The sequence below is a fragment of the Streptomyces sp. DH12 genome, assembly GCF_020873895.1.
GTDB lineage: Bacteria > Actinomycetota > Actinomycetes > Streptomycetales > Streptomycetaceae > Streptomyces.
Map to the genome: position 1 here is coordinate 1 of NZ_JAHWGT010000030.1, position 57,671 is coordinate 57,671.

45 protein-coding genes, 2 rRNA genes, 4 pseudogenes and 1 riboswitch (1 of these 52 running past the window's edge) are annotated in these 57,671 nt (G+C 71.9%); of the genes and pseudogenes, 35 read left to right on the plus strand and 16 right to left on the minus strand.

From position 1 onward, the window contains the following. The 12 genes and pseudogenes from LPA54_RS24465 to LPA54_RS24520 form a co-directional block, all read left to right on the plus strand. Positions 1–105, plus strand: a 23S ribosomal RNA gene (locus LPA54_RS24465); the annotation flags it as partial. Between the two features lie 83 nt (positions 106–188). Further along, a 5S ribosomal RNA gene (gene rrf, locus LPA54_RS24470) occupies positions 189–305 on the plus strand. Between the two features lie 194 nt (positions 306–499). Beyond that, on the plus strand, positions 500–1,108 hold the full coding sequence (locus LPA54_RS24475) for a CDP-alcohol phosphatidyltransferase family protein (RefSeq protein WP_228981462.1): 609 nt from the start codon (positions 500–502) through the stop codon (positions 1,106–1,108). 111 nt (positions 1,109–1,219) lie between these two features. Continuing rightward, entirely contained in the window at positions 1,220–3,715 is a 2,496-nt protein-coding gene (locus LPA54_RS24480; protein ID WP_228981463.1) for a mannose-1-phosphate guanyltransferase, read from the plus strand. Between the two features lie 110 nt (positions 3,716–3,825). Beyond that, complete coding sequence (locus tag LPA54_RS24485; protein WP_228981465.1) at positions 3,826–4,755, plus strand: DUF881 domain-containing protein; 930 nt, start codon at positions 3,826–3,828, stop codon at positions 4,753–4,755. Then, positions 4,752–5,084: a small basic family protein gene (locus tag LPA54_RS24490; protein WP_003970459.1), complete on the plus strand. Its 333-nt coding sequence runs from the start codon at positions 4,752–4,754 to the stop codon at positions 5,082–5,084. The genes LPA54_RS24485 and LPA54_RS24490 overlap by 4 nt, the downstream gene beginning before the upstream one ends. A 5-nt stretch (positions 5,085–5,089) precedes the next feature. Continuing rightward, complete coding sequence (locus LPA54_RS24495) at positions 5,090–5,869, plus strand: DUF881 domain-containing protein (RefSeq protein ID WP_228981467.1); 780 nt, start codon at positions 5,090–5,092, stop codon at positions 5,867–5,869. A 226-nt stretch (positions 5,870–6,095) separates the two neighbouring features. Next, a complete protein-coding gene (locus LPA54_RS24500) occupies positions 6,096–6,998 on the plus strand; it encodes an FHA domain-containing protein (RefSeq protein ID WP_228981604.1) in 903 nt (300 codons plus the stop codon). Positions 6,999–7,039: 41 nt separating this feature from the next. Beyond that, complete coding sequence (locus LPA54_RS24505) at positions 7,040–7,789, plus strand: MerR family transcriptional regulator (protein WP_228981469.1); 750 nt, start codon at positions 7,040–7,042, stop codon at positions 7,787–7,789. A 53-nt stretch (positions 7,790–7,842) separates the two neighbouring features. Continuing rightward, complete coding sequence (locus tag LPA54_RS24510) at positions 7,843–8,316, plus strand: bifunctional nuclease family protein (protein ID WP_228981471.1); 474 nt, start codon at positions 7,843–7,845, stop codon at positions 8,314–8,316. A 269-nt stretch (positions 8,317–8,585) separates the two neighbouring features. Continuing rightward, positions 8,586–9,179 carry a MerR family transcriptional regulator gene (locus LPA54_RS24515; protein ID WP_228981473.1) on the plus strand — a complete coding sequence of 198 codons (594 nt, stop codon included), beginning with the start codon at positions 8,586–8,588 and terminating at the stop codon, positions 9,177–9,179. A 60-nt stretch (positions 9,180–9,239) separates the two neighbouring features. Then, positions 9,240–10,889 (plus strand): annotated as a pseudogene (locus LPA54_RS24520) (DNA polymerase IV); the annotation flags it as partial. 8 nt (positions 10,890–10,897) lie between these two features. Here the strand turns inward: LPA54_RS24520 and LPA54_RS42710 are convergent. Then, positions 10,898–11,329, minus strand: coding sequence for a PRC-barrel domain-containing protein (locus LPA54_RS42710; RefSeq protein WP_308112894.1), 432 nt, complete (start codon positions 11,327–11,329; stop codon positions 10,898–10,900). Positions 11,330–11,442: 113 nt separating this feature from the next. Beyond that, positions 11,443–11,541: riboswitch (glycine riboswitch) on the plus strand. 184 nt (positions 11,542–11,725) lie between these two features. Between LPA54_RS42710 and gcvP the strand changes: the two genes are divergently transcribed. Beyond that, the gene (gcvP, locus tag LPA54_RS24530) at positions 11,726–14,611 is read left to right on the plus strand and encodes an aminomethyl-transferring glycine dehydrogenase (RefSeq protein WP_228981476.1); all 2,886 of its coding nucleotides are present in this window, start codon (positions 11,726–11,728) and stop codon (positions 14,609–14,611) included. 188 nt (positions 14,612–14,799) lie between these two features. Here the strand turns inward: gcvP and LPA54_RS24535 are convergent, their stop codons facing one another. Together LPA54_RS24535 and LPA54_RS24540 are read right to left on the minus strand one after the other, a co-directional pair. Continuing rightward, positions 14,800–15,006, minus strand: coding sequence for a DUF5999 family protein (locus tag LPA54_RS24535; RefSeq protein WP_306806535.1), 207 nt, complete (start codon positions 15,004–15,006; stop codon positions 14,800–14,802). Positions 15,007–15,326: 320 nt separating this feature from the next. After that, positions 15,327–15,917, minus strand: coding sequence for a hypothetical protein (locus tag LPA54_RS24540; RefSeq protein WP_228981478.1), 591 nt, complete (start codon positions 15,915–15,917; stop codon positions 15,327–15,329). 492 nt (positions 15,918–16,409) lie between these two features. Between LPA54_RS24540 and LPA54_RS24545 the strand changes: the two genes are divergently transcribed. Both LPA54_RS24545 and LPA54_RS24550 read left to right on the plus strand, forming a co-directional pair. Then, positions 16,410–17,930 carry a glutamate-cysteine ligase family protein gene (locus LPA54_RS24545; protein ID WP_228981479.1) on the plus strand — a complete coding sequence of 507 codons (1,521 nt, stop codon included), beginning with the start codon at positions 16,410–16,412 and terminating at the stop codon, positions 17,928–17,930. 274 nt (positions 17,931–18,204) lie between these two features. Next, entirely contained in the window at positions 18,205–18,945 is a 741-nt protein-coding gene (locus LPA54_RS24550; RefSeq protein WP_228981606.1) for a CPBP family intramembrane glutamic endopeptidase, read from the plus strand. A gap of 6 nt (positions 18,946–18,951) precedes the next feature. Here the strand turns inward: LPA54_RS24550 and LPA54_RS24555 are convergent, their stop codons facing one another. After that, entirely contained in the window at positions 18,952–19,761 is an 810-nt protein-coding gene (locus LPA54_RS24555; RefSeq protein WP_228981480.1) for a PhzF family phenazine biosynthesis protein, read from the minus strand. 156 nt (positions 19,762–19,917) lie between these two features. Between LPA54_RS24555 and LPA54_RS24560 the strand changes: the two genes are divergently transcribed. The 4 genes from LPA54_RS24560 (at position 19,918) to LPA54_RS24575 (ending at position 25,150) form a co-directional block, all read left to right on the plus strand. Beyond that, complete coding sequence (locus tag LPA54_RS24560; protein WP_228981481.1) at positions 19,918–20,592, plus strand: DinB family protein; 675 nt, start codon at positions 19,918–19,920, stop codon at positions 20,590–20,592. A gap of 502 nt (positions 20,593–21,094) precedes the next feature. After that, positions 21,095–22,576: a tachylectin-related carbohydrate-binding protein gene (locus tag LPA54_RS24565; protein ID WP_228981485.1), complete on the plus strand. Its 1,482-nt coding sequence runs from the start codon at positions 21,095–21,097 to the stop codon at positions 22,574–22,576. Positions 22,577–23,386: 810 nt separating this feature from the next. After that, positions 23,387–24,001, plus strand: coding sequence for a PadR family transcriptional regulator (locus LPA54_RS24570; protein WP_228981608.1), 615 nt, complete (start codon positions 23,387–23,389; stop codon positions 23,999–24,001). A gap of 165 nt (positions 24,002–24,166) precedes the next feature. Continuing rightward, positions 24,167–25,150: a DMT family transporter gene (locus LPA54_RS24575; protein ID WP_228981487.1), complete on the plus strand. Its 984-nt coding sequence runs from the start codon at positions 24,167–24,169 to the stop codon at positions 25,148–25,150. 71 nt (positions 25,151–25,221) lie between these two features. Here LPA54_RS24575 and LPA54_RS24580 read toward each other — a convergent pair whose 3' ends face one another. Then, positions 25,222–25,989 carry a pyridoxamine 5'-phosphate oxidase family protein gene (locus LPA54_RS24580; protein ID WP_228981489.1) on the minus strand — a complete coding sequence of 256 codons (768 nt, stop codon included), beginning with the start codon at positions 25,987–25,989 and terminating at the stop codon, positions 25,222–25,224. Between the two features lie 35 nt (positions 25,990–26,024). Between LPA54_RS24580 and LPA54_RS24585 the strand changes: the two genes are divergently transcribed. Further along, positions 26,025–27,359 (plus strand): aminotransferase class I/II-fold pyridoxal phosphate-dependent enzyme, encoded by a 1,335-nt coding sequence (locus LPA54_RS24585; protein WP_228981491.1) that lies wholly within the window; start codon positions 26,025–26,027, stop codon positions 27,357–27,359. A 77-nt stretch (positions 27,360–27,436) separates the two neighbouring features. Here LPA54_RS24585 and LPA54_RS24590 read toward each other — a convergent pair. Next, positions 27,437–28,070: pseudogene (locus tag LPA54_RS24590) on the minus strand (DMT family transporter); the annotation flags it as partial. A gap of 154 nt (positions 28,071–28,224) precedes the next feature. Here LPA54_RS24590 and LPA54_RS24595 point away from each other — a divergent pair. Then, the gene (locus LPA54_RS24595) at positions 28,225–29,130 is read left to right on the plus strand and encodes a LysR family transcriptional regulator (RefSeq protein WP_228981500.1); all 906 of its coding nucleotides are present in this window, start codon (positions 28,225–28,227) and stop codon (positions 29,128–29,130) included. Between the two features lie 72 nt (positions 29,131–29,202). Here LPA54_RS24595 and LPA54_RS24600 read toward each other — a convergent pair whose 3' ends face one another. From LPA54_RS24600 to LPA54_RS24625, 6 genes and pseudogenes are all read right to left on the minus strand, one after another. Next, positions 29,203–29,715, minus strand: coding sequence for a Rieske (2Fe-2S) protein (locus tag LPA54_RS24600; RefSeq protein WP_228981502.1), 513 nt, complete (start codon positions 29,713–29,715; stop codon positions 29,203–29,205). A gap of 74 nt (positions 29,716–29,789) precedes the next feature. After that, positions 29,790–30,302: pseudogene (locus LPA54_RS24605) on the minus strand (alpha/beta hydrolase family protein); the annotation flags it as partial. 306 nt (positions 30,303–30,608) lie between these two features. Next, positions 30,609–32,051, minus strand: a complete 1,443-nt coding sequence (locus LPA54_RS24610; protein ID WP_228981503.1) for an endo-1,4-beta-xylanase — start codon at positions 32,049–32,051, stop codon at positions 30,609–30,611. Positions 32,052–32,632: 581 nt separating this feature from the next. Then, positions 32,633–34,120, minus strand: coding sequence for a glycoside hydrolase family 43 protein (locus tag LPA54_RS24615; RefSeq protein WP_228981504.1), 1,488 nt, complete (start codon positions 34,118–34,120; stop codon positions 32,633–32,635). Further along, the gene (locus LPA54_RS24620) at positions 34,117–36,336 is read right to left on the minus strand and encodes a glycoside hydrolase family 3 N-terminal domain-containing protein (RefSeq protein ID WP_228981506.1); all 2,220 of its coding nucleotides are present in this window, start codon (positions 36,334–36,336) and stop codon (positions 34,117–34,119) included. The genes LPA54_RS24615 and LPA54_RS24620 overlap by 4 nt, the downstream gene beginning before the upstream one ends. 9 nt (positions 36,337–36,345) lie before the next feature. Continuing rightward, the gene (locus LPA54_RS24625; protein WP_228981508.1) at positions 36,346–37,359 is read right to left on the minus strand and encodes a LacI family DNA-binding transcriptional regulator; all 1,014 of its coding nucleotides are present in this window, start codon (positions 37,357–37,359) and stop codon (positions 36,346–36,348) included. A 227-nt stretch (positions 37,360–37,586) separates the two neighbouring features. On the opposite strand from LPA54_RS24625, the gene LPA54_RS24630 reads away from it, so the two are divergent. From LPA54_RS24630 to LPA54_RS24670, 9 genes are all read left to right on the plus strand, one after another. Further along, complete coding sequence (locus tag LPA54_RS24630; protein ID WP_228981510.1) at positions 37,587–38,879, plus strand: extracellular solute-binding protein; 1,293 nt, start codon at positions 37,587–37,589, stop codon at positions 38,877–38,879. 121 nt (positions 38,880–39,000) lie between these two features. Next, positions 39,001–39,897, plus strand: a complete 897-nt coding sequence (locus tag LPA54_RS24635) for a carbohydrate ABC transporter permease (RefSeq protein ID WP_228981610.1) — start codon at positions 39,001–39,003, stop codon at positions 39,895–39,897. Then, positions 39,894–40,724 (plus strand): carbohydrate ABC transporter permease, encoded by an 831-nt coding sequence (locus LPA54_RS24640; protein ID WP_228981513.1) that lies wholly within the window; start codon positions 39,894–39,896, stop codon positions 40,722–40,724. Before LPA54_RS24635 ends, LPA54_RS24640 begins: the two co-directional genes overlap by 4 nt. A 45-nt stretch (positions 40,725–40,769) precedes the next feature. Next, entirely contained in the window at positions 40,770–42,191 is a 1,422-nt protein-coding gene (locus tag LPA54_RS24645) for a glycoside hydrolase (RefSeq protein WP_228981516.1), read from the plus strand. A 26-nt stretch (positions 42,192–42,217) separates the two neighbouring features. After that, positions 42,218–43,282: an endo-1,4-beta-xylanase gene (locus LPA54_RS24650; RefSeq protein ID WP_228981517.1), complete on the plus strand. Its 1,065-nt coding sequence runs from the start codon at positions 42,218–42,220 to the stop codon at positions 43,280–43,282. Next, positions 43,279–44,325 carry a Gfo/Idh/MocA family protein gene (locus LPA54_RS24655; RefSeq protein ID WP_228981519.1) on the plus strand — a complete coding sequence of 349 codons (1,047 nt, stop codon included), beginning with the start codon at positions 43,279–43,281 and terminating at the stop codon, positions 44,323–44,325. The genes LPA54_RS24650 and LPA54_RS24655 overlap by 4 nt, the downstream gene beginning before the upstream one ends. Then, positions 44,322–45,182 carry a PmoA family protein gene (locus LPA54_RS24660; protein ID WP_228981522.1) on the plus strand — a complete coding sequence of 287 codons (861 nt, stop codon included), beginning with the start codon at positions 44,322–44,324 and terminating at the stop codon, positions 45,180–45,182. Before LPA54_RS24655 ends, LPA54_RS24660 begins: the two co-directional genes overlap by 4 nt. Continuing rightward, positions 45,176–45,922: a cupin domain-containing protein gene (locus tag LPA54_RS24665; protein ID WP_228981524.1), complete on the plus strand. Its 747-nt coding sequence runs from the start codon at positions 45,176–45,178 to the stop codon at positions 45,920–45,922. Before LPA54_RS24660 ends, LPA54_RS24665 begins: the two co-directional genes overlap by 7 nt. Then, a complete protein-coding gene (locus LPA54_RS24670) occupies positions 45,922–47,394 on the plus strand; it encodes a non-reducing end alpha-L-arabinofuranosidase family hydrolase (protein WP_228981526.1) in 1,473 nt (490 codons plus the stop codon). The genes LPA54_RS24665 and LPA54_RS24670 overlap by 1 nt, the downstream gene beginning before the upstream one ends. 574 nt (positions 47,395–47,968) lie before the next feature. Here LPA54_RS24670 and LPA54_RS24675 read toward each other — a convergent pair. Next, positions 47,969–50,011: a PA14 domain-containing protein gene (locus LPA54_RS24675; RefSeq protein WP_228981527.1), complete on the minus strand. Its 2,043-nt coding sequence runs from the start codon at positions 50,009–50,011 to the stop codon at positions 47,969–47,971. Between the two features lie 192 nt (positions 50,012–50,203). On the opposite strand from LPA54_RS24675, the pseudogene LPA54_RS24680 reads away from it, so the two are divergent. Beyond that, positions 50,204–50,919 (plus strand): annotated as a pseudogene (locus LPA54_RS24680) (transposase). A 94-nt stretch (positions 50,920–51,013) separates the two neighbouring features. Here LPA54_RS24680 and LPA54_RS24685 read toward each other — a convergent pair. Next, complete coding sequence (locus LPA54_RS24685) at positions 51,014–52,216, minus strand: MFS transporter (protein ID WP_228981530.1); 1,203 nt, start codon at positions 52,214–52,216, stop codon at positions 51,014–51,016. Between the two features lie 92 nt (positions 52,217–52,308). On the opposite strand from LPA54_RS24685, the gene LPA54_RS24690 reads away from it, so the two are divergent. Next, positions 52,309–52,914, plus strand: coding sequence for a TetR/AcrR family transcriptional regulator (locus LPA54_RS24690; RefSeq protein ID WP_228981531.1), 606 nt, complete (start codon positions 52,309–52,311; stop codon positions 52,912–52,914). Between the two features lie 362 nt (positions 52,915–53,276). On the opposite strand, the gene LPA54_RS24695 is transcribed toward LPA54_RS24690, so the two are convergent. Both LPA54_RS24695 and LPA54_RS24700 read right to left on the minus strand, forming a co-directional pair. Further along, positions 53,277–53,957: a response regulator transcription factor gene (locus LPA54_RS24695; protein WP_228981533.1), complete on the minus strand. Its 681-nt coding sequence runs from the start codon at positions 53,955–53,957 to the stop codon at positions 53,277–53,279. Then, entirely contained in the window at positions 53,954–55,066 is a 1,113-nt protein-coding gene (locus LPA54_RS24700) for a sensor histidine kinase (RefSeq protein WP_228981535.1), read from the minus strand. Before LPA54_RS24700 ends, LPA54_RS24695 begins: the two co-directional genes overlap by 4 nt. A 183-nt stretch (positions 55,067–55,249) precedes the next feature. Here LPA54_RS24700 and LPA54_RS24705 point away from each other — a divergent pair, with 183 nt between their 5' ends. From LPA54_RS24705 to LPA54_RS24715, 3 genes are all read left to right on the plus strand, one after another. Further along, positions 55,250–55,891 carry a hypothetical protein gene (locus LPA54_RS24705; protein ID WP_228981536.1) on the plus strand — a complete coding sequence of 214 codons (642 nt, stop codon included), beginning with the start codon at positions 55,250–55,252 and terminating at the stop codon, positions 55,889–55,891. Then, complete coding sequence (locus LPA54_RS24710; RefSeq protein WP_228981539.1) at positions 55,884–56,429, plus strand: hypothetical protein; 546 nt, start codon at positions 55,884–55,886, stop codon at positions 56,427–56,429. The genes LPA54_RS24705 and LPA54_RS24710 overlap by 8 nt, the downstream gene beginning before the upstream one ends. 506 nt (positions 56,430–56,935) lie before the next feature. Continuing rightward, a protein-coding gene (locus LPA54_RS24715; protein ID WP_228981540.1) for a HipA family kinase crosses the window boundary here: on the plus strand, positions 56,936–57,671 show its 5' portion. Its footprint extends 131 nt past the window's final position; 736 of the gene's 867 nt are visible here — the first part of the coding sequence; its start codon is at positions 56,936–56,938; its stop codon lies off the right edge, out of view.

Consider the following 57,671-nt stretch of genomic DNA (forward strand, 5'->3'; position numbering starts at 1 on the left):
TTGAGAGGGTAAGGCTCCCAGTAGACGACTGGGTTGATAGGCCGGATATGGAAGCCCAGTAATGGGTGGAGTTGACCGGTACTAATAGGCCGAGGGCTTGTCCTCAGTTGCTCGCGTCCACTGTGTTAGTTCTGAAGTAACGAACTCCCATCCGGCTGGTTGGTTGTAGTTCGATATCTTCATAGTGTTTCGGTGGTCATAGCGTTAGGGAAACGCCCGGTTACATTTCGAACCCGGAAGCTAAGCCTTTCAGCGCCGATGGTACTGCAGGGGGGACCCTGTGGGAGAGTAGGACACCGCCGAACAATCTTTGAATGGGGAAGCCCCGCACCGTATGGTGCGGGGCTTTCCGCATTTCCGGGCCCCTTTTTCGCGCGAGCTGTACCGGGTCGTGTTCTGTGCGGGTTGCCGGCCGCCCCACGACCCCGTGCACCAGGCCGCCGGCGCTGACGGTAAGGTCAGGGGGCAGCATCGGCACGTTCCCACAGGAGGCCCCCGGGTGGAGGTACAGGAGACTCGCGTTCAGACGGACCGGGTCCTCACCATCCCCAACATCCTGAGCATGGCCCGGCTCATCGGTGTACCGCTCTTCCTGTGGCTCATCCTCCGCCCCGAGTTCGACGGGACGAACAGCGACGGCTGGGCCCTCCTGGTCCTGGCCCTCAGCGGCATCAGCGACTACCTCGACGGCAAACTCGCCAGGCGCTGGAACCAGATCAGCAGCCTCGGGCGCATCCTCGACCCGGCAGCCGACCGCCTGTACATCCTCTCCACCCTCATCGGGCTCACCTGGCGTGACATCCTCCCCCTCTGGCTCACCGCGGCGCTCCTCGCCCGGGAGGCGATGCTGCTGGTGATGGTGGGAATCCTCCGGCGCCACGGATATCCGCCGCCGCAGGTGAACTTCCTGGGCAAGGCGGCCACCTTCAACCTGATGTACGCGTTCCCCCTGCTCCTGCTCAGCGACGGTACGACGTGGCTTGCGTCACTCGCTGAAGTTTTCGGGTGGGCCTTCGCCGGATGGGGTACAAGTCTGTACTGGTGGGCAGGGATCCTCTATGTGGTCCAGGTCCGCCGACTTGTCACAGCGGATACCGCGACCGATTGACCCCGTCTTCCACGCCGAAGCGAATGCGATAACGGCGTGCTGTCAGAGGACCACGGCAAAGACGGGCGCAATCGGCTAGACCCTCGTCTCTGCAAGGAGGACGCTTCCGACATGAAGGCCGTCGTGATGGCCGGAGGCGAAGGAACCAGACTTCGCCCCATGACCTCGAGCATGCCCAAGCCGCTCCTGCCGGTCGCCAACCGGCCGATCATGGAGCACGTGCTGCGGCTGCTCAAAAGGCACGGACTCACCGAGACCGTCGTCACCGTGCAGTTCCTCGCCTCGCTGGTGAAGAACTACTTCGGTGACGGCGAAGAACTCGGGATGGAGCTGAGCTACGCCAACGAGGAGAAGCCACTCGGCACAGCCGGCAGCGTCAAGAACGCCGAAGAGGCGCTCAAGGACGACGCGTTCCTGGTGATCTCCGGGGACGCCCTCACCGATTTCGACCTGACCGACCTGATCGCCTTCCACAAGGAGAAGGGGGCCATGGTCACGGTCTGCCTGACGAGGGTCCCCAACCCCCTGGAATTCGGCATCACCATCGTCGACGAGGAAGGCCGCGTCGAACGGTTCCTGGAGAAGCCCACCTGGGGCCAGGTCTTCTCCGACACCGTCAACACGGGCATCTACGTCATGGAGCCCGAGGTCTTCGACTACGTCCAGCCCGACGTTCCCGTCGACTGGTCCGGCGACGTCTTCCCGCAGCTGATGAAGGAAGGCAAGCCGATCTACGGCTACGTCGCCGAGGGCTACTGGGAGGACGTCGGCACCCACGAGAGCTACGTCAAGGCCCAGGCCGACGTGCTCGAGGGCAAGGTCGACGTCGAACTCGACGGCTTCGAGATCTCCCCCGGCGTATGGGTCGCCGAAGGCGCCGAGGTCCACCCGGACGCCGACCTGCGCGGACCGATCTACATCGGCGACTACGCCAAGGTCGAAGCCGGCGTGGAGATCCGCGAGCACACGGTCATCGGCTCCAACGTGGTCGTGAAGAGCGGCGCCTTCCTCCACAAGGCGGTTGTTCACGACAACGTCTACATCGGGCCGCACAGCAACCTCCGGGGCTGCGTGATCGGCAAGAACACCGACGTCATGCGGGCCGCCCGCATCGAGGACGGCGCCGTCATCGGCGACGAGTGCCTCGTCGGTGAGGAATCGATCGTGCAGGGCAACGTACGGGTCTACCCCTTCAAGACGATCGAGGCCGGCGCCTTCGTCAACACCTCCGTCATCTGGGAGTCCCGCGGCCAGGCGCACCTCTTCGGCGCGCGCGGCGTCTCCGGCGTCCTCAACGTCGAGATCACCCCCGAGCTCGCCGTCCGGCTCGCCGGCGCCTACGCCACCACCCTCAAGAAGGGCGCCACCGTCACCACCGCCCGGGACCACTCCCGCGGCGCCCGCGCCCTCAAGCGGGCGGTGATCTCGGCGCTCCAGGCCAGCGCCATCGACGTGCGCGACTTGGAGAACGTGCCGCTCCCCGTGGCCCGGCAGCAGACCGCCCGCGGCAGCGCCGGCGGCATCATGATCCGGACCACGCCCGGAGTGCCCGACTCCGTCGACATCATGTTCTTCGACGAGCGCGGCGCCGACCTCTCCCAGGCCAAGCAGCGCAAGCTCGACCGGGTCTACGCCCGCCAGGAGTACCGCCGCGCGTTCCCCGGCGAGATCGGCGACCTCAACTTCCCGTCGAGCGTCTTCGACCAGTACACGGGCGCCCTCCTGCGCAGCGTCGACACCACCGGTGTCGCCGAGGCGGGGCTGAAGGTCGTCGTCGACGCCTCCAACGGCAGCGCCGGACTCGTCCTGCCCAGCCTCCTCGGACGGCTCGGCGTCGACTCGCTCACGATCAACCCCGGTCTCGACGAGTCCCGGCCCACCGAGTCCGCCGAGACGCGCCGGGCCGGGCTGGTACGGCTCGGCGAGATCGTGGCGTCCGCCCGCGCGGCGTTCGGCGTGCGCTTCGACACCGTCGGCGAGCGGCTGTCCCTCGTCGACGAACGCGGCCGGATCATCGAGGACGACCGGGCCCTGCTCGTCATGCTCGACCTTGTCGCGGCCGAACGGCGCAGCGGACGTGTCGCCCTGCCCGTCACCACCACGCGGATCGCCGAGCAGGTCGCCGCGTACCACGGGACGCAGGTCGACTGGACGACCACCTCGCCCGACGACCTGACCCGGGTGGGCCGGGAGGAATCCACCATCTTCGGTGGAGACGGCCTGGGTGGGTTCATCGTTCCCGAGTTCAGCAGCGTCTTCGACGGGACGGCGGCGTTCGTCCGGCTCCTCGGGCTCGTCGCCCGCACGCAGCTCACCCTCAGCCAGATCGACGCGCGGATCCCGCGAGCCCACGTGCTCCGCCGGGACCTCGCGACGCCGTGGGCGGTCAAGGGCCTGGTCATGCGGCGGGTCGTCGAGGCCGCCGGCGACCGGCACGTCGACACCACCGACGGCGTCCGCGTCGTCGAGGCGGACGGCCGCTGGGTGCTGGTCCTGCCCGACCCGGCCGAAGCCGTCACCCACCTGTGGGCCGAGGGCCCGGACGACGCGTCCGCCCAGGCGCTCCTCGACGAATGGGCGACCGTGGTGGACAGCGCCGGCCGCTGACCCCCGCACCGCCCCGCCGAACACCCGTGCCGGGTGCCGTCCCCGACGGCACCCGGCACACCGGTGGGGCCATTCGGCGGTAGCCGCTCCGACATGCGACGATGTGCGGCATGTCCCAGCAGTCCCCCGTTCGGAGCACCGGCTCCCCGCCTCCGCGTCCCGACGCGTCGATGTCGCTGCTGAACAACGTGATGGACCACGCGCTCGACGACGGCTACGCGGAGGCGTCCGCACGCCGCGCAGCCGAGGGCGGCGGACTCCCACGGACACTGCGGGCCAAACTGGGCCTCGCCGCCGGCCTCGCCCTCGCCGCCGTCGTCGTCACGCTCGGTGCCGCGCAGACGCAGATCTCCGCGCCCGTCGTCGCGAAGGAACGCGAGGAGCTCATCGACCGCATCCAAGCCGAGACCACCGCCGTCGACGGACTGGCCGAGGACATCGAACGGCTGCGCCGCGAGGTCGGCGAACGCCAACGGGCCGCGCTGGAACAGCACGGCGGCGACCAGAGCGGGCTGGTCTCCCTGCTCTCCGGCGCCACCGAGGTGACCGGGCCGGGGATCCGGCTCGTCGTCGACGACGCGAAGGCGACCGACCGGGGCGGCGGCGGACCCCGCGAGGGCAGCGGCTTCTCCGACACCGGGCGCGTGCGCGACCGGGACATGCAGCGCGTCGTGAACGGCCTGTGGCAGTCCGGCGCCGAAGCCGTCGCCATCAACGGGCAGCGGCTGACCGCCCTGTCTGCGATCAGGGCGGCGGGTGACGCCATACTGGTCGACAACAGGCCGCTGGTACCGCCGTACACGGTGCTCGCGGTGGGGGACGGCAAACGGCTCGCCACCCGGTTCCAGGACAGCGCGGATGGCCGCTACCTGCACGCGCTGGAGGAGAACTTCGGCATCCGCAGCAGCGTCTCCGCCCAGGACCGGGTCACCCTGCCTGCGGCACCCAGCCTGATCGTACGTACAGCACAGCCGAGGACCACCGGAACCGGGACGGGTGACGGGCAGGGCGCGGCAGACACAGGGAAGGGCACATCGTGATCGCCGTACTGGGCCTCGTGGTGGGAGTCGTGGTCGGACTGTTGGTCCGGCCCGAGGTGCCGGCGGTGGTCGAGCCCTACCTGCCGATCGCCGTCGTCGCGGCGCTCGACGCGGTCTTCGGCGGCCTGCGGGCCATGCTGGACGGCATCTTCGTCGACAAGGTCTTCGTCGTCTCCTTCCTGTCGAACGTCGTCGTCGCCGCGCTGATCGTGTTCCTCGGAGACAAGCTGGGCGTCGGCGCCCAGCTCTCCACCGGTGTCGTGGTCGTCCTCGGCATCCGGATCTTCTCCAACGCCGCGGCCATCCGCCGGCACGTGTTCCGGGCGTGAGGCCGATGAGCAACGAAGAGCACGCACCACAGCCCCCGCGGACGCCCGAAGCGCCCCCCGAGGAGATCACCGGGCGCCGGCGGCTCGTCGCCGGACTGTGGCCGCCGCGCCTCACCCGGGCCCAACTCGTCGTCGCCCTGCTGCTGTTCGGGCTCGGACTGGGACTGGCCATCCAGGTCCGCTCCACCAGCGACGACGGCACGCTGCGCGGCGCGCGCCAGGAGGACCTGGTGCGGATCCTGGACGAGCTCGACGACCGCAGCCGGCGGCTCGAAGACGAGAAGACCCGCCTGGAGGCCCAGCGGCGCGAGCTGGAGAACAGCTCGGACCAGGCCGAGGAGGCCCGCAGGCAGACCCAGGAGAGGGAGCGTCAGCTGGGTGTCCTGGCCGGTACGGTCGCCGCCGAGGGGCCCGGCATCACCTTCGTCGTCGAGGACCCCCTGACGGCCGTCGAGCCGGACAAGCTGCTCGACACCATCCAGGAGCTGCGCGCCGCCGGCGCCGAGGCCATCCAGGTCAACGACGTCAGGGTCGTCGCCGACACGTACTTCTCCGGGGAGGCCGGGGCGGTGCAGGTGGACGGGCGGAAGATCCGCGCGCCGTACCGGTTCGAGGTCATCGGCAGGCCCCAGGACCTGGAGCCCGCGCTGAACATCCCCGGGGGCATCGTGCAGACCCTGGAGAAGGAGCAGGCCACGGCCACGGTGACCCGGTCGGAGAAGATCGTTGTTGACGCCTTGCGACCGGCGGAGCGGCCTGACTACGCTCGGTCGTCACCGCAGTGAGCCGGAGGCGCATGGGGGCCGCGCGGCGGGGTAATGCCCGAGGGACGGGGCCGGACAGGGGAGGCGGAACAGTGGGGGCAGCTCCCGTGACCGCGGAGCCTCGCGGGCGTCAAGGGCCGGGGCCGGCGCCGTACCGGGCCGCGCGCCCGGCGAGATCGGGAATCGGCCGCCCTGGCCGGGACGTTGCGGGGGGTCGGCGCACCACGAAGGTGGTGCGTGGTGGAAACTGTCCGGAGGATACGGACGTTGTGAAGGTGTCCGGGTCGGCAGGTGTGTTCATTCAGCGTTCGTCCTGCCCCACGGGCGGGTCTGTTTCGTTCAAGGGGAATCGCCCGTGAAGTTGTTTGCGAAGTTGTTCGGCAAGAGCGCACGCGAGGACGGCGGCAGCGCCAGGCACCGCGCGCCGCGGCACGGTCAGTCCGGGGAGGAGCAGGGCGGGGAGCGCCCGCTGTTCCGGGACGAGGTCGCTGGTCCGGGCGGTGACAATACGGGCGGTCCGGGCGCGTCTTCTGTTGACCCCGCAGGTCCCGGCCGCATAGGTTCCGATCCGTACGCGACCAGCGTCCACGGGGGACAGCCGCGGCAGGAGGATGGGTCCATGCCGGTGTGTACGAGGTGCGGACACCGCAATGCCGAGACGAGCCGGTTCTGCTCCAACTGCGGAGCCCCACTGCGCGGCGGCGCCCCGGCGGAGCGCGCGTCCGAGACGACGTCCACGATCTCGATCTCGGGTCTCGAGGCGTACGACAGCGAGACCACCGGCCAGACGGCGCTGCCGTCCCTGTCGCCCGAGGCGCAGGCCGCCGTGGACGCGCTGCCGCTCGGTTCCGCGCTGCTCGTGGTGCGGCGCGGCCCCAACTCCGGCAGCCGCTTCCTCCTCGACGGCGACCTGACGACCGCCGGCCGCCACCCGCAGAGCGACATCTTCCTGGACGACGTGACCGTGTCGCGCCGCCACGTGGAGTTCCGCAGGGCGGCCGACGGCAGCTTCACCGTCGCGGACGTCGGCAGCCTCAACGGCACCTACGTCAACCGTGAGCCGATCGACGCGGTCCAGCTCACCAACGGCGACGAGGTGCAGATCGGCAAGTACCGGCTGGTCTTCTACGGGAGCCAGCGGGGCGTCTGACCTCCCCCAGACCCGTCTGGGGGAATGCCCAGGGAAGGTCCATGCTGCGAACACCGACGGGCGGTGCCGGTCACGGCACCGCCGACGCGGGCGACCGGCTGGTGAGCATCGGCACGGTGCTCAACCAGCTGCGCGAGGAGTTCCCCGAGGTCACCATCTCCAAGATCCGGTTCCTGGAGGCGGAGGGGCTCGTCGAGCCGCAGCGGACGGCCTCCGGGTACCGGAAGTTCAGTCCGCACGATGTGGAGCGGCTGGCGCTGATCCTGCGGATGCAGCGGGACCACTATCTGCCGCTCAAGGTCATCCGGGAGCACCTGGACGCCCTGGGCCGGGGCGACCAGGTCGTGCTGCCCGCCCAGGCCCCGCCGGGCGAGCCTCCCGAGGCGGCGGGCCCGTGGCAGCCGGAGGAGGGCGGGTCGACGGCCGCCCGGGTGGGCCGCGCCGAGCTGCTCGCCGCCGTCGGGGCCGAGGAGGCGGAGCTTGCCGAGTGGGAGGCGTACGGCCTGGTCGCGCCCGGCGCGGACGGCGCCTACGACGCGGAGGCGGTCACCGTCGCGAAGCTCGTCGCCGAGCTGGGCCGGTACGGGCTGGAACCGCGCCACCTGCGGGCCGTGAAGGCCGCCGCCGAGCGGGAGGCGGGGCTCGTGGAACAGGTCGTCGCGCCGCAGCGCCGGCACCGCAACCCGCAGACCCGCGCCCATGCCGAGGCGACGGTGAAGGAGCTGGCCGCCCTCTCCGTCCGGCTGCACGCCGCCCTGGTCAGAGCGGCCCTGGGCGTCCGGTTCCCCTGACCTTGGCGGAGCCCGACTATCCAAACCGGGGCGGCACGTCCTAGGGTTGCTGTGTGAACGAGCTCGATGTTGTCGGTGTCCGGGTGGAAATGCCCTCCAACCAGCCGATCGTGCTCCTGCGGGAAGTGGGAGGCGACCGCTACCTCCCGATCTGGATCGGCCCGGGGGAAGCGACCGCGATCGCCTTCGCCCAGCAGGGGATGACCCCCGCCAGGCCGCTCACCCACGACCTCTTCAAGGACGTGCTCGAGGCCGTGGGCCAGGAGCTCACCGAGGTCCGCATCACGGACCTGCGGGACGGGGTCTTCTACGCGGAGCTGGTCTTCGCCAGCGGCGTGGAGGTCAGCGCCAGGCCCTCCGACGCGATAGCGCTGGCCCTGCGCACGGGTACGCCCATCTTCGGCAGTGACGGGGTCCTCGACGACGCCGGCATCGCCATCCCGGACGAGCAGGAGGACGAGGTGGAGAAGTTCCGCGAGTTCCTCGACCAGATCTCCCCGGAGGACTTCGGCACCAGCAACCAGTGACCCGGCCGGGCCCGTCCGAGGCGGCCGACCGCCGGTGACGGCGGGACCCGCTCACGGCGGGTGAGGGGGCGCGCGGGGGTCGCTCGAGGCGGCTCACAGGGGCGCGATCAGCGCTTCGGGCGCATTCGAGTAGCGTTTCCCGGAAATCGGTCACGCCAAACCACTCTCAGGGTGATTATCACTCGGCGTGGCGAGTGTGGCGATCGTTGACGCACCCCTGGGGACTGCCTACCGTCGATGTGGCAGGTCAAGGACGGAGGGTCGGCGTGATGAGCAGCGGCGACGGTGCGGCAGGGGGTCTCCCCGGGCGGAGTCCGGGCGGGAGCGGGCCGTATCCGCTTCACGGCAGTGCGACCGACGCGACGACCGGCGTCATCGGTTACCGGGGGCCCACCGCCTGCGCGGCGGCGGGCATCACCTACCGGCAGCTCGACTATTGGGCCCGTACGGGGCTGGTCGAGCCGAGCGTGCGGCCGGCGTACGGGTCGGGCACGCAGCGCCTCTACAGTTTCCGGGACGTCGTCGTCCTGAAGATCGTCAAGCGGTTCCTGGACACCGGCGTCGCCCTGCAGAACATCAGGGCGGCCGTCCAGCACCTGCAGGACCGCGGGCTGGACGACCTGGAGCGGATGACGCTCATGAGCGACGGCGCGACGGTCTACGAGTGCTCCTCGCCCGACGAGGTCGTCGACCTCCTCCAGGGCGGCCAGGGCATCTTCGGTATCGCGGTCGGCGTGGTGTGGCGGGACGTGGAGGCGGCGCTGTCCCAGCTGCACGGCGAGCGTGTCGACACGGGGGAGACCCTCGTCCGGCACAACCCCGCCGACGAGCTGGCCCGGCGCAGGCGCGACAAGGCCGTGTGACCCCTTGGGGTCGTACGCGTGTGCGGGCGGTTGTCAGTGGCGTAGGGCAGCATCAGTGGTGTGAGAGCCGCGCCGACCATCCTGCACCTGGACATGGACGCGTTCTTCGCCGCGGTCGAGCAGGCGGCGAAGCCGAGTCTGCGCGGCAAGCCCGTCATCGTGGGCGGTCTCGGCCCGCGCGGGGTCGTCGCCACCGCGTCCTACGAGGCGAGGCCGTTCGGGGTGCGGTCGGCCATGCCCATGGCGCAGGCCCGGCGCCTCGCACCCAACGCCGCGTACCTCGTGCCCCGCTTCTCCGCGTACCGGACGGTGAGCGGGCAGGTCATGGAGCTGCTCGGCAGACTGTCGCCCCTGGTGGAGCCGCTGAGCCTGGACGAGGCGTTCGTCGACCTGGAGGCCGGGGGAGCGGCGCACGACGCCGCGACGGCGCGGGCGGTCGGGGAGCGGCTGCGGGCCGACATCCGCGCCGTGACGGGCGTGACGGGGTCCGTGGGCCTGGCCGGCTCCAAGATGCTCGCCAAGATCGCCTCGGAGGAGGCCAAGCCGGACGGTCTGGTGCTCATCGAGCCCGGCACGGAGCGCGAGCTGCTGGCCCCGATGGGCGTGCGGACGCTGCCCGGCGTCGGCCCCGCCACCGGCGAGCACCTGCGGCGGGCCGGTATGACCACCGTGGCGGACCTGGCCGAGGCCGGTGAGGACGAGCTCGTCCGACTCCTCGGCAAGGCGCACGGGGCGTCCCTGTACGCGATGGCGCTGGGCCACGACGACCGGCCGGTGGTGGCCGAACGCGACGCGAAGTCCGTCTCCGTCGAGGACACCTTCGACGTCGACCTGCACGACCGGGTGAGGGTGCGCCAGGAGGTCGAGCGGCTCGCCGAGCGGTGCGTGCGCCGACTGCGGGACGCGGGCCGCTCGGGCCGGACGGTGGTGCTGAAGGTCCGGCGGTACGACTTCTCGACGCTGACCCGCTCCGAGACGCTGCGCGGGCCGACCGACGACCCCGTCGTGGTGCGCGAGGCCGCCGCCCGGCTGCTCGACGCCGTGGACACCACCGGCGGGGTCCGGCTGCTGGGGGTCGGGGTCACGGGCCTTGCCGACTACACCCAGGAGGACCTGTTCGCCCAGGCGGCCGCCGCGGAGGCCCCGGCCGCCGCGGAGGCCCCGGCCGTCGCGCGCCCCCCTGCCGTCGTGGACGCCCCGGCCCTTTCGGGCCCCCCGGCCGTCGCGGACACCCCGGAAGGCGGCGGGCCCTCCGCCGGGGTGGAAGGCGCGGACGCGGGCGTCCCGGGGCCGCTCGGCGGTACGGCGGCACCACCGGGCGGTGTCGCGGGGGGCGACGAAACGGCCGCGGGCGGCGGGGCGCCGGCGGACAGGGGCGCGTCGGGCGGGCCGAACCCCGGAGTCGCGGCGTCGGAGGCCGGAGCGTCCCGGGCCGGGGCGTCCGGGGCCGGAGTGTCCGGGGCCGGAGTGTCGGGCGAGGGTGCCGGGGGCGCCGGGGCGCACGACGAGAGTCCGGCGGCGGCCGCCGAGCGGCGGTGGTCCGCGGGCGCCGACGTCCACCACGCCGTCCACGGGCCCGGCTGGGTGCAGGGCAGCGGGCTCGGGCGGGTCACCGTGCGGTTCGAGTCCCCCGGGTCGGCACCGGGCCGGGTGCGCACCTTCCGCACGGACGACCCCCAGCTGGAGCCCTCCGATCCGCTGCCGCTGGTTCCGGGTGGTCAGCCGCCCGCGCCCGCGGGGCCGCCCGCCCTCCGCTCCGGCGACGGCGATGACGGCGGCGGCGACGGCGGTGGGGGAGAGGGCCTGGGCCTCGGCGAGGGCGCACGGGAGGGCGCGGGCGGCAGGGCGATGCCGTAGTGGCGGTACAGCTGCACCTCCTGCTCCGCGGAGAGGTGCCTCCCCACGCCGAAGTCCGGCGCGTCCTTGACGAGGGCCCGCTCGTAGGGGACGCGCAGGCCGTCGCCGACGAGGTCGCTGGGCCTCAGGGGGACGAAGGCGTCACGGCCGAAGAGGCCGGTGCGCACGGCGGCCCACTCGGGCAGGCCCGTCGCGTCGTCGAGGTACACCTCGTCCACGGTTCCGATCTTGCGGCCGTCGCGGTCGAACGCCTTGCGCCCGATCAGGCTGCGCGGGTCGATGTCGCTCTGCACGGTTCCTCCAGCCGGAAACAACGGGGCCGTGAACACCACGAAAGGGCACAACCGTGACCTCGGCCACTCGAGGGATCGCCCCGGAACGTCGCTGGTAGGCTGGCAATGGCCGCTGACCCCGCGCGGGAGAGTCCTCCGGAGAAACCTTCCGGAGGCGCCGAAGGAGCAAATCCTCCCCGGAATCTCTCAGGCCCCTGTACCGCGCGGACGAGGTCACTCTGGAAAGCAGAGCGGGCGTCGGACGGCACCCGCTCTCACCGACGGTGAAAGCCGTGCCGCCTCCCGTCGGAGTGCGCACGGCGAAGCTCTCAGGTTGAGATGACAGAGGGGGAGGCCGTCCGGGCACCCGCGCCGAGGTGCCCCTCGCAGGTCGCTACGACCAGGAGGCCCCCGTACATGACCGCCAACCGCACCCCGCTCTCCCAGCTCGAGCGAGGCATCCCCTTCGAGCAGCGCCACATCGGCCCTGACGACGAGGCCCGCGCCAAGATGCTCGCCCAGGTCGGCTACGGCTCGCTCGACGAGCTCACGGCGGCCGCGGTGCCGGACGTGATCAAGAGCGCCGAGGCCCTGGGGCTGCCCGAGGGCCGCACCGAGGCGGAGGTCCTCGCCGAACTGCGCTCCCTCGCGGACCGCAACCAGGTGCTCGCCCCGATGATCGGCCTCGGCTACTACGGCACCTTCACCCCGCCGGTGATCCTCCGCAACGTCATGGAGAACCCCGCCTGGTACACGGCGTACACCCCGTACCAGCCGGAGATCTCGCAGGGCCGGCTGGAGGCGCTGCTGAACTTCCAGACCGTGGTCGCCGACCTGACGGGCCTGCCCACCTCCGGCGCGTCCCTCCTCGACGAGGGCACCGCCGCCGCCGAGGCCATGTCCCTGGCCCGGCGCGTCGGCAAGGTCAAGAACGGCGTCTTCCTGGTCGACGCCGACGCCCTGCCGCAGACGATCGCGGTCATCGAGACCCGCGCCGAGCCCACCGGTGTCGAGGTCGTCGTCGCGGACCTGAGCGAGGGCATCCCCGCAGAGGTCGCCGAGCGCGGCGTCTTCGGCGTCCTCCTCCAGTACCCGGGCGCCTCCGGTGCCGTCCGCGACCTCAAGCCGCTCGTCGACGCCGCCCACGAGCTCGGCGCCGTCGTCACCGTCGCCGCCGACCTCCTCGCGCTGACGCTCCTCACCTCGCCCGGGGAGCTGGGCGCCGACATCGCCGTCGGCACGACCCAGCGCTTCGGCGTGCCGATGGGCTTCGGCGGCCCGCACGCCGGCTACATGGCCGTGCGCGACTCCTTCGCCCGCAGCCTGCCCGGCCGCCTCGTCGGCGTCTCCGTCGACGCCGACGGCAACCGCGCCTACCGGCTCGCCCTGCAGACCCGCGAGCAGCACATCCGCCGCGAGAAGGCCACCAGCAACATCTGCACCGCGCAGGTGCTCCTCGCCGTCATGGCCGGCATGTACGCCGTCTACCACGGCCCCGAGGGCCTCAAGGGCATCGCGCAGCGCACCCACCGGTACGCGGCGATCCTCGCCGCCGGGCTGCGCTCCGGTGGTGTCGAGGTCGTCCACGGGACGTTCTTCGACACCGTCACGGCGCGGGTGCCCGGCGCCGCGGCGCAGGTCGTCGCCGCCGCCCGGGAGGGCGGGGTCAACATCCACCAGGTCGACGCCGACCACGTCTCCGTCTCCTGCGACGAGACCACCGGCCGCGCCCAGCTCGCCGCCGTCTGGGACGCCTTCGGCGTGCGCGGCGACATCGAGGCCCTCGACGCCGAGACCGCCGACGCGCTGCCCGCCTCGCTGCTGCGCACCGACACGTACCTGACGCACCCGGTGTTCCACGCGCACCGCTCCGAGACGTCGATGCTCCGCTACCTGCGCCGGCTCGCCGACCGCGACTACGCGCTGGACCGCGGCATGATCCCGCTCGGCTCCTGCACGATGAAGCTGAACGCCACCACGGAGATGGAGCCGGTCACCTGGCCGGAGTTCGGCCAGCTGCACCCCTTCGCGCCCGCGGAGCAGGCCCAGGGCTACCTCACGCTCATCCGCGAGCTGGAGGAGCGCCTCGCCGAGGTCACCGGATACGACAAGGTGTCGCTCCAGCCCAACGCCGGTTCGCAGGGCGAACTGGCCGGGCTCCTCGCCGTGCGCGCCTACCACCGGGCCAACGGCGACGCGCAGCGCACGGTCTGCCTCATCCCGTCCTCGGCGCACGGCACCAACGCCGCGTCCGCCGTCATGGCCGGCATGAAGGTCGTCGTCGTCAAGACCGCCGACGACGGCGAGATCGACGTCGAGGACCTGCGCGCCAAGATCGAGCAGTACCGCGACGAGCTGGCCGTCCTGATGATCACGTACCCGTCGACGCACGGTGTGTTCGAGGAGCACGTCGCCGACATCTGCGCCCAGGTCCACGAGGCCGGCGGCCAGGTGTACGTCGACGGCGCCAACCTCAACGCGCTCGTCGGCCTGGCCCGGCCGGGCAAGTTCGGCGGCGACGTGTCGCACCTGAACCTGCACAAGACGTTCTGCATCCCGCACGGCGGCGGCGGCCCCGGCGTCGGACCGGTCGCGGTGCGTTCGCACCTCGCCCCGTACCTGCCGAACCACCCGCTCCAGCCCGCCGCGGGCCCGGAGACCGGCGTCGGCCCCGTCTCGGCGGCCCCGTGGGGCTCGGCCGGCATCCTGCCGATCTCCTGGGCGTACGTACGGCTCATGGGCGGCGAGGGCCTCAAGCGGGCCACGCAGGTGGCCGTCCTCGCGGCGAACTACATCGCCAAGCGCCTGGAGCCGCACTACCCGGTCCTCTACACCGGTCCGGCCGGGCTCGTCGCGCACGAGTGCATCGTCGACCTGCGCCCGCTGGCGAAGGCGACCGGCGTGAGCGTGGACGACATCGCCAAGCGGCTGATCGACTACGGCTTCCACGCGCCGACCATGTCCTTCCCGGTCGCCGGGACGCTGATGATCGAGCCGACCGAGAGCGAGGACCTCACCGAGATCGACCGCTTCTGCGACACGATGATCGCGATCCGCGGCGAGATCGAGAAGGTCGCGTCGGGGACCTGGCCGGCCGACGACAACCCGCTCCGCAACGCCCCGCACACCGCGGGCGCGCTGGGCGGCGACTGGGACCACGCGTACAGCCGCGAGGAGGCCGTCTTCCCGGCCGGCGTCTCGGCGGCGGACAAGTACTGGCCGCCGGTGCGCCGCATCGACGGCGCCTTCGGCGACCGCAACCTCGTCTGCTCCTGCCCGCCGCTCGACGAGTACGACGGCTGAGCACGGACGGCCGAGGGCCGGCGTCTGAGGACGGGCGGTTGAGCCTGGACCGCTCGGGACGCGCGGCTCAGGGCCGGTGACGGGCGGCGGCTGACGGTACGCGCACGTCGGGGCCGGTACGGAGGTGGTCACCCGCCTCCGTACCGGCCCCTCGCCGTCTTCCTCTTCCTCGGCCCGCCCGCGCGGGTCTACGCGGCCGTCGCCACGCGCGCCGTGGTGAGCGGTCGGTGCGGCGCGATGATCTGCCCGTCCGGCAGCAGCTCCCCGGTGTCCTCGAAGAGCAGGACGCCGTTGCACAGCAGGCTCCACCCCTGCTCCGGGTGGTGCGCCACGACGCGCGCCGCCTCCCGGTCGGCTGAGTCGGCGGTCGGGCAGGCTGGCTGGTGCTGGCACATGGCTGGGATCTTTCGCTGCGGTGTGGAGTCTGTCTCGCGGCTCGATGCGGTGCTCATGGCCGCCCCCCGTCTTCCGATCGGTCGGTTCCAGTGTTGCCCCGCGGGGCTGATTCCGCAGGGATTTCACGGCAGCTCTTCCTACTGGTGAAGGACGTATCACCCGCACGGATGGTTCAAGGCGAGCACCCCGTCCGTTCGGGTGGTTCGCAGTGGCCGGAGTGGACTAGTCCGTACGGGTCAAGGGGTGTACGTGAGTGCCCCACGTCCGCGGGGGACGTGGGGCACCGGACGGGGCGGGTGGTGCGGACGACGAGGCCGGGTCAGGCGGTCGAGCCGAGCAGCGGCGGCGGGGCGAGCCGTACGGTGAGCCGGGGCAGCAGATCCGCCACGCGGTGCGGCCGGTGCGCGGCGATCCCGGGGGGCGCGGGAGCCAGCGGGATCAGTACGTCGGCCGGGTCGGGGGCGCCCTCGGCCGGGTCGGCGGCCGTGTCCCCGTGCAGCCAGAGCGTCAGCATGTACAGCTCGGGCACCGACAGCAGGCGCGGCTGCCAGGGCGACCCGGAGTCCTCGGCCTGGCGCAGGGCCCGTTCCGTCGAGGCGATGTAGGGGCCCTCGAAGAAGTGCGAGAACGCCCAGCCGTCGGCGGTGCACAGGGTGTCCGCGGCGGCGAGGGGGAGGTCGCCGCCGCGGATCAGGAACCGCCACCCGGCGAGCCGGGTGCGGGGCGTCCCCGCGGGCCCGGCCGGCGCGGTGACGTCCAGGACGTGGACCGGTAGCGGCGTCTCGGCGGTGAGCGGGCCCTGCACGGAGCGCAGGGCCGGGGTGCTGGACTCGCGGAGGGCGGGGGAGCCCAGGGCCGCGAGGACGCTGTGCAGGGCAGGCGTGGGCGCCTGGGAGACGTGGAGCGGCATGGTGGGTCGCCTCTCAATCAAGAGACAGAGGGGTGGAGCCTGCGTGGGTGCGGGTGCGGACGGCGCTGTCAGCGACGGGGCCGTGGAGGGCCCACGGCGCCATGCCGGGGCGCCGGGTCTCAGCCTCGTTCGCGGAGTTTATACGACATATGTTCACGCCGTGTTTCCGCTAGCTGTCGCCGAGAAGTCCGTCAAGGCCGCATCACGTCTCGGATCCGTTGCCTTATCCGGTGAATTATCCGTGCCCCGACGCTGATACCTGCAATGTTGCCCATGCCGGGGAAGGCCGAATCTCGCCGCCTTATTCCCCCGCGCCAGAAGGGGAGATCTGCTAGCCGAGCCATGCCTCCGGAATGTGCCGGACGCCCGACCCGGCCAGCTTAGTGGCGAAGGCCTCTCCCCGGGGGCGTTACGGATCGGTCCGGGTGGGCATCATCGTCCGTGACACGAGCGGCGACGCCGCGTGCCGCCCACTCGAGGAGGGACGCTTCGATGGGGGAGAAGGTCGTGGCCGTCGGGTTCGACCTGGCCGACCGGCAGAGGTACCGCAGGAAGCTCGGAACCTGCCTGGAGGCGCTGGAACGGCTGCTCGCGGAGAAGCGGTTCGACCGCCCCAGGAATCTCATGGGGCTGGAGATAGAGCTGAATCTCACGGGCGCGGACGGCCTGCCCCGAATGATGAACGGACGTGTGCTGGAACGCATCGCCAGCGGTGATTTCCAAACCGAACTCGGATTGTTCAACCTCGAAGTGAACGTCGCCCCCCACCGGCTCTCCGGGCACGTTTTCTCCCAGCTGGCCGAGGAACTCCGCACGGGTCTCGGATACGCCCACCGCAAGGCGGAGGAGCTGGGCGCCGGGATCCTGATGATCGGTATTCTGCCGACGCTCACCCGCGGCGACGTCGACCTCGTCAACATCTCCGACGTCGACCGCTACATGCTGCTGAACGACCAGATGGTCGCCGCACGCGGCGAGGACTTCGCCCTGGAGATCGACGGCGTCGAGCGGCTCAGCTGCACCGCCGCCTCCATCACGCCGGAAGCCGCGTGCACCTCCGTCCAACTGCACCTCCAGGTCACCCCGGAACGCTTCGCCGACGTGTGGAACGCGGCACAGGCGGTCGCCGCCGTGCAGATCGCCGTCGGTGCGAACTCCCCCTTCCTCTTCGGCCGCGAGCTGTGGCGCGAGACCCGCCCACCCCTCTTCCAGCAGGCCACCGACACCCGTCCGCCCGAGTTGCAGGCGCAGGGCGTCCGCCCGCGGACCTGGTTCGGCGAGCGCTGGGTGGACTCGGCGTACGAGCTGTTCGAGGAGAACCTGCGCTACTTCCCCGCGCTGCTCCCGCTCTGCGACGAGGAGGACCCGCTCCGGGTGCTCGACGACGGGGGCGTCCCCTCCCTCCGGGAGCTCGTCCTGCACAACGGCACCGTCTACCGCTGGAACCGCCCCGTGTACGGGGTCGTGGACGGCGTCCCGCACCTGCGGGTGGAGAACCGGGTGCTGCCCGCGGGGCCCACGGTCGACGACGTGGTCGCCAACGCGGCCTTCTACTACGGCCTGGTCCGCGCCCTCGCCGAGGACCCCCGGCCGGTGTGGCGGCGGATGCCCTTCGCCGACGCCGCCGCCAACTTCGACGCCGCCTGCCGCCACGGCATCGACGCCGAGCTGCGCTGGCCGCGTCCCGGCCGCGGCGGTGTGACCGCCGTGCCCGCGGTGAAGCTCGTCCGGGACGAACTGCTGCCGCTCGCCGCCGCCGGCCTCGACGCCTGGGGCATCGAGCCCGCCGACCGCGACCGGTGCCTGGGCCTCGTCGAGGAGCGCTGCCGCCGTCGCGTCAACGGCGCGTCCTGGCAGGTGGGGACCTTCCACCGGGCGCAGGATGCGGGGCTGGACCGGGAGGCGGCGCTCGCCGCGACCGCCCGCCGGTACCGGGAGCTCGCGATGACCGGCGCGCCGGTCCACACCTGGCCCGCCGGCTTCCCGGAGCGGTACCCGCGGGGAGCCCGCTGAGGGCCCGCCCGGGTCGGTCCGGGTCGCCCGCCGGGGCTCTCGTCACGGGGCGCCTCCCGGGACGCGCCGAGAACTCCGCCGGGGCGCGTGTCGGAGGCGTACCCGGGTGGGTCCGGGTGCGCCGGGGCGTGTCGGGACCCGTTCGCGCACCGCCCGGGGCCGTCGGGCAAGCTGGACCGCGCGAGATCCACGACGGGAGGCGCGCGTGCGGACAGATGCGGAACGGACGAGCGGGGCGGCCGGCGACCCGCCGACCGGGCTCGGACACGGAACCCTGCGCTCCGAGACGCTGATCGTGCTCGCGCTCTCCCTCGGCGCCAGCGCGGTCTCCTCCCTGATCAGCTTCGTCGGGTCGCTGACCAGGCCGGGCGGGCTGAAGGAGCAGGCCGCCACCCTCAACGGCTCGTACGCGCCGGGCCGGCCCTGGCTGGACCTGGCCTGGCAGCTGTTCTCCGTGTCCACGGCGCTGGTGCCGGTGGTCCTCGTCGCCCACCTGCTGCTGCGCGAGGGCGCCGGGCTGCGGGCGATCGGCTTCGACCGCCGCAGCCCGTGGCCCGACCTGCGGCGCGGCACGCTCGTCGCCGCCGGCATCGGCAGCGCCGGCCTCGCCTTCTACCTGGTGGCGCGCGGGATCGGCGTCAACCTCACGGTGGTGCCGGAAGCGCTGCCGGGGGAGTGGTGGAAGTACCCCGTGCTGGTCCTCTCGGCGATCCAGAACTCCGTGGTGGAGGAGGTCATCGTCGTCGGCTACCTGCTGCGCCGGCTCGGGCAGCTGGGGTGGTCGCCGATGGCGGCACTGGTGGCCAGCTCGGTGCTGCGCGGCTCGTACCACCTGTACCAGGGCATCGGCGGGTTCATCGGGAACCTCGTCATGGGCGTGGTCTTCGTGCTGCTCTACCGCCGGTGGGGCCGGGTGGGCCCGCTGGTCGTGGCGCACGCGCTGCTCGACATCGTCGCCTTCGTCGGCTACGGGCTGCTGGCGGGCGAGGTGGACTGGTTGCCCACGGCGCCGTGAGGGCGGTCAGGCGCGCAGCTCGCCGTCGATGACCGTCACGGCCCGCCCCGTCAGCAGGGTACGGTCGCCGCGCAGCGCCGTACGGACGACGCCGGTGCGCGCGCCGCCCTGGAGGCCGGTCAGCTCGTCGCGGCCGAGGCGGGCGGACCAGAACGGGGCGAGCGCCGTGTGCGCGCTGCCCGTGACGGGATCCTCGTCGATGCCGACGCGCGGGAAGAAGCAGCGCGACACGAAGTCGTGGGCGGCCGCCGGGTCCGCGGCGCGTGCCGTGGCGATGACGCCCCGCTCGGACAGTTCCGCCAGCGCCGCGAGGTCCGGAGCCAGGGCGCGTACGGCCTGCTCGTCGCGCACCTCCACCAGCAGGTCGCCGATGTGGGCGGCCGTGTCGTGCACGGAGACGACCTCGGCGCCGAGCGCCTCGGCGAGGCCGGTCGGCGCCGGGACCGCGGTGAGCGTCGAGGTGGGGAAGTCCATCGTGATGCCGCCGTCCTCGGCGGCGGTCGTGGTCAGCACGCCGCAGCGCGCGGCGAAGCGCACGGTCCCGGTGGCCCGACCGGTCGTGTGCAGCACGTGTGCGGTGGCCAGGGTGGCGTGCCCGCACATGTCGACCTCCGTCACCGGGGTGAACCAGCGCAGCGCCCAGTCCGCCTCCCCGCCCGGCGGCAGGGGGTGGGCGAAGGCGGTCTCGGAGTGGTTGACCTCCGCGGCGACCCGGCGCAGCCAGGAGTCGTCGGGGAACGCGTCGAGGAGCAGGACGCCGGCGGGGTTGCCGGAGAAGGGGCGGTCGGCGAAGGCGTCGACGATACGGATGCGCATGGCCACGACCGTATGCCGCGCCGGGGACGGCGGGCCAAGGCCAATCCGCCGCGCCTGGCCCGCAGTCCGTCCGGCCCCGGGCGGACGGAGCCCGTGAGGAGTCCGGCCGGTCTCGGACCGACGGGGGCTGTCGTATGCGCGGTCCAGACTGGCGCCATGACCGCATCCGATGCCAGGACCGATCTCCACTCCTACCTCCGGTCCGCCCGGGACGCCCTGCTGTGGAAGCTGGACGGGCTCTCGGAGTACGAGGTCCGCCGCCCGCTCACCCCGACCGGCACCAACCTCCTGGGTCTGGTGAAGCACCTGGCCGGGGTGGAACTCGGCTACCTGGGCGACACGTTCGGACGGCCGTCGGGCGAGCCGTTGCCGTGGCTCGACGAGGGCGCCGGTACCAACGCGGACATGTGGGCCACCGCCGACGAGCCCCGCGAGCAGGTCCTCGCGCTCTACCGCAGGGCCTGGGCGCACGCCGACGCCACGATCGTCGCGCTCCCGCTGGACACGGTCGGCCGGGTGCCGTGGTGGCCGGCCGACCGGAACGAGGTGACGCTGCACCACGCCGTGGTACGGGTGATCGCCGACACGAACCGTCACGCGGGCCACGCCGACGTCCTGCGGGAGCTGATGGACGGCGCCGTGGGGGCGCGGCCGGGCGACACCAGCGTGCCGTCGGCCGACGAGGCTTGGTGGGAGGACTACCGCAACCGGCTGGAGCAGGCCGCTCAGGAGGCCGAGCGCAGGGCCGGAAGGGCCGCGCGGATCGGCGGGGGCGGGGGTGGAGATGGGAGCGAGGGCGAGGGTGAGCGCGGGCGCGATCGGCGAGAGTGAGGGGAACCGCACCACACACGTTGACCTGTGACAGCGCCAGACGGGTCGTTGCCACTGAAGTCGGGCCAAAGTTGGTTTGTGCCAGCGGAGTCGGGCCGCTGGGGCTTTCGTAGACGGGGGATGCGGTGGGGGCGTCAGGCCGGGCAGTGGATCAGTCTGCGCTCACAGCCTTCGAGCCGGCCTGCCGTCTCGGCGGGGTTCGCAAGCGCCGCCTGTCGCGGAGGAGCTGGGACGTGCGGTTCGCGACAGCGGAGCCGGTCCGCGGTGTCTCCTGGCGCGAGTGCGGCCGAGGCGTCGCAGGCCGGTATCAACCGGTGACCGTACGGGATCACGTTTGCCACCAGTCGTGGCTGGACAGAGACCGGCTGGTCCTGCTGGACCTCGTGAGGTCCGCGGGGCTTGTGAGGCCGGGGGACGAGTGAAGAGAGCACAGACAAGAGCCATGAGAGCTGGGGGAACAGCAATGAGAGCAAGAAAGTCCAGACACCTGGCTTCGGCCGCGATGGTGATCGGCCTCGGTGTCGCCGTGTCGGTCGTTCCAGGCGCGCAGGCGCTTTCCGGTGGCAACGCCGTACCGGACGGCTCCTACCGGTTCCTCGCCCGCCTGACCACCGGCGAGAGTGGTTGTTCGGGCGCGCTGATCGATCCCGAGTTCGTGATCACCACGTCGGCGTGCCTGCCGCAGACCGGCGAGGTCGAGATCGCCGTGGGTGATGTGAATCTGGGGACCGGCGCGGGTCACGTCACGAAGGCGGCGAAGATCGTGCGGCATCCCAGCCGTGACGTCGCCGTGGTGAAGCTCGCGACCAGGACGACCGGCATCACGCCCATCGCGTTGAGCCCCACTGCCTTGACGCAGGGGGAGGCACTGAAGGTCGCCGGTTTCGGGCGCAGCGCCACGGAGTGGGTGCCGGACCGTCCCCGCGTCGCGGCATTCACCGTCGCCGAACTGCGCGGCACGGACGCGTTGCTGTCGGGTGAGAAGGACACCTGCAAGGGCGATGCCGGCGGGCCGGCGTTCCGCGAGGTGGACGGCACCCCGCAGTTGGTGGGACTGAGCACGACGTCCTGGCAGCACGGCTGTCTTGCGGTGACCGAGACCCGCAAGGGCAGTACGGAGACGCGTGTCGACGACCTGGTGGACTGGATCCGCAAGCAGATCGTGCCGACGCCGGTCAACTGCTCCCCGGTCCAGATCTGGTCCGTGCGCCAGAACGGCGACCTGCACCGCTACGTGCACCACAGCGCCGCCGACGGTGGGCTCACCTGGACCGGCGGCGGCAAGGTGGGCAACGGCTGGTTCGGCCGCATGATCGCCGGGCCGGGCAACGTGGTGTGGGATGTGCACAAGCGCGTCGAGGCGGGCGATCCGGCGGGCGACGGCACGCTCAAGCGCTGGGTGTGGAACAACGGTTCATGGCTCGGCGGCGATGTCGTCGGCAGCGGCTGGGAGCTGTACTTCACCCCGGAGTACAAGAACCGCATCACCATCGACTCGAAGGGCCGGATCATCGTCATCGACGCTCAGGGCCGGCTGCGGTACTACATCTGGGATGACGCGCGCGGCACCTGGGCCAACGGTGCCGGTGACACGATCGAGGGCGGCTGGGACCGCTTCGACTCGATCACCGCCGCAGGTGACGGTGTGCTGTACGCCCGCAAGGCCAACGGTGACATGTTCCGCTTCGAGTACGACTTCGCCGCCAAGCGGTTCGTGCAGCGGGACAAGCCGGTCGGCGTCGGCTGGCAGATGTTCAGCGAGATCTTCTCACCGGGCGGCGACATCCTGTACGGCCGCGGTGCGCGGGGCCAGGATCCGTGGGGCAGCGGCACGGTGCCGGTCCTGCGCTGGTACCGCCACCACGACAATGTCGACTCGTGGGCGCCCGGCGCCCAGGACGGCACCGGCAAGTCCGTCGGCAGCGGCTGGGACACCGAACGCAACGTGTCCGCGCAGGCAGGCGCCTGCACCCTGGTGAAATGATGAGGTGCCGCCTCGTCCGGCGGCGGTGACGACGGTGACGGGCCGACGGTCTCACGACCGTCGGCCCGTCGCGTGCGTGTGTCGGACAGGCCGCACTCGCTGCGGGCGACCGAACCCTGTAGAGCGGAACACGGCGCCCTTCCGCTCGTCGTGGCCGATCCCGTCGGTGCGGCCGGCTTGCTGGAGGCGGCCAGGGCGCGGTTGGCGGTCAGGGCGAACAGCACCCGCTCGTACCCAGTCGGTGCCACAGGGTGTCTGGGGCGTGCGTGACACGGAACGGGCGGGAGCCGGTCAGGGTCAGGCCCTCGCCGGAGGTCGGCGTGGTCCCGGCCGGGCGGGGCATCCGGCCGAGCACGGCGATCAGTCTCCCGATGGCCGGGCGGTCGAGCCGGTCCTCACGGCCGCAGGAGTACAGGACCTTGGTGCTGGAGGCTCTGGCGGCCGGTCCCACTCGTTGTGGGCGGGCTGGAGAGAGCGCACGGCCCTACCGTCGCGGCCCTTGCTCGTGGAACGCCTTCACGTACACAGGCAGCGACCCGGGCAGGCGTGATCGCTGGCTGATCCCCGTGGGTTCGCAGGTCATGGCAATGAGGTCCGGAGTTCTCTGGCACTGGGGATTCCGGGCCGTGCTGTTGTCCCCGAGCGCGCCGGCGAAGAGGTTCGCCACGCGGCACCTGCCGACTTCGGCGGCAACCGGTCCGTCCTCACTGTCCCAGGTCAGCCGTCATGCTGCCCGAAAAGGTTGTCGGTCGATTGTTTGCGATATATCGTTGAAGCATCGCGACTGATCATCGATGGAAGGAGCGCATGATGCGTTCACACGAGCACGACCACGGACGCGGGCACGGTCACTGCGGGTCCGGTCATCACGGTCAGGGCGGGTTCGACGGCCGCAGGGCCGCCTTCGGGCCCTTCGGGCCCGGATTCGGCGGTCCCGGGTTCGGGGGTCCCTTCGGCGGTCGCGGGCGCGGCGGCGGTCGGGGCAGGGCGCGGCGCGGTGACGTACGCGTCTCGATCCTGGCGCTGCTCAAGGACCGCCCGATGCACGGGTACGAGATGATCCAGGAGATCGCCGAGCGCAGCGGTGGCGCCTGGAAGCCCAGCCCCGGATCCGTCTACCCCACCCTGCAGCTGCTGGAGGACGAGGGGCTCATCGAGAGCCGCAGCGAGGGTGGCAAGAAGCTCTTCGCGCTCACCGACAGCGGTCGCCGGGAGGCCGAGGCCGCCCCGGACGCCCCCTGGGAGGAAGCCGGCAAGGGCATCGACTGGGAGGCCATGAACGAGATCCGGCAGGCCGGCTTCGGGCTGCTGGAGGCGTTCGGCCAGGTCTGGAAGACGGGCTCCGCTGAGCAGCGGCAGAAGGCCCTGACCGTCATCAACGACGCCCGCAAGCGGCTCTACCTCATCCTCGCCGACGAGGACTGAGGCTCCGGCCGACCGTGGTGACGCGCCCTCCGGTGGATACCGGGGGGCGCGCACGCGTACGGGGGTGCTCGCACTTCCGGTGCGGGGGCCCGGCCGGTCGCGGGGAACCGTCTCAACAGGTGTCACGGCCTTTACGCTCCTGACGCCGCCTGCCATCATGTGCCGATGCACGCGTCTCAGGTGAGAAGCGCCGGCCTGGGACTGGCCCTGGTCTCGGCGTTCGCTTTCGGTGGATCAGGTGTCGCGGCCAAGCCGCTCATCGAGGCGGGCCTCGACCCGCTGCACGTGGTGTGGCTGCGGGTGACGGGCGCCGCGCTCGTCATGCTGCCCGTGGCCTGGCGCCACCGCGACCTGCTGCGCCGCAAGCCCGCCCTGCTGGCCGGGTTCGGGCTGCTCGCGGTGGCGGGCGTCCAGGCGTTCTACTTCGCCGCGCTCTCCCGCATCCCCGTCGGGGTCGCCCTCCTCATCGAGTACCTCGCCCCGGCGCTCGTCCTCGGCTGGGTCCGCTTCGTCCAGCGCCGTCCGGTCACCCGGGCCGCCGCGCTGGGCGTGGTCCTCGCCGTCACGGGGCTCGCGTGCGTCGTCGAGGTGTGGTCCGGACTCCGCTTCGACGTGCTCGGGCTCGTCCTCGCCCTCGGCGCCGCCTGCTGCCAGGTCGGCTACTTCGTCCTTTCCGACCAGGGCCGGGACGAGGAGCGGCCCGTCGACCCGATGGGCGTCATCGCCTACGGCCTCCTGGTCGGCGCGGCCGTGCTGACGCTCGTGTCCCGGCCCTGGTCCATGGACTGGGAGGTCGTCGCCGGCGTCGCGGACCTCGGCGGCAGGTCCGTGCCGGCCGGGCTGCTGCTCGGCTGGATCGTGCTGGTGGCGACCGTACTGGCGTACGTCACCGGGGTCGTCTCGGTGCGCCGGCTCTCCCCGCAGGTCGCCGGTGTCGTGGCCTGCCTGGAGGCCGTCATCGCCACGGTCCTCGCCTGGGTGCTCCTCGGCGAGCACCTCACGGCGCCGCAGGTCGCCGGTGGCGCGCTCGTCCTCGTCGGCGCTTTCATCGCCCAGTCGACCACGCCGAAGGCCCCCTCCGGGCCCGTCGCCGGCTCCGACCCCCTGCCGGACGCCCGGGCGCTGTCCGCCGACTCGCCGAGGGGGTAGCCCGCGGGGCGGGGCCCGCCCCGCGGGGGCGGCGGGGGCCCGCCCTCACGAGGCGGCGCGTCAGCCCGCCCTCAGAGGGCGGCGAGGTAGTCGGGAAAGGGCACCGCCGGGTCCAGGTCGCCGTCCGGGAGCGCCGTGCCGTACCGGGAGACCAGGGGGATCACGCCCGCCCAGTGGGGGAGCGCCAGGTCCTCCGGCTCCTCGTTGACCCCGCCCGTGCGGACCTTCGCGGACACCTCCTCCAGGTCCAGGCTCAGCACGGCCGTGGCCGCGAGCTCCCGGGCGTCGGCGGGGCGGCAGTCCGCCGAGCGGCCCGGCACGACGTGGTCCACGAGCGCGTCGAGCGCGGCCCGCCGCTCGTCGGGGTCCGTCACCTGGCGGGCGACGCCGTGCACCACCACGGACCGGTAGTTCACGGAGTGGTGGAACGCCGAACGGGCCAGCACCAGCCCGTCCACGTGCGTCACCGTCAGGCAGACGGGCAGCCCCGGGTCCGTGCCGCCGGGCTCCGTGCCGCCGTGGGCCGTCCCGCCGGGAGCCGCCGCACCGGTGGCCGCCGTGCCGGAGCCGCCGCGCGCCATCCGCAGGGGGCGCGAGCCCGTGGAGCCGTGGACGTACAGGCGCTCGCCGACCCGGCCGTACAGCGTCGGCAGGACGACGGGCCGGCCGTCGCGGACGAAACCGAGGTGGCAGACGTACCCCTCGTCGAGTATCGCGTGGACGAGGGCGCGGTCGTACGACGCCCTGGGGCGGCCCCGCGTCGGGACGGTGAGGCCGGTCGGCGTGTACCCGTCGCCCGCTTCCGGCGCCCGGGGTGAAGTCGAGGCGGTCTCCGGCATTGCGTCCTCCATTGCACTAGTGCATACTGTGGTTTGTGCTAGGAGAGTATCGGATCAGCGGGCGTGGTGCAGCGGAGATCGCGGCCAGTGTGGAGCGCGGGGTCGGCGCGGGTGACCTCGTGCCCGGCCAAGCGCTGCCGCCCATGCGGGAGTTGGCGGCGCGGCTGGGGGTCAACCCGAACACGGTGGCGGCCGCGTACCGGACGCTGCGGGAGCGGGGCGTCATCGAGACCGCGGGCCGGCGGGGGAGCCGGGTCCGTCCCCGGCCGGTCACCACCGCGCGGGACGCCGTCCGGATCGACGCCCCCGAGGGGGCGCGCGACGTCGGCCAGGGCAACCCCGACCCGGCCCTGCTGCCACCGCTCGGTCCCGCGTTGGCCGCCGCCGCGCGCCAGGACGACGAGCACCGCGGGCTGTACGGGGAACCGCCCGTCGACGAGCGCTTCGCCCGGCTCGCCCGGGCCGCGCTGGACGCCGACGGCGTACCGGACGGGCCGATCGGCGTGACCTCCGGTTCCCTCGACGCCATCGAACGCGCGCTCGCCGTGCACCTGCGCCCGGGAGACGCCGTGGCCGTCGAGGACCCCGGCTGGGGCAGCATGCTCGACCTCGTACCGGCGCTGGGCCTGCGGGCCGTGCCCGTCGGCGTCGACGACGACGGTCCGCTGCCGGACGACGTGGAGCGCGCCCTGCGGGACGACGGCGTCCGCGCCGTCGTCGTCACCGCCCGCGCACAGAACCCCACCGGCGCGGCGGTCGGCGCCGGACGCGCCGAGCGGCTGAGGGAGGTGCTCTCCCGCCACCCGGACGTGCTGCTCGTCGAGGACGACCACGGGCACGGCTTCGTGGACCAGCCGCTCCACCCGCTGTCCGGGGCCACCGGGCGGTGGCTCTACGTCCGTTCCGTCGCCAAGGCGTACGGCCCCGACCTGCGCGTCGCCGCCTTCACCGGCGACCCCGTCACCGTCGACCGCGTGCTGGGCCGCCAGCGCCTCGGCCCCGGCTGGGTGAGCCGACTGCTCCAGCGCGCCGTCGTCCACCTGTGGGAGTCCGGCGCCGTGGACGCGCCGGCCGTCGCGCGGGCGTACGGGGAGCGGCGCGAGGCGCTGATCACCGCCCTCGCCGCGCGCGGCGTCCGGGCGTACGGCCGGAGCGGGATGAACGTGTGGGTTCCGGTGGCCGACGAGACCGGCGCGGCGGCCCGGCTCCTGCTCGCGGGGTGGGCGGTCGCGCCCGGTGCCCGGTTCCGCATGGCGTCCCCGCCGGGCATCCGGCTCAGCGTCTCCGGCCTGCGCGGCGCGGACATCGAGGCGCTCGCCGCCGCGGTGGCGGAGGCGACGGGGCCGAGGGCCGCGGGCGTCCACCGCTGAGCGGTCGGTGCCCCCGGCCCCGCCGTCGAGGGGTGCGCGTACAGGCCTGTCGGGGCTTCACGGTCAGGCGCCGGGCCCGTCGCCAGCATCAGCTGCGCACCCGTCAGGGAAAGGTGCGAGGCTCCGCTGCCCGCGAGGGTGCGCCGGACGTGGATCCAGCCGATCGGGTAGCTCAGCGAGGCCAGCAGCGCCATGGCCGTGCCGCCGGCGTCGACGCCGGAGAACCCCTGCCAGGCGCCGGGCACGGTCAGGACGCCGAGGAAGCCGAGCCCGAGGCCGGCCACCCGGCGGCGGGTCGGCCGCTCCTCCGACAGGACGACCATCGACAAGGCCATGCCCCGCAGCGGCGAGGTGGCGTCGCAGATGCCCGCGAGGGTCGAGGGAATCGTCAGCTCGGCGAAGGCGAAAAGCGAGAACGGCAGGGCGTTGAGGGAAGAACGCCGCGACCGCCAGGTGCGCCCAGGTGCGCGCGCCGCGCGGCAGCCCCGCCCGCCGGAACGCCATCGCGGCGGCGAGCACGGCCGTACCGAGCAGCAGACGCGCGAAGTTCACCTGGAACGGGGCGTACGCCGCCGTGCCGACCTTGATGAGCAGGAAGCTGAACCCCCAGACCACGGAGAGCGCCGCGAACCGGACGCGCCAGTCGACCCGGCGCGCCCGCCCGGCCGGGGCAGAGGCGAGCGGCGGGGCGGCCTCGGGCGCGGGCGGCAGGGCGGCGGGGAGGGCCGGAACCGGGGCGGGGGCGGGCGGTCTGTCGGACGGCGGGGTCCGGTGCGCGGGCGCGGGGCTCACGAGGGCACCCTGGCCCGCCGAACTGCTTAGGAAAGATGAGAGTCACTCGACCCGTCTGGTTAGTATCGCTTACATGTTGAACCTTGAGCGCCTGCGCACCCTCGACGCCCTCGCCCGGTACGGCTCGGTCAGCGCGGCCGCCGAGGGACTGCACGTCACCACCTCCGCCGTCTCGCAGCAACTGGCCAAGCTGGAACGTGAAGTCGGGCAGCAGCTCGTCGCCAGGAACGGGCGCGGCGTGCGCCTCACCGACGCCGGCCAGCTCCTCGCCGGACACGCGGCGCGCATCCTCTCGCAGGTCGAACTCGCACAGTCGGACATCGAGGCCCAACGGGGCCGCGCCGTGGGAGAGGTGCGCCTCGCCGGCTTCCCCACGGCGGCGCGCGGTCTCTTCCCGCACGCCGTCACCGCGCTGCGCGCCAGCCACCCGGAGCTGCGGGTGCGCAGCAGCGAAAGGGAACCCGAGCGCGGCATCCGCCACGTGCTGCGCGGGGACGTGGACATCGCCGTGGTGCTCGACTGGAGCAACAAGCGCCTGCCCGTCCCGGGCGGGCTCGCCCACACCGCGCTCCTCGACGACACGGCCGATGTGGCCGTGCCCGCGGGCCACCCGCTCGCCGGCCGCGCCGAGGTCGACCTGACGGACCTGGCCGACGACGACTGGGTGTCCTGGCCCGAGGGGGAGTTCTGCTACGAGTGGCTGGTGTTCACCCTGCGCTCCCAGGGCATCGAGCCGCGGATCGCCCACTTCGCGGGCGAGCACCACACGCAGCTGGCGCTGATCCAGGCCGGCCTCGGCGTGTGCGCGACGCCCCGGCTCGGGCGCGGGCCGGTGCCCGACGGGGTGGTCCTGATCCCCGTGCGGCAGCGGATGCGGCGGCACGTCTACGCCGTGTGGCGGGCGGACGCCGACCGGCGGCCCTCGATCAGGGCGGCCGTCGAGGCGCTGCGGGAGGCCGCGGCCGCCGTGCCGGAGTGACCCACCGGCCGGGCCGGCCCGCGGCCGGGGAAGCGCCCGCACCGAGGGCCGGAGTGCCGGAGTGGCGGCCCGTCAGACGAGCTTGATCGAGTCACCCTCCACCGTGATCTCCGCGGCCGCCAGCGGTTCCGTCGCCGGACCCGCCTGCACGCTGCCGTCGGCCGCGTCGAACCTGCTGCCGTGGCACGGGCAGTTGATCACCCCGTCGGTGACGTCCCCCACCGCGCATCCCCGGTGGGTGCACATCGCGGAGAAGGCCCGGAACTCGCCCGCCTTCGGCTGCGTGACGACGACGCCCCGGTCGCCGAAGACCCGGCCGCCGCCCTCCGGGATGTCCGACGTCCTCGCCAGGACCTGCCCCGCGCCGCCCCCGCCCCCGCCGTCGGCCCCGGCCGCGCTCCCGCCGCCCTGCGCCGGGCCGCTGCCCCCGGCGGGCGCGGCCGGCGCCGCCGCCTGCCCGCCGTCCGAACCGGCACACGCCGTCAGGGCCACGGCGAGGCCCGCGCCCCCCGCCGCCGCCACGACGGTCCGCCGTGCCACCGTCCCGCCCGCGTCCCGTGCCGCCGCTCCGTCCGTCCTGGTCATGCGCCGTTCCTTCCACCTCGACACACCTGGATCCCCCAGGTCATGCGGAGGTACGTGACGCGGCGCCGACCCGTTCACCCACCCAGCGACGACCTGAGGAAGTCCAGCTCCAGACGCAGCTGGTTGCTCACCACCTCCTCCCGCGTCACCGCGTGCGCCACACCCGGCAGGGGCAGCACCGTGTGCGGCCGCCCGGCGGCGAGCAGCGCCGCGGAGAGCCGCAGGGTGTGCGCGGCGACCACGTTGTCGTCGGCCAGGCCGTGCACCAGCATCAGCGGCCGGGTCAGCCGGTGCGCCTCCGCCGGCAGGGACGACCGCGCGTAGTTGTCCGGCTCGACGTCGGGATGGCCGAGGAACCGCTCCTCCCAGTGCGTGTCGTACAACCGCCGGTCCGTCGGCGCGGCGCCCGCGACCGCGGCGTGGAACACGTCGGGCCGGCGCAGGACGGCCCCGATCGCGAGGTAGCCGCCGTACGACCACCCCCGCACCGCCACCCGCCCCAGGTCCAGCGCCGGCTGCCGTTCCGCCGCCGCGTGCAGCGCGTCGACCTGGTCCTCCAACGCCGGGCCCAACCGGTCGAGACCGTGAACCGGCCCGGCACCCCGAGGGAGAAGCGGCGGGTGCGGGCGAACGCGGCGGGGAAGTCGGGTAACGCCGGGGCGGCGTCCGAAGCGGTGCTCTCAGTCATGGGCGCAGCATGACAGGGAGTGCCGACGGACGGGGCGATGAGGAGCGCCGCCTGTGGAGAACCCGATCGATGCGACCCGGGGTCCCTCCCGGGCCTACGTCTTTTCGATGACCTCGAACTCCGGCGACTCCTCCTCCGTCCGACCGCACCGAGGGGAGCCGGGACCACCCCGGCTCCCCTCGGTGCGGGGAGTCCCCGCAGCGGATCAGCTGCGGGTCCAGCGCTGGTTGCTGCCGTTCGAGCAGGAGTAGAGCTGGATCAGGGTGCCGTTGGCGGTGCCGTGGGCGGCGGCGTCGAGGCAGAGGCCGGACTGCACGCCGACGATGGTTCCGTCGGGGTCGAGGCGCCACTTCTGGTTGTCGCCGCCCCAGCAGCCGTAGATCTGGACCTTGGCGCCGTTGCCGGTGCCGGCGGCGTCCAGGCACTTGTCCCCGTAGACCCTGAGCTCACCCGCCGCGGTGTGGGTCCACTGCTGGTTGGGGCGGTTGTTGCAGTCCCACAACTGGAGCTGGGTGCCGTCGGTCGTGCCGGCTCCGGGCACGTCCAGGCAGCGGCCCGAGGCGACGCCCTTGATCTGTCCGGAACCGGGCGTGGGGGTCGGTGTGGGCGTGGGGGAGACGGCGTTGAGCGCGTTGAGGACGGAGGTGTAGGCGGGCTTCTTGCTGCCGTCGCCGTTGAACAGCAGCGGCGAGTGCTGCGGTCGCCAGGAGTCGGTGTCGCGTACCCCCCAGACGGTGATGCCGAGGCAGCGCGGGACGGCCAGGCAGTCGTTGGTCACGTTGGCGTAGGTGGTGGCCGAGGCGCCCTGGATGTCGAGTTCGGTGATGGCCACGTCGACGCCGAGGGCGGCGAAGTTCCGGAGAGTGGTGCGGAAGTTGCTGTTGTAGGGGCTGTCGTTGTTGAAGTGCGCCTGGAAGCCTACGCAGTCGATGGGCACGCCGCGCTGCTTGAAGTCCCGGACCATGGCGTACATGGCCTGGGTCTTGGCCCAGGTCCAGTTCTCGACGTTGTAGTCGTTGTAGCAGAGCTTGGCGGCCGGGTCGGCGGCGCGCGCGGTGCGGAAGGCGACCTCGATCCAGTCGTTGCCGGTGCGCTGCAGGTTGGAGTCGCGCCGGGCTCCCGAGGGGCCGTCGGCGAAGGCCTCGTTCACGACGTCCCACTGGCCGATCTTGCCCTTGTAGTGGGCCATCACGCCGGTGATGTGGTGGTTCATGGCCTGGCGCAGCGCGCTGCCGCTGAGGTTCTGCATCCAGGCGGGCTGCTGGGAGTGCCAGGCCAGGGTGTGGCCGCGCACCTGCTTGCCGTTCTGCACCGCCCAGTTGTAGACGCGGTCGCCGGCGGTGAAGTCGAACCGGCCCTGCTGGGGTTCGGTGGCGTCTATCTTCATCTCGTTCTCGGCGGTCACCGAGGTGAACTCGCGGCTCGCGATCGTCGTGTACGTCGAGTCGTTGAGCCTGCCCGAGGCGATGGCGGTGCCGAAGTACCGGCCGCTCTGGGCCGCCGCGCGGCCGAGTGCGCTCTCGGCGGCGCTCGAGGTCGGCGGCGCCAGCAGCAGGGTGGCGGAGCCGAGGGCGCCGACGACCAGTGCCGCGCACAGGCCGCGGACCTTGCGGCGGACGGTAAGTGGGTGAACGGCGTGTGAGCGCATTACTGAACCTCCAGGGGGGAAATCACGGAAGGATCCGAGCGCGGCAGACGGAATCCGGGGCTGCGGGGTCGATCGACCGGAAAAGGGACCGTGCCGCCCGGACGCGATGATTCGAGGTCGACGCCGTGGTGTGCCGGCAAGGAAATGAAACCGCCTCGGGAAGCAGTGTGGAAAAACCGCAGGGGCATGTCAATGGTTTCGAAGGGGTTTCGGAACCCCGGTGCTTCGGATCAATCGCCGAATGATTCCGCAGGTGTCCTCAGTCGAGAAGCGTTCGCCGCGGAGGGTGTCTGACCTGCGTCGATCGGTGCGGTGGACGCGCCCGTCGAAACGGGCACACCGAGAAGTGCGGGCTCGGATGGCGAACTCCCGCGGAGGCGGCGGGCCACTCGTGCGCGGGGATTCCTCGGTGCGCTTACCGGGCTTCGGCATCCCTTGCCGGGTGGTGGGACCGCTGAATGTGGGCGTGTGACGGGGCGCCTTATCCGTATGTGCTTTTACGGCCAGGCGTTTTCCTGCGGCGTGTCGGCCGGGAGTTTCCCGCCCGGTCGGCTTCCGCTGCCGGGGGCACGCGGGTGGCATCAAGCGGTGGGCGCCTCCCGCCGGTGTCGCGGCTGCCCGGACGGTGCCCGCCGGTGCGGATACGTGATGTCGAACCATGCGAAGTGGGCTCGGCCGGTGGACGGGCGGCCGTTGGACGTGGCGTGGACGCCGAGCTGGACGCCGGTGAACAGCGGAGTGAGGAAGGTCGCTTCGACGGCGGCCAGGTCCTGCCAGACGCCGCCGGGTACCGCGTAGCGGAAGGTGTGGCTGAAGCCGCGGATGCGGACTCCCAGACGAAGAGGGCCCGGGCGGACGGGAGCGCCGGCCAGGACGTCGGGCCCGTGACGGAGGTCGAGTCCTTCCGTGGTGCGAAGGAGGAGGAGGTGGGAGTCGTCGTCGAGGATGACGGCGAGGCCGGCCTGCTCGCCCGGTGCGGCCGGGGTGAAGCGCAGTTCGGTGGACACGTCGCAGTCGGGTTGCTCCTGGGGGCGCGCCAGGAGGGACGGGACGGTGCGTTCGCCGAGGCGTTCGGGGCGGAGCCGGAGGCGGAGCCCGTCGCCGGTGGTCCAGAACGGCGCGCGCGGGGTGCGCAGGGTGCTCCAGTCGGCGGAGAGGGTGGCGAAGTCGTCGTGGAGACCATGGCGCGGGCTCGTGTGGCCGACCGGGGAGAAGACCGGCCAGCCGTCGCTCCAGGTGACCCGGCTGAGGAAGGTCTCGCGGCCGATGGCGGAGCCCGGGCGGACGCCCAGGAGGACGGCCCTCCAGTCGCCGTGCGGGGTTCGGACGAGGTCGGCGTGCCCGGTGCAGGTGACCGGGCCCGTGGCCGGAGGCAGCACCGGGTTGCCGGGGGCGCCTTCGTACGGGCCGGTCACGTGGTCGGCGCGGGCGGCCACCACGCTGTGGTCCGCCTCGGTGCCGCCCTCCGCGGTGAGCAGGAGGAAGGAGCCGTCGACCCGGTAGAGGTGTGGCGCCTCCGACCAGCGGGCGCCCGGCCGGCTGCCGGACCACAGGACGTACTCCGATCCCGTGAGGCATCGCTCGCGGGGCAGGTACTCGCGCATCCAGATCTCGGTCCGGCCGGCGGCCTCGTCCAGGACGCGGGCGGCGGTGAACCAGGCACGGCCGTCGCCGCCCGGCCCGTCGTCGAAGAACAGCGACGGGTCGAAACCCTCGCCCTCCAGCCAACGCGGGTCCGACCACGGCCCCGCCGGATCGGTCGCCGTGACGACGAAATGGCCGGGGCCGTCCATCAGCGTGCAGACGAGATGGAAGACCCCGTCATGGTGCCTGATCGTGGGCGCGAACAGGCCGCGTGACGGCCCACACCCGTCGAGGTCGAGCTGGGAGGGCCGGTCGAGCGCGGAGCCGAGCCGCCGCCAGTCCACGAGATCGCGGCTGTGGAACACGGGAAGGCCGGGAAACCATTCGAAGCTGGACGTCACCAGGTAGTAGTCCCCTCCCACCCGGCAGACGGACGGGTCGGGCCGGAACCCGGGCAGCACGGGGTCACCGAACGGCGCGGTCACGGAACCGGGACGGTCTCGACCGGCACGGACAGCACCCGGTCGTCCGCCGGGTGGCGTACGGGACCGTGCAGGGTGAAGGAGCCGCGGAGCGGAAGGTCCCCGCTGGACCGCCCGACGGCCACGCCGATCTCCCCGGGCTCCACCCTCCTGCGCAGGTCGACCCCGGTGAAGGAGGTCCGGTCGGCGTGGACGGTGAAGGTGACCCGGGCGGCCGCGCCCGGCCGCAGCTCGACCCTGCAGAACCCGGCGAGCCACCGCTGCGGCCGGACGACGGACGCCTCGGGGTCCGAGAGGTACAGCTGGACCACCTCCGTCCCGGCCACCTCACCGACGTTGCGCACGGTGGCCGCGACGCGGACGGCGCCGTCCGTCGCGGCGACGGGATCCACCGTCAGCTCCGAGAGGTCGAAGCCGGTCCAGCTCAGCCCGTGTCCGAAGGGGAACAGCGGGGTCGGGTCCACCGAGCTCCAGTCGGTGTGCCCGCCGAGTCTGGAGTGCAGGTAGGTGCCGGGCTGGCCGCCGACCCGGCGGGGGACGGAGACGGGCAGCCGCCCGGTCGGTTCCGCGGCCCCGCTGATGATCCGGGCCAGCGCCGTCCCGCCCTCCTCGCCGGGGAAGAACGCCTGGATCACGGCCGACGCCCGTTCGGCCAGCGAGCCGAGCGCGTACGGCCGTCCGGAGACGAGGACCAGTACGGTCGGCACTCCGGAGTCCAGCACGGCGGAGGCGAGTGCGGCCTGGTCGCCGGGCAGGTCGAGGGTCTCGGCGTCGCAGCCCTCTCCGGAGCTGCCCCGGCCGAACATGCCGGCCCGGTCCCCGAGTACCAGCACGTGTACGTCCGGATCGTCCGCGGTGACCGTGAACCCGGCAGCGGTGAGCGCCTCGCCGAGGGTCGGGATCTCCAACCCGAGGTCACCGGGGAGCGCGACGTGGTTGGGGAAGGAGTAGCAACCGAGGAAGGACTGCGGGTCGTCGGCGTACGGCCCGCTGACCGCGACCCGGCACGGCCGCAGCGGCAGGACGCCGTCGTTGGCGAGCAGCACGGTGGACTTCTCGGCCAGAAGCCTGGCCAGCGCCCGGTTCTCCGGCGGGTCGAGGTCGACCGGCTCCGGCTTGAGGGGTTCCCAGTCGGGATCGAGCAGGCCGAGCTCGGCCTTCTGGCGCAGCACCCGTTCCGCGGCGCGGTCGACGAGCGCCTCGGGTACCTCTCCCGACCGCACGAGCTTCGTCAGCGGCTCGCCGTAGCAGCGGGCCGTGGGCAGCTCGACGTCGATTCCGGCGGTCAGTGCCAGCGCGCCGGCCGCGCCGCGCGACCCGGCGACGCCGTGCCGGGTCTCCAGGAAGGAGACGGCGTAGTAGTCGGCGACGACCACCCCTCCGAAGCCGAGCTCACCCCTGAGGAGATCGGTCAGCAGTCGTTCGTCGGCGGCCACCGGGACGCCGTCCACGTCGGTGTAGCTGTTCATCACCGACCGGGCGCCGCCCTCCCGCAGCGCCCGCACGAAGGGCTCGACCAGCACGTCGGCGAACTCGCGCGGCCCCGAGGCGACCGGGGCCATGTTCCGGCCGCCGCGTGAGGCCGAGTACCCGGCGAAGTGCTTGAGCGTCGCCACGATCCCGGCGCTCTGCAGGCCCTGCACATAGGCGGTGCCGATCGCTCCGACGAGGTAGGGATCCTCCCCGATGCACTCCTCGGTCCTTCCCCACCGGTAGTCGCGGACCACGTCGAGGACCGGGGCCAGCCCCTGGTGGACGCCCACCCGCCGCATCCCCTCGCCGATGGCGGCGGCCATCCGGCGCACGAGGCCGGGATCGAAGGACGCCCCCCAGGCCAGCGGCCCGGGAAAGACCGTGGCCCCGAACGTCATGAACCCGGTCAGGCACTCCTCGTGGGCGACCGCCGGTATCCCGAACCGGCCGGCTTCGGCCACCTGCCGCTGGAGCGAGGCCAGTCGCTCCATCCCGGCTTCCGCGGTGATCGGGGCGGTTCCGTAGACCCGGGTGAGCTGGCCGAGCCCGTGGGCGACGATGTCGTCGAGGCCGGGCGCGGACTCACCGGAGTCGTCCTCCATCGGCGCGACAGGCGCTCCCGGATCGGAGGGCAGCGCCCAGTAGCCGGTGAGCTGCCCCGCCTTCTCCTCCAGTGTCATCCGTCCCAGCAGATCGGCGACGCGTACGGACGCGGGCAGGCGGGGGTCACGCCAGGGCTCGGTCAAGGGGGTCTCCTAGCGACGAGGCGGGGCGGTGGAGAGTCGGACCTTCAGCTCGGTCGAGAGCTCCATCCGGGGGCTGACCAGGGGCTGGCGTTCCAGAAGCTGGAAGAGTGTGCGGGCGGCGAGCCGGCCCATCTCCTCCAGCGGCTGACGCACCGTCGTCAGCGGAGGCGACAGCCACTCGCACATCGGCAGGTCGTCGAAGCCGACCACGCTGAGGTCCCGCGGGATGCTCAAGCCGCGCTGCCGGGCGGCCTCGTACACGCCCATCGCCTGCTGGTCGCTGCCGGCGAAGACGGCGGTCGGCGGCTCGGGCAGGTCGAGCAGTTCCCGGGCGCGCCGGAACCCGCCCTCGTGCTGGAAGTCGCCGAACCGGATCAGGTCGCGGTCCACCTCGATCCCGGCCCGCTCCAGGGCGGCCCGGTAGCCGTCGATGCGGGCCTGGCTGCAGAGCATCTCCCTGCGCCCGCCGATCGCGGCGATCCGGCGGTGTCCCATCTCCAGCAGGTGCTCGGTGGCGGCGAGACCGCCCGCCCAGTTGGTCGCGCCGATGCTCGGCACGCCGTTGCCCGGCAGGTCGATCGGGTCGATGACGACCAGCGCCACCCCGGCCCGTTCGACCTGGGCGCGCTGGGCCTGGGTGACCGAGGCGGTGACGAGGATGACTCCGTCGCTGTGGTGCAGGACCGGCAGCGCGGCCCAGCTCGACGGGGTCGCCTCGCCCGGCGGGACGAGCGAGACGACGGTGCCGACGCTCCGTTGGGCGCACTCGGCCTCGACGCCGCGCAGTATCTCCACCGCCCAGGCGCTGTCCAGACCGCCGATGATCAGGTCGACCAGGCCCGACCTGCGGGCCCTGCCCTGCCGGCCGGGCGGGAGGTAGTTGTGGGATCGCAGCAGGGTCTCGATCCGTTCGCGTGTCGAGGACGCGACATCGGAGCGACCGTTGATCACCTTGGACACGGTGGCCTGGGAGACCCCCGCCTCCGCGGCGATGACGGCAAGGGTCGGACGCTGCTCGCTCACCTTGTCTCCTCTGCGTGGTCGCCGGGTCGGCGACAGGTACCGCAAACTTTTCGATGAGTCTCCGGTCGGTGTGGCCGACCTGTCAAGCAGAAGTGCAGCTGTTCTTCAGGGAGTTCGGTGACAGGTCTTGACCGTGCAGCCCTGCGTTCCTAGTTTGTGGCAGCACGGAATTCGAGAGTGTTTCGAAAAATTTTCGACTATCGGCCTTACCCCACCTCGGAGGTCCCATGGCCAGCTCTCCCCCGAGTCGACGACGCTTCCTGGCGCTCTCGGGCCTCACCGCACTGTCCGTCCCGCTGGCCGCGGCCTGCGGCGGTGGAGGCTCCGACGGGCAGCAGGCGGCCGACGGCAAGGTGACCTTCGCGTGGTGGAACATCGCCACGACGGAACCCGGCAGGTCCCTCTTCCCGCAGATCTCCTCGGCGTTCACGACCGCCCACCCGAACATCAGGATCGAGACGACCTCGTTGGAGAACGAGGCGTTCAAGTCCAAGCTGGCCGCCACGACCTCGTCCGGCAGGCTCCCCGACGTCTTCCAGACCTGGGGCGGCGGCGTGCTGCGGCAGCAGGTCGACGCGGGGTTGGTCGAGGACATCACCGACGCGTTCGACTGGTCGTCCGACCTGACCCCCGTGTCGCTGCAGGCCTATCAGGTGGAGGGCCGCACCTACGGGGTGCCCTACGACATCGGCATGGTCGGCTTCTGGTACAACAAGAAGCTCTTCGCCAGGGCCGGGATCACCGCGCCGCCGGCCACCTGGACCGACCTCCTGGACGACGTGCGGAAGTTGAAGGCGGCGGGCGTCACCCCGATCGCCCTCGCTGGCAAGGAGAAGTGGCCGGGCCACTACTACTGGGCCTACCTCGCGATGCGCGTCGCGGGCCTCCCCGCGCTGCAGCAGGCCGCGGCCGCCAAGGACTTCACCGGCGCGGGCTTCGTCCAGGCCGGTGCCCACCTCAAGGAGCTGGTCGACCTCCGGCCGTTCCAGGCGGCCTTCCTCGGCGCCGGCTACGGCACCCCGGGCGGCCAGGCCGCGACCATGGGCAACGGCAAGGCCGCCATGGAGCTGATGGGGCAGTGGGCGCCGTCGGTGCAGGAGGACGCGGGTGCCGGCCTCGGAGCGGACCTGGGTTTCTTCCCCTTCCCGACGGTCGACGGCGGAGCCGGCCGGGCCACCGAGGTGTTCGGTGGCGGCGGCGGCTTCGCGCTGCGCAAGGGCGCCCCGAAGGAGGCGCTGGACTTCCTGCGGTTCCTCGTCCTGGACAACCAGTCCAAGCTGCTGGCCTCCGACGGCTACCTGCCGGTGGTCAAGGGCGCGGAACGCCTGCTCACCGACGCAGACAGGAAGGTGGTGGCCGACAGCCTGGTCAAGGCGACGGGCTTCCAGCTCTTCCTCGACCAGGCCTACCCGCCGGCGGTCGGCCAGGAGGTCAACGACAGCGTCGCCGACCTCATCGCGGGCAGGAAGACGCCCGAGCAGGTCACCCGGTCGATCACCGAGGCTGCGAAGAGTGCCTAGCTCCGTGGCCCCCCCGACCGAGAACCCGACCGAGGGCCCGACCGAGGGCCCGGCCGAGGAGCGCCCCAGGGGCGACGCGACCGTGCAGCCGCCCGCGCCGGCCCGGTCGCTCCCGCGCGAGCTGCGAAGCTGGGCGGCGACCGCCTGGTTCCTCGTCCCGGCGCTGGCGCTCTTCCTCGCCTTCGTCCTCGCCCCGATCGCCGTCGCCGTCCACACCAGCTTCTTCAGCTGGGGCGGCGTCGGCCCCATGGACGACTTCGTCGGCCTGGCGAACTACACCAGGCTCCTCGCCGACGAGGTGTTCCTCGGCGACCTGGGGCGCGGGCTGTACCTGATCGTCCTGTCGATCACGGTGCAGCTGCCCTTCGCACTGCTCACCGCGGTCCTCCTCAACCAGAAGCTGCGCGGCCGGGCCGTCTACCGCATGCTGTTCTTCGCGCCGTACGTCCTCTCCGAGGTGGTCACGGCGGTCCTCTTCACCATGGTCTTCCTTCCCGGCGACGGCATGGCCGACCACCTCGCCGGCGCCCTCGGCCTGGAGGGACTGCGGGGCAAGTGGCTCGCCGACCCCTCGACGGTCATGCCGACCCTGTTCGTGGTCATGACCTGGAAGTACTTCGGCTTCCACATGATGCTCTTCCTCGCCGGGCTGCAGGGCATCCCGCGCGAGGTCCTCGACGCCGCCTCCATCGACGGCGCCGGCGCCTGGCAGCGGTTCCGGTACGTGACGCTGCCCCTGCTCGGCCCGACGATCCGGATCAGCGTCTTCCTCTCGGTCATCGGGGCCATCCAGCTCTTCGACCTCGTCTGGGTCATGACCGCGGGCGGGCCCAACCACTCCTCCGAGACGATGGCGATCTCGATGTTCCAGTACGGGTTCAAGCGCTACCAGGTCGGCTACGCCAGCGCGATCAGCGTGGTGCTGTTCATGATCAGCCTGGTCTTCTCCCTCTTCTACCAGCGCTACGTGCTCCGCCGTGACCTGAGCGGGGCCGTCACCACGGGAGGTGGCCGATGAACGCCCGCAGGGCGGCCCGCGGCCTGTCCACGCACGCCGCGGTGTGGCTGATCGCCGCCTTCGTCGTCGTGCCGCTGGCCTACGCGGTGATCTCCGGCTTCAAGAGCACGGACGAGCTGACGACCAATCCGTTCGGGCTGCCCGAGCAGTGGAGGACCGGCAACTACACCGGCATCCTCGGCGACGGAATGTTCTGGCGGCAGATCGCCAACAGCGCGGGCATCGCGATCGGCACGACACTCTGCACGGTGGCGGCCTCCGCGATGGCGGCGTTCGTACTGGCCCGGTACGCCTTCCGCGGCAGGGAGCTGTTCTACACGCTGTTCACGATCGGGCTGATGTTCCCCTTCGCGGTGGCCGTCCTGCCGCTGTTCCTGCTGCTGCGCGACGTCGGCCTGCTCGACAACCCGCTCGGCGTCGTCCTCCCGCAGGCCGCCTTCGGGCTCCCCATGACGATCATCATCCTGCGCGGCTTCTTCCGGACCGTCCCGGCGGAGATCGAGGAGGCGGCCGTCATGGACGGCTGCGGCAAGTTCCGCTTCTTCTGGAAGATCCTGCTGCCGATGGCGCGGCCGGCGCTCGGGACGGTCTCGGTGCTGGCGATCGTCGCGAGCTGGAACAACTTCTTCCTGCCGCTGCTGGTGTTCAACGACCCGAAGTGGCAGACGATCCCGGTCGGCGTCCAGCAGTTCCAGGGCCAGTACTCGACCGACTACGCGCTCGTCCTCGCCTACGTCGTGCTCGCCATGGTCCCCGCCCTCGCCTTCTACGCCGTCGCCGAGCGCCAGCTGATCGGTGGCCTCACCGCGGGCGCCACCAAGGGCTGACCCCTCCCGCGTCACCTCCACCCCCGAGGAGACTCCGTGAAACGCGTGACCGCACTGACAGCCGTCCTGATGCTGGCGCTGACCTGGCAGGCCACCGCCACCCCCGCGCGACCCGCCAGCGACGCGCGACCCGCCACCGACCGGCGACCCGCCACCGACGCGCGACCCGTCATCGACTTCCGCACCCAACTCCAGCCCATCGACGGATTCGGCTTCTCGATGGCCTTCCAGCGGGCCGACCTGCTCTTCGGCGCGCGCGGGCTCGGCCCGGCCAAGCAGCGCGAAGTCCTCGACCTGCTGCTCAGCAAGGAGAAGGGCGCGGGCCTCTCGATCCTGCGCCTGGGCATCGGGTCGTCGACCGACCGGGTCTACGACCACATGCCGACGATCCTGCCGACCGATCCCGGCGGGCCGCACGCCACGCCGAAGTACGTCTGGGACGGCTGGGACGCCGGCCAGGTCCGGCTCGCCAAGGAGGCCGAGGCCTACGGCGTCAGACGGTTCTTCGCCGACGCCTGGAGCGCCCCGGCCTTCATGAAGAGCAACGGCAGCGAGAACGACGGCGGCGAGCTGCTGCCCGCATGGCGTCAGGCCTACGCCGACTACCTCGTCCAGTACGCGAGGTTCTACCAGCGCGAAGGCATCAGGATCACCGACCTGGGGTTCACCAACGAACCCGACTGGACGGCGACCTACGCCTCGATGCGCTTCACCCCGCAGCAGGCCGTCGACTTCCTCAAGGTGCTCGGGCCGACCGTCCGCGCGTCCGGACTGAAGACGCGGCTGGTCTGCTGCGACGCCGCGGGCTGGGACCGCCAGATCGCCTACACCCGGGCCATCGAGGCGGACCCCGCGGCCGACAGGGCCGTGCGGACCATCACCGGCCACCGCTACAGCGGTCCCACCTCGGTCCCGCAGCCGACCGACAAGCGCGTGTGGATGTCGGAGTGGTCGCCGGACGGCACCACCTGGAACGAGAGCTGGGACGACGGCAGCGGCTACGACGGCTTCACCGTCGCGGCCGACATCCACAACACCCTGACCGTCGGCAACGCCAACGCCTACGTCTACTGGGTCGGCGCCTCCCTCGGCGCCACCCGAGGGCTCATCCGGCTCGCCGACCCCGGTGACGACTACCGGGTGTCGAAGCGGTACTGGGCACTGGCCGCCTTCAGCCGGTTCATCCGCCCCGACGCCGTCCGCGTGCCGGTCACGAACGCCGACCCCGCACTGCGTACGACGGCCTTCCGCAACACCGACGGCAGCCGGGTCATCCAGATCCTCAACACCGCGACCACCGAGACCTCCGCCGCCTTCACCCTCCGCGGCGGGCGGGACCGGCACCCCGACGGCTACGTCACCGACGAGACCCGCTCCCTCACCCCGGCCGACGTCGTCTCCACGCACGGCACGACCCTCACGGCCACGCTCGCCCCGCGCGCGCTGACCACGATCGTCCTCGACTGAACCACCCGGCACCGGAGGAGTCCGCCATGCCCACACCCATGCCCATGTCCAAGCCCGTGCTCCGAGGCGTCGCCGCCCTGGCCGCCGCCGTCTGCCTCGCGGCCGGCCTCACCGCCGCTCCCGCCACCGCCGAGCCCCGCCCGAGGACACTGGGCGAACTGGCCCAGAAGCACCACAAGTACTTCGGCTCCGCCACCGACAACCCCGAGTTCACCGACGCCGCCTATCTGAGGCTCCTAGGCAGCGAGTTCGGGCAGACCACCCCCGGCAACGCCATGAAGTGGTACGCCACCGAGCCCGAGCGCGGCGTCTTCGACTTCACCGCCGGCGACGAGGTCGTGGCCTTCGCCAAGGCCCACCGCCAGAAGGTCCGCGGCCACACCCTCGTCTGGCACAGCCAGCTCCCCGCCTGGCTCACCGAACGCAGCTGGACCGCCGAGGAACTGCGCGCCGTCCTCAAGAACCACATCCAGACGGTGGTCCGGCACTACAAGGGCCAGGTGATCCACTGGGACGTCGTCAACGAGGCGTTCAACGAGGACGGTACCTACCGCGAATCCCTCTTCCACAGGACGCTCGGCCCCGGCTACATCGCCGACGCCCTGCGCTGGGCCCACGATGCCGACCGGCACGCCAAGCTGTACCTCAACGACTACAACGTCGACGGGATCGGCCCCAAGAGCGACGCCTACCACGCCCTGATCAAGCAGCTGAAGGCCGACGGCGTCCCGGTGGACGGCTTCGGCATCCAGGGCCACCTGGCGCTCCAGTACGGCTTCCCCGCCGACCTCCGGCGGAACATGCAGCGCTTCGCCGACCTCGGGGTCGAGGTCGCGGTCACCGAGCTCGACATCCGGATGCGCCTCCCGGCGACCCCTTCGATGCTCGCCACCCAGGCCACCTGGTACGCCGACTACGTCAGGGCCTGCCTGGCGGTCAGGAAGTGCGTCGGCATCACCCTCTGGGATTACACGGACAAGTACTCGTGGATCCCCTCCGTCTTCCCCGGCGAGGGGGCCGCGCTGCCCTACGACGAGCACCTGATGCCCAAGCCCGCCTACCACGCGATCCGGAAGGCGCTGGGCGGATGATCAGGACGGCGATCGTGGGAACGGGCGGGATCGCCGGCATCTGCCACGTCCCCGCCCTGCGGGCGCAGGAGCACCGGGCCGTGATCGTGGCAGCCGTCGACGTGGACGCCGCGCGCGCCGAGGCGTTCGCGGCCGAACACGGCATCCCCGCCGTCCACACCGATCTGCACACGATGCTCCGTGAGCAGCGGCCGGACCTCGTGCACCTGTGCACCCCTCCGTACCTGCACGCCGACCAGGCCGTGGCCTGCCTGGAGGCCGGGGCGTGGGTGTGGTGCGAGAAGCCGGTGGCGCTGTCACTGGCCGAGCTGGACCGGATCCGCGCCGCCGAGGGTCCCGCCCTCGCGGGCGCGGTGTTCCAGCACCGGTACGGCACGGGCGTGCGGTACCTGCGCGACCGGATGGCGGCCGGGACGCTGGGCCGTCCGCTGGTCGCGCAGTGCGTCACGGCGTGGTACCGCGACGACGCCTACTACGAGGTGCCGTGGCGCGGCACCTGGGAGAGCGAGGGCGGCGGCCCGACGCTGGGCCACGGCATCCACCAGATGGACGTGATGCTCGCGGTACTCGGCGACTGGGCCGAGGTCCGCGCGATGGCCGCCCGCCTGGAGCGCGACGTGCGGACCGAGGACGTGTCCGCGGCCCTGGTCCGCTTCGAGAGCGGAGCCATCGCGACGGTGCTCAACAGCGTCCTGTCGCCACGCGAGGAGAGCTACCTGCGGTTCGACCTCGCCGACGCCACGGTCGAACTGCGCCACCTGTACGGCTACTCCAACGCGGACTGGACGTTCACCGCCAGGACGCCCCGCGCGACGTGGGATCCACCGGACGACCTGCCCAGCTCGCACACCGTCCAGCTCGCCGACTTCCTGGACGGCTACGAGGCCGGGATCCGGCCCGACCTCGGCAGGCCCACCATGGAACTGGTCACCGCCCTGTACAAGGCCGCGATCACCGGCCTGCCGGTCCGGCGCGGCGAGATCGACGCGGCCGACCCGTTCCACGGGTCACTCAACGGCGGGCGCCCCGAGGTGTTCCGATGACGTGCGAACTCACCGAGAACGAGGACGCGCTGATCGTCCGGGCTCGCGGGGTCGACCTCTTCCGCTATGTGCACAGGCCGGTCATGGACCCCTTCGAGGCGCCGAAGCCCTACCTGCATCCGGTGCGCACGCTCGCCGGCGACGTGGTCACCGGATACCGGCCGCACGACCACCGCTGGCACAAGGGCTTCCAGTTCACGGCGTCATGGGTGTCGGGGCAGAACTTCTGGGGCGGCGGCACCTACCTGCGCGGGCAGGGCTACGTCGACCTGCCGAACCTCGGCACGATGCGCAGCCTCGCGCTGTCCGCCGAAACGGACCACGGCCGCGCCCTGATCACCGAGGACCTGGCCTGGCACACCATGGCGGGGGAGCACTGGATCGACGAGCGCCGCACGCTGACCGCATGCGACGTCGAGGCCGACTCCTGGACCCTGGACGTCACCGTCGCGCTGACCAACGTCCGCGGCACCGGTCTGACGTTCGGCAGCCCCGGCACCCAGGGCAGGGAGCTCGCCGGATACTCCGGCCTGTTCTGGCGCGGCCCGCGCGCCTTCACCGGCGGCGACGTGATCGGCCCCGCGATGGGCGAGCAGGGCGACTGGCTCGCGTTCATCGGCACGCACGACGAGGTCGACCGCTCCTCCACGCTGCTGTTCCAGGACGATCCGGCCGCCCCTTGCCGGTGGTTCGTCCGCAGAGAGCCCTTCCCCGCCGTCAACCCGTCCCTGGCGTTCGACGAGGAACTGCCACTGGCCCCGGGCGACACCCTGTCGCGCCGCTACCGGATCGTCGTGGCCGACGGCGCGTGGACCTTCGGGCGCCTGACCCGCCACATCGCGGACCACCCGTGGTGACCGGGCTCCCGGGCGGCGTGGGGATCTCCGGGCTGACCGTGTACGACTGGGAGGCCGCCGACGGACTGCGCGGCGGCACACCCCACATGCACCTCGTCTGCTCCGAGGCGTACGTCGTCATCGGCGGCACCGGCAGCGTCCAGACCCTCACCACCTCCGGTTTCGCCGACACCCCGCTGCGCCCCGGGGACGTCGTCCGGTTCACCCCGGGAACGATCCACCGCCTCGTCAACGGCGGCGGCCTGCGCCTCGTGGTGCTCATGCAGAACAGCGGGCTCCCCGAGGCGGGCGACGCCGTCTTCACCTTCCCCGCGCCCGTGCTGGCCGATCCCGACGCCTACCGGGCGGCGTCCGTCCTGACCGGCGACCCGGCCGCGGCGGCGCGCCGCCGCCGCGACCTGGCGGTGGAGGGCTTCCTCGCCCTGCGCGAAGGCGGGCTGGGGGAGTTCCACACCGCGGCCCACCGCCTGAAAAGCGACCTGCTGGACGACTGGCGGAGCCGCTGGCGTGACGGCCCCCTGGCCGCGGCCGTCGAGACCGGCCGCCAACTGGACCGGCTGGGGGCCGGAGACCTCTCCCACCTCGGCCACGGCGCGGTGTCGCGGCTGGAGCGCCCGGAGTCCCCACTCCTCGGCATGTGCGGCCTCCTCCACCCCTATTCCGTCCCCGACCCCCCGACCCGGCCGCTCCGCGGTTCACCGGTGTCATCTCACCCCCGTCCCCCGAAGGAGCTCTTCTGATGCGGTTCCGCCATCCACCCCTGGTCGTGAGCCTCGTGCTCGCGGTCCTGTCGTCCTTGCTGCTCGGGGCCACCCTCCTCGGTGCCCCGCCCGCCGCCGCGGCGACCGTCGACACCAACGCCTGGTACGTGCTGGTCAACCGCAACAGCGGCAAGGCCCTGGACGTCCACAACCTGGCGACCGGCGACGGTGCCCGCATCACCCAGTGGGCCAGGAACGACCAGAACCAGCAGCAGTGGCAGTTCGTCGCCTCCGGTGACGGCCACTACCGACTCAAGTCCCGCCACTCCGGCAAGGTGCTCGACGTCCAGAGCGGCTCCACCGCCAACGGCGCCCCGGTCGTCCAGTGGACCGACCTGAACCGGGCCAACCAGCAGTGGCGGCCGGTCGACAGCTCCGACGGCCACGTGAGGCTCATCGCGCGCCACAGCGGCAAGGCCCTCGAAGTGCAGGGAGGCTCCACCACCGACGGCGCGAACGTCGTCCAGTACGACGACTGGGGCGGCGCCAACCAGCAGTGGCGGCTGGTCAGGGTCGCCGGCGGCAACCCCGGCACCTGCGCTCTTCCCTCGACGTACCGTTGGTCCTCGACGGGCGCGCTGGCGCAGCCCAAGGCGGGATGGGCCTCGCTCAAGGACTTCACGGTCGCCCCGTACAACGGCAAGCACCTCGTCTATGCGACGACGCACGGTGCCGCGGGGACGGGAGCGGGCTGGGGATCGATGAACTTCACCCCGTTCACCGACTGGTCGGAGATGGCCTCGGCCGGCCAGAACACGATGTCGAACTCCGTCGTCGCGCCCACGCTCTTCCACTTCGCGCCGAAGAACATCTGGGTGCTCGCCTACCAGTGGGGCAGGACCGCCTTCTCGTACCGGACGTCGAGCGACCCCACCAACCCGAACGGCTGGTCGGCGGAGCAGGAGCTGTTCTCCGGAACCATCGCCGACTCCGGGACGGGCCCCATCGACCAGACGCTCATCGGTGACGGCACGAACATGTACCTGTTCTTCGCCGGTGACAACGGCAAGATCTACCGTGCGAGCATGCCGATCGGGAACTTCCCGGGCAGCTTCGGCAGGACCTCGACGGTGGTCATGAGTGACACGAAGAACAACCTGTTCGAAGCCCCCCAGGTCTACAAGCTCCAGGGCCAGGACCGCTACCTCATGATCGTCGAGGCGATCGGTTCGCAGGGCCGGTACTTCCGCTCGTTCACGGCCACCAGCCTGAACGGCACGTGGACGCCCCAGGCCGCGACCGAGACCAACCCCTTCGCCGGCAAGGCCAACAGCGGCGCCACCTGGACCAACGACATCAGCCACGGCGAACTGATCCGCACCGGCGCCGACCAGACCTTCACGGTCGATCCCTGCAACCTGCGGTTCCTCTACCAGGGTCGCGCCCCCGACTCCGGCGGCGACTACGGCCTGTGGCCCTACCGGCCAGGTCTGCTGACACTTCAGCGCTGACGACATGGCACCGCTCCGGCTCCGCGCCGGCTCAGCGCCGGCACCGCTCCGGCTCCGGTGCGGAGCCGGAGCGGCGGGCCGGGCGGCCGGCCGCTCCCACCAGCACCGCGGCCGCGCACCGGCAGTCGTGTGCGCAGGATGCGGCCGTGGTCCACCCGTAGAGGCATGCCGCCATGGGGGAGGGCAATGGGCGAAAACCCGGCAGTGGGCGGCGGCCCCGGAAGGCCGGATTCCCCGTGTTCCGCCAGACCCACGCCCCGATCATGCGGGAAGCCCGAGAGTCCGTCGTGACCCTGGCTCGGCCGCTGTGGCGCTCCCCGCCCGCGATCACCCTCGGTTACTATGTCCGCTTCATTCCGGAAGCCGGCAGCAAGAGGCGCGGCATCATCGATGGTCCGCTTGGGGGGTCTTCCCGCGCGAGGGCGGAGTGGACGTCGATTCACCGCCCACGCGGCCTCAGAAATCTCCCCATCCCTCACCACCGAACCAACGATCCGATGATCGGGAAGACGCCCCCAGGGGCCTGCCCTCCGGATGAGCCCGGCAAGATCCGGACGACAGGCCCCCAGGTCCCTCAGACGCGGTCCTGGAAGACGGTGTACCAGGGGTACGTTCCCACCACGGCGCCGTCGGCCGTCACGGCCTCCAGCGTGTAGAAGTACGTGTCGCCCTTCGTCGCCGTGGCGTCCTCCCACGTCCGAGCGTCCGCCGCGAGCAGTCCGTCGTGCTGGGGCTCGTACGCCTCGGTCGCCGGGTTCCACCGGCTCACGCGGTAGCCGGTGACCGTGGCGCAGCGGGCCGTGTCGGTGCACTGCCAGTGGACGGACGGACGAGTGGCCGTCCGGTTGTGGCTCGGGCTGCCGAGGCTCCAGTCCCGGGTGACGGTGACGGACGGCCGGACGTCGAGCTCGGCGGCCTCGACCACGGTGACCTTCGGGTCGCTCGGGTGCAGCGTGTTGCCCCAGTGGTCCTTGGCCACCACCGCGTACACGTGCGTCTCACCGTCCGGCAGGTTGCCGCAGAGGATCGCGAGCCGGTTGCCCGTGCCCTCGAAGCAGGTGTCGGGGCCGAGCCACTTGACCGTGCCGTCGGCCTGCCGGGCCCCCTTCCACACCACGTACCCGTCGATGTCGTCCTCGGACGAGGCGGCCCAGCTCACCAGCATGCCGTCGTTGCGCGGGATGACCTTCGCGCCGGTGACCGGACCGGGCGCCACGGTGTCGCCGGTGCGGACGACGAGCGGGGCGGAGTACGCCGACTCGTTGCCGTACGGGTCCACCGCCGTGACGACGTACGTCACGTACGTGTTCGCGGGCATGTCCACGTCGTAGCAGTTGCCGCCGTTGCTGGCCTCGCGGCTCTCCTCCGCGACGCACGTCACCCGGGTGCGCGCTGCCGGGTCGAACGTCTTGCCGGGCGAGCGGTACACACGGTAGTGCCCGCCGTTGTCGTAGTCCTGGAAGAAACCGTCGGGCTGGCGCCAGTGCACGTCGGTGTAGCCGGGACGGGCGACGACGTTGAGGCCGGTCGGGGACTTCGGTGGCATCCGGTCGACGCCGTCGCTGGTGACCGTCGCGTACGCCCCCGGGTTGCCGGCCGCGTCGAGGGCTCGGACCCGATAGTACGTGTTCTTGTTCACGTCGCCGTCGGTCCGGTACGACGTCGTGGTCGTCGTGCCGCGCAGCTCGAACGGTCCGGTAGCCGTGGACGAGGCGTACACCTCGTACTTCGCCGTGTCGGCGACCTCCTGCCAGTTCAGGGTGTCGAACCATCCGTCGCCGGTGGTGACCGTGAGTCCGGTGGGGGCGGCAGGCCCGGTGCGGTCGACGGTCGTCGCCGTCACGTCCGGGCTGCCGGTGGACTCGCGGCCCGCCTTGTCGACCGCGCGGACCTCGTACAGGAAGGTCTGGCCGGTGGCGGGCGGGGCGTCGACGAAGGACCGGGTGGTCAGCAGGGACGTCCCGCTGACCTTGGCCCAGCTGGTGGCGCTCAGCCGGCGGTACACGCGGTACCCGGCGAGGTCCATCTCCTTGTTGGCGGTCCAGCGCAGGGTGGTCTTGGCCGTCATCCAGTCGTACGCGGCGGTGAGCCCGGTCGGGGCGAGCGGCTTGACCGTGTCGACGGCGGCCTCGGTGCGCGGGGTGTACGTGAAGGCGGCGTTGGCGACGCCGGTCCAGGCGACGTAGTCCCCGCGGATCGTGTGCTTGCCTGCCGGGATGGTCAGGTCGACGGTCTTGCGGGCGGTGGTGGAGACGTTCTTCCACAGATCGATCTTCCGCACACCGTCGACGTAGACGCGCATGCCGTCCTGCGTGGCGGCGGAGAGCCGGAAGGGGCCGCCCGAGCCGAAGTCACGGCTGAGGGACCAACGGACGGAGAAGTTGTCCTTGGGCAGCGTGACGCCGGCCGGGTCGCCGTACCCGTAGTTCTCGCTGATGGCGGTGTCGCAGGCGGTGAGCTTCGGCGTTCCGCTGAACGTGGAGTTGCCGAAGTACTGCGCCCTCCAGGCGGGAGAGGTGCAGGTGACCGCCGCGGAGGCGGGGGCGGCGGTGATCAGGCCGCCGGTGGTGGCGAGCGCGGCCGTCGCGGCCAACGCGGACAGCCGGGTACGAGTCATCACAGAGAAAAGGCCCCTTTCGGACCAAGGCGGATCACGTGAAAAGTCAGGCGCCTGTGTGACTCGTGAGTCGGGGGCAGGGTTGTCCGGACCCACGCACGTTCTTCCGGCAACGTCCCGGCCTCTCACCCGTAGCGGCGCGGCGTCCAGGTGACACGCCTGGGGCTTTCCGATCATCGGATCGTTGATTCGGTGGTGAGGGATGGGGAGATTCCTGCGGCCGCGTGGGCGGTGATCCGAGCACTGCTGCCGCCTGTTGGCCGGGCTCGTGGCCGGTGGCGGGATCACCGTCAGGTTCTTCATGTTCCGTACCGGGCTCTCCTGGAGGGCCTGCCCGAGCGGTTCGGGCCCCGGCAGGCCGTTCACGGACGGTTCGCCCGCTGGGCCATCGATGGAACCTTCGACCTGCTGCTGTCAGCGGTCCAGTCCCGGGCGGACGTGGACTGGCTGGTCGCCATCGACTCCACCATCGTGCGAGCCCACCGGCACGCGGCCGCCAGAAAGGGGGCTCGAACAACGCGGCCTCGGACGTCTCGGGGCGGACTGACCGGCAAGATCCACCTCGCTCCGTGTTCCCGGGCCGGGCTGGGCCGGGAAGGCCCCGGACCCGGCCCGACCACATGGTTGGGGACAAGGGCTACCCGGCCCCGACCTTCCGGTCCCACCTGCGACGGCGCGGGATCAAGGCCACCATCCCCGCACGCGTCGACCGACTCGCCGGCCGGAAACGGCGTCGTGAACGGCCCTGGGCCGTCGACAAGTCCGTCTACCGGCGTCGCAACGTCGTCGAACGCTGCTTCCACCGCCTCAGGCAGTGGCGGGGCACCGCCACCCGCTACGACAAGCGCCCCGACCGCTACCTCGCCGCCCATACCCTCACCAGCACCCTCGTCTGGCTCGGCACATGATCGACAAGACGACCCCAAGGGCCTTCTGGAAGTGCGGGCTGCTCCGACGCCTGAACTCCTTCTCCGGTACCCGGGCAGCCCCGGTGGTTCCCGGTCAGCGCACGGCGTCATTGGTACGGGCGGTCCGGATCGCCAGGGCGGCGAGCAGGGCGCAGGCGCCACCGAGCCAGAGCGAGCCTTGGAGCGTGAGCGTGTCGACGACGATGCCGCCGGCCAGCGCGCCGAGACCGATGGACAGGTTGAACACCGCCACCCACAGCGAAGAGGCCGCTTCCACCGCCTGCGGTGCGGCCTTGATCATCCAGGTCTGGAGGCCCACGGACACACCGCCGAAGGCCAGACCCCAGACGATCAGCAGGATGGCGCCGCCGACTGCGGTCCGGCCCAGTAGCAGGAAGAGCGGCATCGCGGCCGTCATGGCCACGGCGATGGCCAGCACGCTGCGGTGCACGCGGCGAGAGAGCGCCGCACCTGCGACAAAGTTGCCGATCATGCCGGCCGCACCGAACCCGAACAGCAGCGGACCGACATAGCGCTCGTCGATCCCCGACAGATCCTGCAGCGCCGGGCTGACGAATGTGTAAGCGGCAAAGTGTCCGAACACGAGGAGTACCGTCGCGATGATGCCGACGCGCACGCCCGGGTTGCGGAGCTGCTCCATCAGAAGGCGGGGGCGGATGGTGTGGGAGGCGACCAGCCTCGGCAGTACCGCAAGCAAGGCGATCAGGGTCACCAGCGCCAGGGCGCTGAGCGCGCAGAAGGCGATGCGCCAACCGGTCAGGTCACCGACCAGGGTGCCGAGCGGGACGCCGAACACGTTCGCGGCTCCGACGCCGCCGAAGATGATCGCGGTGGCGCGTGGCACGTCCGCGGGCGCGACGAGCCGGACCGCCAGGCCGGCGGCGACCGCCCAGAAGCCGCCCACCGCGATGCCGACCAGGACACGGGAGCCCACCAGCACCGCGAAGTTCGGCGCCAGGGCGGAGCCCAGGTTCGCGACGGTCATCAGGGCCATCAGCCCGAGCAGCAGGATGCGTCGGTCCAGCGCCCCGACGACCATCGGGACCAGCGGTGCCGCGAACCCGGCGACGATGCTGGGCACCGTCACCATCAGTCCTGCCGTCCCCTCGGAGACCGACAGCGCGGACCCCACCGAGGTCAACAGACCGATCGGCAGTTGCTCGGCGGTCACCAGCAGGAAGGTGCCCAGCGTCACCACGGCCACCGCCGTCCAGCGGCTCTGATCCGGCGTCCCCGGTCCCTGTGTCCGGGTGGGGGTCTGTTCTGCGGTTGTCAACGGAATCTCCTCCAGCGATTCGGGAGCGATCGCTCCCGAATCGGGACCCTAGTATGGGAGCGGACGCTCCACAAGGCGGGTAAGGTGAACTCATGGCACGTCCACGACAGTTCGACGAGCAGAACGCGGTCACCGCGGCGACCGAGCTGTTCTGGCGGCGCGGTTACCACGCCACTTCGGTCCGCGACCTGGGTGACGAGCTGAAGCTCACGCCCAGCAGCCTGTATCGGACGTTCACGGACAAGCACACGCTCTTCCTGCGCGCGCTCGACCACTACCGGGACACCGAGTCCACGCAGGCCCACCGACGTCTGGACGCGAGTGACCGCCCGGTACGTGAGGTGCTGCGTGAATGGATGCTGTGGCTGGTGACCAGCCCGGCCGCCGGCGAGTCCGGCCGCGGCTGCTTCGTGATCAACACCGCCACCGAACTCGGCACCACTGACGCCCAGGTCCAAGAGCGGACTGAGGCTGCGTTCGCGGTCACCCGACAGGCCCTGCATGCGGTATTGGCCGAGGGGCGGGAGCGAGGCGAACTGTCCACCGATCTCGACATCGACGGAGCCGTGGAATCGCTCTTCACGACAGTGCTCGGCCTGCGGGTGCGGGAGCGCGCCGGTCACGGCCTGGAGCGCCTGACCACCGCAATCGATCTCGCGATCCGAGCCCTGGGGGACGAACCCGCGCAACCCGCCTGACGGCAGCGGCAGATGCTGGAGCCGGTTCGGGGCGTTGATCACCTCCGGCACATCGGTCGCTCCTGCGGTGGCCTGACCGGCGAGGTCCATCTGGTGGTCACCGCCTCGATGCGCGTGCTGACCGTCATCGTCACTGCCGTACGGCGCGGGGTCGGCCGGACACGTCCCAACCGGCGATCCACTGCTGTGTCGGTGCGGCACGTACGGCAGCTACCGTGGGCGGCCGGTGTTCGTGGTGTCGACTGTCAGGTGGGCCGGTATCCGGGCGATGGTGCCGTCGCCGAGCCCCGGAGTCGTCTGCGCCTACGCTGTAGACGACTCATGCGCCCATCTCGCCCGCCCTTACGTCTCAGGCGTGTGCCCTACTCCCGTGGGGCTGGTCCGGCCAGACCGCTTTGCCAGATCCAGGCGGCGATGCCCACCCGGTTGCGGGCCTTCAGTTTCGCCTGGACGTTGGCGATGTGGGTTTTGGCTGTGCCCGCCGAGATGAAGAGTTTCTCGCCGATCTCGGCGTTGGTGAGGCCCTCGGCGACCAGCCGGGCAATCTCCTGCTCCCGGGCGGTGAGAGGCGACGGGGTCGTGGGCGCAGCTGGGGCAGGGGCAGGGGCGAGGGTCTGGAGCAGGCGGATCGTGATCTGGGGGCTGATGAGGACGTCCCCGGCCATCGCCGCCCTGACACCCTCGATCAGCAGCCCGGGGCCCGAACGTTTGAGCAGGAACCCGCAGGCGCCGACGTGCAGTGCCGTGCGTACGTAGTCGTCGTGGTCGAAGGTGGTGACAACGAGGACACGCAGCGGGTCCGGTACTCCGGGGCCCGCGAGGCGCCGGGTGAGTTCGAGGCCGTCCATGCCCGGCATCCGGATGTCGGCGAGGATCAGGTCAGGGCGCAGGGTGCGGGCGAGCTCGGCGGCGGTGAGGCCGTCCGCCGCCTCGCCGACCACGGTCATGTCGGGCTGCGAACCGAGAATCAGGCGGAAGCCGCTGCGTACCTCCTCCTGGTCGTCGGCGATCAGGATGCGGGTCGGGCCCAGGGGCGTCGTCATGAGGTCTCTTTCGGGAGCGTGGCGGGCAGGACGGCGGTGAGCTGCCAGCCACCGTCGCCGTGCGACCCCGCCGAGAGGGTTCCGCCGAGGGCATGGACATGCTCGGTGAGAGCGGGGAGGCCGAGGCCGCCCCGCCAGACGCGGCGGCGGGCCGGGACGGGGCGGGCGCCGCGGTCATTGGTGACCCGGATCTCCACAGTGGTGGCTGTGACGGTGAACGCGACGGTGGCGCGGGAGGCGTCGGGGGCATGCCGACGGATGTTGGTCAGCGCCTCGACAACGATGCGGTACGCGGCGTGGCCCGCCTCCCGGGAGAGCGCCTCCGTGGCCAGGGGAGGCAGTTCCAGATGCGCCTCGGTGGCTCCCGCTGAGGTGAAGTTCTCTATCAGTAGAGGCAGTCGGGACACATCGGGGAGCGGCTCAGTGGCGGGTGCCTCCGGACCGTGCAGCATCTGTACGGTCCGGTCCATCGCGGCCAGGGCGCTCAGGCCCGCCTTCTCGATGCGTTCCAGAGCGAGCACCGCCTGGGAGGGGTCGGTGGCGGCGACGAAGCGGGCCGCTTGGGCCTGGACGACGATTCCGCTGATGTCATGGGCGACGAAGTCGTGCAGGTCGCGGGACAGCTGAAGGCGCTGGGCGCTGCGAGCCTCGGCCACCGCGTTCCGGCGACGCAGTTCCTGGCGGCGGGGGTAGGCGCCGGCCGCCACCGCGGCGGCTACGGGAAGCAGCCAGAAGGTGGCGATTCCGATGGATTCCAGGAAGGACTCGCCGGTGACCAGCGACAGCGGCCAGAGGGTCACCGCGAGGGCGGTCAGCGGGAGGGCCGACTTGAGTTCGCGTGAGGGTGACCAGCGGGTGACCGCGGCCAGGAGGAGGAGCAGGACGGCGGTCTCCGCCAGCTTCCAACCGGAGCCGAAACCAGCCTTCGGCAGGGCGAAGCTGGTGGTCAGGGAGAGGACCGCGCAGACCGCGGTCGGGAAGGCCAGGCGGCCGAGCCGCTGACGAACTGCGGCACGGGGGCGGGCAACGGCCCACACCACCGTGCCCGCGGCCGCGAGCGACGGCAGAGCGCCAAGCACCGTGACAGCCGGGCGGGTTGATTCCCACATGATGATCAGCGTACGGGTGTGCGCAGTGCCGGGGCTCTCTGCCGAACGGCATAGAAGCGCTGGGCGGCGGCGCGACCTTTGTGCCGATCGGTGGATGGGATCGCGGGGGCGCCGGGGGTGAAGCTTGAGCCGTTCAACCGACCACGGCAACACAAACACCCCATTGGAAAAAGGAAGTTCATCATGCGCAACGCCGCAATCGGCGCCACGGCAGCCGTCGCCGTCCTCGCCGGGCTGGTCGCTGCCGGGCCCGCTCCCGCAGCCCCGGCTGCCACCGTCGAGAGGAAGCCGGCGAAGACCGCGAGCGTCCATGGGGAAGCGCGCATCTCCTACATGGAGTCGATCGACGACGACATCCGCTTCACCATCCACGCCGTACAGACGCCGTTCACCCGGCCGGTGCCCCCCAACGCCCCCGACGGACTGCCCACAGACGCCCGGGGCACGCTGAAGTTCTCCCACACCCCCCGGGGCGGAGCCACGGGGTGGGCGGAGGCCCGGGTGGACTGCCTGGTCACCAGCGGCCGGACGGCGACCCTGACCGCGGTCGTGACCAAGTCGAACGTGGAGGAGGTCGGCGCCCGGCTGGGCATCAGCGTCCAGCAGGGCGGGAAGGGCGAGCCGGACCGGCTCGGCTTCTCCTGGGGGGTGGTGAACGTCGACCCAGGGAACGTAGATGAGAACGGCCATCCCGTAAGGCCGCAGGCCGGTACGTGCATGGCCCCCGCACCGTTCACGACCGCGGTCAAGGGCGGCTTCAAGGTGGTCCACGCCGAGATCACCACGTCCCCCGCGCAGGTCGAGACGCTGATCCGCCGTGGCTGACACCCTGGTCGCCGGGACGCCCGTCACGGCCGCGCCGCAGGTCTCCCGATCCATCCGCCTGGCGGCGCACGCCGCCGCGCTGACCCTGGTGCCGTCCGGGCTGTGGCGCATCGCCATCGCCCTGGGCTGGGACTCCGGATTCACCGACGAGTTCCTTCACCCGGGAAACTTCCCCGGCGCCGGCTCCTTCTACCTCGTCGGCCTCAGCCTGTTCGCCGAGGCACTCGGACTGCTCACCCTGGGCCTGATCCACAGATGGGGCGAGGAACTTCCGCGCTCGGTACCGGCCCTGGGCGGCCGGAGAATTCCCGTGATGGTGGCGGTGATCCCCGCTTCGCTCGGTGCGGCGCTCGTCACCCTCATCACGGTCACCGGCGCCTTCACCTGGAACGACGCGGACAACATGGGCGCCGCCGGATCGCCCGAAGGCGGCCACTACTGGCTGATGACTGCCTGCTATCTCCCCCTGCTGGCCTGGGGCCCGCTGCTCGCGGTAGTCACGGTGGCCTACTACCGCCGCCGGCGTCGGGGGCGCTGAGTCCGGCCGTCGGCAGGCAGGACCTGGAACGTGTGCTCGGGCCCGTGCCACGGAGGAGCGATCGGCCGGCGCGGACAGGCCGGACCGGACCGGTGGGGCCGGGGGCCGTGGGGTGCGGTCAGCTTCTGCGAGGCCACGTCGATCGGCGCCCGCCCCGCGACGAACTGATCATGCTTACTGCGGGCAGGCGGCCCCCGAGGACGCTTCCACGTGCTTCGGCACACCTGTGCCTCAATCATCTCGGAAGCCGGACAGCCCGTTGTGACCCAGTCCCGGCGGCTCGGACACTGCTCGCCGGCGATCACCCTTGGTTACTATGTTCACTTCATGCCGGAAGCCGGCAGCAAGGGGCGCGGCGTCATCGACGGCTGCTGGGGGCGGGGAGACCGGCCGCCGGCCGAAACTCCCCAGATCCCCCCAGCGTCCTTGACCGGTGATTCCTGCCCCTGCAGACCGGAGAAGTCGTCCGTGGATTGTAAGGCTGAAGAGATAGGTGGCCTGGGAAAGTGTTGGAAGAGGTCGTAGCGACCCGCTATGTCACGCCCCTGCGTGAAGGCGGCTCGCTCCCCGGGATCGTCGAGGCCGACGACCTCGGCACGTACGTCATGAAGTTCACCGGTGCCGGGCAGGGCCGCAAGACGCTGGTCGCCGAGGTGATCTGCGGCCGGCTCGGCCGGCGCCTGGGGCTGCGCGTCCCCGACCTGGTCGCCATCCAGCTCGATCCGGTGATCGGACTGGGCGAGCCCGACCAGGAGGTGCAGGAGCTGCTCAAGGCGAGCGGCGGCCTCAACCTCGGCATGGACTACCTCCCCGGCTCCCTCGGCTTCGACCCGCTCGCCTACGAGATGGACCCGGTCGAGGCGGGCCGCGTAGTCTGGTTCGACGCGCTGATCAACAACGTCGACCGGTCCTGGCGCAACCCGAACATGCTCGTCTGGCACGGCGAGCCGTGGCTCATCGACCACGGCGCCACCATGATCTGGCACCACAACTGGCCCGGCGCGCAGGTGTCCGCCGCCAAGCCGTACGACGCCTCCGACCACGTCCTCGCCCCCTACGGCCCCGACATCGCCGCCGCTGCCGCCGAGTTGGCGCCCCGGGTCACCGAGCGGCTGCTGACGGAGGTGGCCGCCGACGTACCCGACGAGTGGCTCGTCGACGAGCCCGGCTTCGACGGGCCCGACGCCGTGCGCCGCGCCTACGTGGACGCGCTCCTGCCGCGCGCCGCGACCATCCACGAGC

Excerpts from the sequence above, each read along its gene's own strand:
- LPA54_RS24575 (WP_228981487.1), top strand. The coding sequence starts at position 24,167 with ATGCACGCGTCTCAGGTGAGAAGCGCCGGCCTGGGACTGGCCCTGGTC.
- LPA54_RS24515 (WP_228981473.1), top strand. The coding sequence starts at position 8,586 with ATGAGCAGCGGCGACGGTGCGGCAGGGGGTCTCCCCGGGCGGAGTCCG.
- LPA54_RS24485 (WP_228981465.1), top strand. The coding sequence starts at position 3,826 with ATGTCCCAGCAGTCCCCCGTTCGGAGCACCGGCTCCCCGCCTCCGCGT.
- LPA54_RS24580 (WP_228981489.1), bottom strand. The coding sequence starts at position 25,989 with ATGCCGGAGACCGCCTCGACTTCACCCCGGGCGCCGGAAGCGGGCGAC.
- LPA54_RS24675 (WP_228981527.1), bottom strand. The coding sequence starts at position 50,011 with ATGACTCGTACCCGGCTGTCCGCGTTGGCCGCGACGGCCGCGCTCGCC.
- LPA54_RS24655 (WP_228981519.1), top strand. The coding sequence starts at position 43,279 with ATGATCAGGACGGCGATCGTGGGAACGGGCGGGATCGCCGGCATCTGC.
- LPA54_RS24630 (WP_228981510.1), top strand. The coding sequence starts at position 37,587 with ATGGCCAGCTCTCCCCCGAGTCGACGACGCTTCCTGGCGCTCTCGGGC.
- LPA54_RS24560 (WP_228981481.1), top strand. The coding sequence starts at position 19,918 with ATGACCGCATCCGATGCCAGGACCGATCTCCACTCCTACCTCCGGTCC.
- LPA54_RS24670 (WP_228981526.1), top strand. The coding sequence starts at position 45,922 with ATGCGGTTCCGCCATCCACCCCTGGTCGTGAGCCTCGTGCTCGCGGTC.
- LPA54_RS24650 (WP_228981517.1), top strand. The coding sequence starts at position 42,218 with ATGCCCACACCCATGCCCATGTCCAAGCCCGTGCTCCGAGGCGTCGCC.
- LPA54_RS24595 (WP_228981500.1), top strand. The coding sequence starts at position 28,225 with ATGTTGAACCTTGAGCGCCTGCGCACCCTCGACGCCCTCGCCCGGTAC.
- LPA54_RS24505 (WP_228981469.1), top strand. The coding sequence starts at position 7,040 with ATGCTGCGAACACCGACGGGCGGTGCCGGTCACGGCACCGCCGACGCG.
- LPA54_RS24570 (WP_228981608.1), top strand. The coding sequence starts at position 23,387 with ATGCGTTCACACGAGCACGACCACGGACGCGGGCACGGTCACTGCGGG.
- LPA54_RS24480 (WP_228981463.1), top strand. The coding sequence starts at position 1,220 with ATGAAGGCCGTCGTGATGGCCGGAGGCGAAGGAACCAGACTTCGCCCC.
- LPA54_RS24690 (WP_228981531.1), top strand. The coding sequence starts at position 52,309 with ATGGCACGTCCACGACAGTTCGACGAGCAGAACGCGGTCACCGCGGCG.
- LPA54_RS24705 (WP_228981536.1), top strand. The coding sequence starts at position 55,250 with ATGCGCAACGCCGCAATCGGCGCCACGGCAGCCGTCGCCGTCCTCGCC.
- LPA54_RS24535 (WP_306806535.1), bottom strand. The coding sequence starts at position 15,006 with ATGTGCCAGCACCAGCCAGCCTGCCCGACCGCCGACTCAGCCGACCGG.
- LPA54_RS24700 (WP_228981535.1), bottom strand. The coding sequence starts at position 55,066 with ATGTGGGAATCAACCCGCCCGGCTGTCACGGTGCTTGGCGCTCTGCCG.
- LPA54_RS24610 (WP_228981503.1), bottom strand. The coding sequence starts at position 32,051 with ATGCGCTCACACGCCGTTCACCCACTTACCGTCCGCCGCAAGGTCCGC.
- LPA54_RS24540 (WP_228981478.1), bottom strand. The coding sequence starts at position 15,917 with ATGCCGCTCCACGTCTCCCAGGCGCCCACGCCTGCCCTGCACAGCGTC.
- gcvP (WP_228981476.1), top strand. The coding sequence starts at position 11,726 with ATGACCGCCAACCGCACCCCGCTCTCCCAGCTCGAGCGAGGCATCCCC.
- LPA54_RS24555 (WP_228981480.1), bottom strand. The coding sequence starts at position 19,761 with ATGCGCATCCGTATCGTCGACGCCTTCGCCGACCGCCCCTTCTCCGGC.
- LPA54_RS24545 (WP_228981479.1), top strand. The coding sequence starts at position 16,410 with ATGGGGGAGAAGGTCGTGGCCGTCGGGTTCGACCTGGCCGACCGGCAG.
- LPA54_RS24660 (WP_228981522.1), top strand. The coding sequence starts at position 44,322 with ATGACGTGCGAACTCACCGAGAACGAGGACGCGCTGATCGTCCGGGCT.
- LPA54_RS24600 (WP_228981502.1), bottom strand. The coding sequence starts at position 29,715 with ATGACCAGGACGGACGGAGCGGCGGCACGGGACGCGGGCGGGACGGTG.
- LPA54_RS24695 (WP_228981533.1), bottom strand. The coding sequence starts at position 53,957 with ATGACGACGCCCCTGGGCCCGACCCGCATCCTGATCGCCGACGACCAG.
- LPA54_RS24640 (WP_228981513.1), top strand. The coding sequence starts at position 39,894 with ATGAACGCCCGCAGGGCGGCCCGCGGCCTGTCCACGCACGCCGCGGTG.
- LPA54_RS24495 (WP_228981467.1), top strand. The coding sequence starts at position 5,090 with ATGAGCAACGAAGAGCACGCACCACAGCCCCCGCGGACGCCCGAAGCG.
- LPA54_RS24565 (WP_228981485.1), top strand. The coding sequence starts at position 21,095 with ATGGTGATCGGCCTCGGTGTCGCCGTGTCGGTCGTTCCAGGCGCGCAG.